Source organism: Haloarcula argentinensis DSM 12282 (assembly GCA_000336895.1).
In the GTDB taxonomy this organism is placed as follows: domain Archaea; phylum Halobacteriota; class Halobacteria; order Halobacteriales; family Haloarculaceae; genus Haloarcula; species Haloarcula argentinensis.
In genome coordinates, this window is sequence record AOLX01000023.1 from 223,380 (window position 1) to 277,254 (window position 53,875).

The following is a 53,875-nucleotide window of genomic DNA, read 5'->3' on the forward strand; positions in this document are numbered from 1 at the left end:
AATCTGGACCGTCTCGACGGCGTGGGGCGCAAACAGTGCCGCCCAGCTGGGTGCGCTCCTGCGTGATGCCGACGACAGCCGAGCGACGGCGGCCTACGCCCGGGCCCGGGATCTGCTGGGGGAGATTCTCCCCGGCGGCTCGCTCGTTCAGTCCAGCGGCTACCTCCCCGAACAACTGTTCGACGATGGGACGCCTGACTGTGGCACGCCGCTCGGCTGGCCCCACGCACTCCGGCTGGCCACTGTGGCCCACCTCGATGACGCCGGGGAGCTCACTGCCGAACCACTGAGCGCCCGCGAGTGAACTGCTGGGTCACTGGTCGCCCGCGGGTACCCTCTTTCGCGGACCGCGCTGCTTGGCTTGAGGTTCGAAAACGTAGCGGATGGCCGTAGGGACTCTATAACTGGTTGAAAACAGCGACTACGTCTGAATTTGGAGCACTGGCTATCGCCCTACTGCGGCGTTGCGACAGGCGCGTCCTCGCCCGCCGTGACAGCCTCGCCGGTCTCTGTATCGAACAGGTGCACGGCAGATTCGTCGAACGACACCTGTACCCGGTCACCGATGGCCGGCTCCACGTCGGTGCTCACCCTGGCGATGAAATCCGGTGCGCCGTCGCCCTCGAATCCGGTCTTCGATTCACCCAGGTCGAGATATAGGTAGTTGTCGCTGCCGATGGGTTCGAGCACGTCGACCGTCGCCGGGACGGCGTTCTGGTCGCCACCGTCGCTGACGGAAACGTGTTCCGGTCGGATACCCAGCACGTACGACCCGCGCTGGCTGTCGCCGAATGCACTGGCACGGCCGCCCGTGAGGTCATAGGAGAAGTCGTCGTTAGCGCCGGTGAGCCGCACGCCGCTGCTGAGCGGCTCCGCGGTCACGTCGAGGAAATTCATCGAGGGCGAGCCGACGAAGCCGCCAACGAACTGGTTGGTCGGGTTCTCGTACACCGTCTTCGGTCGGCCGGCCTGCTGGAGTTCCCCGTCGTTGAGGATGACGATGCGGTCGCCCATCGTCATGGCTTCTTCCTGATCATGGGTGACGTAGACGGCCGTAATGCCGAGCTCCTCTTGCAGGCGCTGGATCTCCGTCCGCATCGTCGTCCGGAGCTTCGCGTCGAGGTTGCTGAGTGGCTCGTCGAAGAGGAACACGTCCGGCTCCCGGACGATGGCGCGCCCGAGCGCGACTCGCTGCTTCTGCCCGCCGGAGAGCTGGTCCGGCGTGTCATCGAGCAGGTCCCCGATACCCATCATCTCCGCTGTCTCGGTGACTCGCTCTTGCCGTTCCTCCTTCGAGAGGTCCGTGCTCATCCGGAGGCCAAAGGCCATGTTCTGTCGGATAGACTTGTGGGGGTACAGCGCGTAGTTCTGAAACACCATCGCGACGTCGCGCTTGCGGGCGTGGACGTCTGTTACGTCCTCGCCGCCGATGCGGATACGGCCGCTCGTCGGCCGCTCAAGCCCGGCAACCATCCGTAGGCTCGTCGATTTCCCACACCCCGAGGGCCCGACGACCGTTACGAACTCCCCGTCGTCGATGGACAGATCGATGTCGTCGACCGCCACGATGGAGCCACCGTCGAACTCCTTGCGGAGACCGTCTAGTTCGAGACTCGCCATTACACGGAGTCTCACACCCGATGCTAATAAGTTTGATGGGATTTTTCATAGAAGATCTAGCAGAGTCGATGCAGGCATGGAACCGAGCGCCGTCAGCGGCCGTTCGGCGCTGATACCACAACGATATCGCCGACCTCGACTGTCCCGTCACTGCCGATTGGAGTGTCGCTGAGAAGATCAGTGTCCGCGACCGGGGGGTCGAGTGAGACGCTCACCGTGCCGTCGCCGAAGTGCAGGACGACCACCAGCGTCTCGTCGCCGTCGGTGCGCTCGTACGCGACGACGCTGTCCGCATCGCCCGTTTCGACGGTATAGGGAATCAGATGTACTCCGGGCGCGCGCAGTGCGGCGTGGTCCGACCGCAGTGCCACTAGTCGCCGGTGGAAGTCGGTCAGGGCGTTGTCGCCGTCGTGCCAGCGCATCGTCCCGCGTTGCTGTTCGACGCCGCGTTCCTGGCCGGCGTATATCATCGGCGTCCCGGGGAGCGTGAACGTGGCTCCGACGGCCGCCCGCAGTGACGCAGTCCCGCACTCGTCAAGATAGCGGTCCTCGTCGTGGTTGTCGACGTATCGCATGTGGCCGGCGCGGTCGGGGTAGCCGTGCTCGGCCGTCGCGTCGAGCGCCTCGAACAGCGCCGACGCCGGTTCCTCGCCGGTCCCGATCTCGCGGAGCGTGTCGAACAGATCCGTGTCGTAGTGGACATCGAACTCGTTTTCGGCGAAAGCGGCGTCACGCGGGACTGTCTCGTCGAGCAGCAGGAACTCTGGGTCGTCGGCTTTCACCCGCTCCCGGACCTCCTTCCAGAACCCGTGTGGCACGCCCCAGGCCACGTCACAGCGGAACCCGTCGACCACGTCGCGCCACTCGTCGACCACGTCGAGCATCCAGCGCCGGACGTCGAGCGAGTCGTAGTTGAGGTTCGGGATCCGCGTCCAGTTGAAGTAGTGTCCCGGCGCGTCTTCGCCCGCCCAGTCGACGTCGGAGACATCCTGTGACGCCGGGACTCGCTCGTAGTAGTCTGCGTACTCGGGGACGTCGGCTCGGTGGAGCTGGAACGCCGGGTGGTCCCGCGAGCTATGGTTGATAACCAAGTCGAAGACGACCCGAATCCCCGCGTCGTGGAGTCGGTCGACAAGCGATTCGAACTCTTCGCGTGTTCCCAGATCCTCGGCGGTGTCGAAGAAATCAGTAATGTGGTAGCCGTGCCGGGTCGGACTCGCCTGAACGGGGGTGAGCCACACCACGTCGACGCCCAGCGACTCGATGTAGGGGACCCGCCGCTCGATGGCCTCGAAGGTCGTGTCGACGGTCTCGCCGGCGAACGACCGGACGAATATCTCGTAGATGGTGGCGTCGCCGGCCCAGGCCGGCGGGTCGGCCGGCCGCGAGACAGATACCGTCTCGCCCGCGCCTGCGTCCTCGCTTTTCTTGCCACATTCCACGACTAGCGTGTCCGCGACACTGTGGCGCTCGGCGACGGCGACCGCGTGAACGCGGGCCGTTTCGGGCAGTGCGTCGCGTGGGACTCGGAGTTCGTCACCGTCGGTGGTCACGGCCGACTCTCTCAGGTCGTCGCGGCCGTCGAGATAGAACTCGACCTCCGGCTCGCTCCCCGACGGGGCCGCGCGGGCGTCTGCCACGACGACGAGGTCCCCGTCCTCTGTCTTGCCGGTGAGTTCGACCCGAGGGCGACCCGGTCCCTCGACGGTAACCTCGTCAGTCGCGGTCGATTCGAAGGAGCCGTCGAAACTGAAAATCGCGTGGTGGGTCCCCGGCGGGAGTTCGGTCTCGATCACCCATTCGTCGCCGTCGCGTTCGGCCCAGTGGGTTCCCATCGTGAAGTCGTTGAACTTCCCGATGACGATGGCGCGGTCGGCGACGGCGAGGTTGCCACCGTGTTCGAAGTCGTCCGTCGTGACGCTGAATCGGACTGTCTCGGTGACGGCCGGGAACGCTCGGACGACTTGCTCGTGTGTGCCGTCCGGTGCGGTTAACTCGGCTCGATAGACACCCGGTGTGTCTGGTTCGAGGTGACTGATTGGGCCGTCGCCAAGCGTTGCCGTACTCGCAGTTGGCCGCTCGACTAGCCGCCACTCGGCAGCCATGTCGAGGTCGGGCTGACGTGGGGCCAGTTCGACCGACTCGCCGACGGCGGCGAACCGCGGCGGGCCTGGATGGTGCATACGCCTACGGTGCGGGGACGGTACTGTGAGTGTTACGTTTCGAGATGAATTTAAGAAAAACTATCACATCGTAATTTCCGGCCGCTTGGGTTCACTAAAACCGACACACATCGGAGCAATTCGCTGTCGAGTCTTGGAATCTATCATCATTGTATCCTTCTATTTCCGAATGATTTAAGTTATGAAGGACTATTTCATCCAATATCTATCCATGACAATGGAACGACGGACCGTGCTCAAGCGGATCGGCGGCGTTGGTGCGGCTGCAGCCCTGGCTGGCTGTAGTGTGCAAGAGCAGGGCAGTGGCGGCTCGGACGGGGGAACGGCGTCAGGTGACGGGTCGGGCGATGGGTCCAGCAGCGGGTCCGACGGCGGGAGTCAGCAGTCCAGCGGGACTGCAACGGCGTGGTACCAGCTCCAGGATTCGGAGATCCCCGCACGCAAGGACGCGATGGAGACGTTCACGAGCGAGACGGAGTTCGCCGTCGAGGGGTCGGACATCTCCAACATGGAAAAGAAGACTACGAGCGCGATTCCGGCCGGGCAGGGGCCGGAGATCTTCGAGTGGGCGCACGACTGGGTGGGCGACTACTACCAGCGCGAGTTCGTCGTCGACCAGTCCGACGAACTTTCCGTGAGCTTAGACCAGTTCACGGACGCCGCCGCCTCCGCCGTCCAGTTCGACGACGCCGTCGTCGGCCTCCCGCACTCGGCGGAAACGGTGACGCTCATCTACAACTCCGATATCGTCGACGAACCGCCTGAGACTATCGACGATATGGTGGCGACAATGGAGGAGTACCACGACCCGAGCAGCAGTCAGTACGGTCTCGCCGCGCCGTTCGATCCGTACTTCACGAGCGGGTGGATACAGGCCTTTGGCGGCTACTACTTCGACCCGGAGCAGGACCCGGCACTCGGGCTGGATGCCGACGAAGCCGTCGAAGGGCTGGAGTTCGCCCTCGACACCCTCCGCCCGTACATGCCCGACGACCCGAACTACGAACCGCAGGCCGCGACGTTCTCGGAGGGGAACGCCGCCTTCGCGGTCAACGGGCCGTGGTACCTGGCGACGCTGAACCAGAGCGACGTGAACTACGAAGTGGCGACGTTCCCTGCCATCGACGGCGGCGAGGTGACGCCGTACACCGGCATCTCGATGTGGTACTTCGCGGACGCGATGAACGAGGGTGGTGCCGACGCCACGGCCGCCCGGAACTTCGTCGAGTGGTTCGCCACCAACGAGGACCACGCCACGCGACTCGCCGAGGAACAGGGCGCGATTCCGGTGCTCGACAGTCTCGTCGGCAGCGACGAACTCCCTGACCACGTCCAGACGTACTCCCAGACCGTCAGCCAGGGCGTCCCGATGCCGACCGACCCGCGCATGAACAAGGTGTGGTCGCCGCTTGAGAACGCCCTCATCGAAGCGTTCAACGGCGATTCGAGCGCTGAAGACGCACTGACGACCGCCGCCGAAGAAATCCGTAGCAACTGGGAGTAAGCAACGCCCATGAGTACCGTTTCACGAGCGGCGGACCGCATCGAGTCGGTCCCGTTTCTGACGCGGGACGACGCGTCGTTACTGCTAGTGCTCCCGGGGCTGTTCGTCTTCTCGGCGTTCATGCTGTTCCCAGTCATCTACCTGCTGGGGATCTCCTTTACCAACGCAGAGCCGGCGAACCTGTTCGCCGGCGAGGGCGTCGTCGCCGTGCTCACCTTCGGTGACGCGCTGTTTGTCGGATTAGAGAACTACGCCGATGTGCTGACCGACGGCCAGTTCTGGAACTCATTCGGTGTCACCTGGCTGTTCGTCGCCACGAGCGTCACGCTCAAAATCGGGGCGAGCCTGGCTATCGCGCTCGTTGTGACCAGTGACCTCGTCCGCGGCAAGCGCGTCCTGCGCTCGCTCATCATCTTCCCGATGGGGCTGCCGCCGATTTTCACTATCACCGTGTGGCGCGGCATCTTCAGCTCCGCCGAGTTCGGGCTGATGAACCAGCTGCTGACCGCGTTCGGGGCGAGTTCGGTCGCGTGGCTCTCGGGCCGCTGGACTGCCTTCGTCGCGTACAACGTCACGGAGGCGTGGCTGGCGTACCCGTTCATGGTTATCATCACCGTCAGTGCGCTACAGGACGTACCCGAGGAACTCCACGAGGCGGCCGTCGTCGACGGCGCGGGGTTCCTGGCACGCTTTGCCCACATCACCCTGCCGTCGATCAAGCGGCCCGTCCTGTTTGCGTCGATTCTGACATCTGCGGCGTCGTTCCAGCAGTTCCTCATTCCGTTCGTGTTCAATCAGGGCGGCCCGGCACGGGCGAACGAACTCATCGTCGTCTACGGCTATCGTGAGGCACTGTCGTTCCAGCAGTACGGTCGTGGTGCGGCCATCAGCATCATCGCGCTCGTGTTCATCGGCGCGTTCATGTGGCTCAACGTCAAGAAAGGGAAGCTCGCCGACGGGGTGAACGACTGATGTTGCTCGGTGCGATCGCCAGGAAGCTCGGCGACGACATCAAGACGTTCGCGACGATGCCAGCACGGACGGTCCGAAAGTGGTCCTACACCGTGCAGGCGGTCCGTCGGGGCGAACTGCCCGCGTCCGAAGTCCTGAAGGTCATTCTCTCGACCATCGGTGCAACGCTGGTGGTGCTGGCGCTGCTCTTCCCGATCTACTGGATTCTGATGGCGGCCCTCTCCGGCTCCGGAAGCTCGCTGTACACATCCGAGAGCTTCTCGCTGTTTCCCGCTAACCCAACGGTCAAACCGTTCATCTGGGTTATCGGCGACCTCATCGTCCCGTCGTATTCGATCTCCGCCGCCATCCCGTTCACCGACCTCGCCTTCGTGTTCCAGACGCCGGGGATCGAAATTCTGGACGCCTCCGACTACGGCGTCAACCGCCCGTCGGATTTCAAGCACTTCCTCTGGAACAGCCTCATGGTGGCGATTCCGACCGTTCTTATTGCGATGTCGCTCATCATTCCGGCAGCCTATGCCCTCTCGCGCCGTGAGTTCCTCTTCCGGCGGAAGATCCTGTTCCTCTACGTCCTGATGACGCAGGTCGGTGGCGGCCTCGGGGTTGCTCTGCTCATTGGGATGTACGCGCTGTACGTCCAGTTCGGCATCAACGACAGCAAGCTGGCGCTTGCGGTGTACTACGCGGCGACCGCTGTCCCGTTCAATACATGGCTGCTGAAGACGTACATGGACGGCATCCCAGTCTCCTACGAGGAAGCCGCCGTCGTTGATGGCGCGCCGCCCTGGCGAGTCGTCACCGAGGTCATCATTCCGATGTCGACCGCCGGACTGGCGACGGTGTTCATCTTCGTCTTCCTCACCGGCTGGACGGAGTTCGTCGTCGCCCAGACGCTGCTGGGGACGGAGAACTACACGCTGCCGGTCGGCCTGTATGCGATGGTCGACGAGTACTCCATCCCGTGGGCGCGCTTCTCCGCGTTCGCGCTCACCTTCGCCTCGCCGATCATGCTGGCGTACCTGTTCGCCCAGCGCTACATCGAGGGCGGGCTCTCATTCAGCGGGATGGAAGGTTAGGCCGGCGCGACGCCAGCCGTCATCCAGCAGCCTTCGTAGGGCGCTTCAGTCTGCTTTTCGACCGTCCACCGGTAGCTCGTCGTCGTCCCGTTCCCGTTGACGACGGTCACCGGCTGTGACGCGGTGTTGCCATCGCGGTCGAGCGGCCCGTACCGCACGCCCGTCGCGTTCAGGAGCGGTTCGAACCCGCTCTGGATTGTCCGGACGAAGTTCGAGTACGGTCCCGTCAGCTCCCGGTTCGACGGGGACGCGAACTGCCACGTGGTGTTGATGCCCTCGTTCGTCTTCGGGTCGTTGTTCTGCAGCGCCAGCACCTGGATGTGGACGACGAGTCCCGGCGGCCGCTCGCAGTTCGGTCGCAGTTCGAGGACTCGCGGCTGTGTTACCGCTGACCGGTTGGCGTCGACGGAGACGTTGCCCCAGTAGCTCCCCTCGTCCGTCGCTTCCACCGCCTGTGGCTCGTCTGTCGGCACGGTGGCGGGCGTTATCGCCGGTTCCGGCTCTGTTTCCCCAGTCCCGAAAAACGCACCACAGCCCGCCAGTGAGACGAAAACGGCGAGTACGACGAGTACGAGCGGCCGGCTGGCTGTCATACCCCTGTATTGGGGCGGACTGCCTTCGGTGTTCTGTCGGGGGCGACGAGTCGCCCGTCAGCGGTCGACGCTCTCGCCGAGTCGCTGTTCGACGGTATCGATGTCGCCCGGTTCGTTGACGTTGTAACACCACCCCTCCAGTTCGACCGCCTCGACCCGGTGGCCGGCGCTCAACAGCAGGTCGATTGCGTCGGGCAGTTCGTACTCGCCACGCTCGGAGGGACGCGTCAGCGCGCAGGCGTGGCCGATGGCCGGTTCGAACGCGAAGAAGCCCCGCGTGACCAGTGTCGACGGCGGGTCCGGCGGCTTCTCGACGAGGCCGGTCACCCCGCCCTCGCCGTCTGTCGTGACGACACCGGTCGACCTGGCTTCCGCCCGCGACACATCCTCGACGAGTAGCGTCGCGCTAGCGTCGCTTTTGCGGTGTCGGTCGAGCACGTCGCCCAGATTCGCCCGGCAGACATTGTCACCGTTCAGCATGACGAAGGTGCCGTCGACGGCGGAGCAGGCCCGTTCGAGCGCGTGCGCCAGCCCTAACTGCTCGTCCTGCTGGACGTACTCGACTGGCACATTCTGGTACTGGTCGCCGTAGCGGGCCACGATATCGTCGCCCCGGTAGCCGACGACGACCACCAATCGGTCGACGCCGACCGACAGCAGCGTCTCGAAGCAGTGTGTCAGCAGTGGCTTTCCGTCCACCTCGACGAGTCCCTTCGGTCTGTCCGCAGTGAGCGGCCGCATCCGCGTCCCTTCGCCGGCAGCGAGTACGACGCCGTCCATGTCCGGCCCCACGCTCGGGCCGGCTAAATGCCTGTGGGCGAGTGGGTTTTGTCCGTGGTCTGCCAACTCCGACGTATGGTCGAGGAGTGTGACACCTGCGGCCGGTCGGTCTCTGCTGAGGAAGCTATTCGCCGGGAGACGTTCGCCGACCTCGACACCGACCGCTGGCAGACGCTGTGCTGTCCGAACTGCGGTGCATGGCTCCGGACGATATTCGCCGGGCCGGACTCCTGACGGGGAAAGAGACAGGTGGCAGCAGTGTGTGGGGCTGGCACATGGAAGACGAAGCGTGGCGCTCGGTCGACATCATCCGGGACAACGACGGCGTACCGCACGTCCTCCAGCAGAAGATGCTGGTGTTCACCAGCGGGGTCTCCGAGGAGTCAGCCGGGTACACGAAGCCAGCGATGGAACACCGGCTCGTACCGCTCAAGGAACTCACGAAGTTCGGGCAGTCGTAACGACTAGCCGTCGGGGCAGCCAGCGCTTGGACAGCTAGCCGGAGACCAGACCAGTTGGCCAAGAAACACCTCGGGATACACTTTTGCGCCCGTCGGAACGAGTATCCACAATGGCGGAACCGCTGTACGTCGGCGTTGATCGGAGCGACGAGTCCTGGGTCGCTGTCGCGTTCACCGGCGACGGTTTCGACCACGCGTCGGTGTTCGACAGTATCGGTGAGTGCTGGTCAGCCTACGACGAGCGCGCTCGCCGGATTCTGGTCGGGGTGCCGATCGGACTCGTGGAATCCGGCGAACCGGACCGCCGGTGCGACGAACTCGCCCGGTCAGTCCTCGGAGCGCGCAGCACGACGATCCACACACCGCCGGTGCGGGAAGCGACCCGGAAACAGCGTTACTCGACGGCCAACCGCGTCCACAGGCGCAAGACCGACCACGACCTCTCCGAACGGGCGTTCGCGCGCAGCGACAGCCTCGCCAGGGTCGACGAACTCTTGCAGGAACTGCCCGAGGCCGCCGCCGCTATCCGAGAATCCCACCCGGAGGTCTGCTTCCGAGCCCTCGCCGGTGAGCCGCTTAGCTACTCGAAGCGCACTGCTGGGGGATACGCCGAGCGGATGCGGATTCTCGCACAGCACGACCGCGACGCCGCCCCGACAGTCCAGAAAGCCGCCGAAGCGACCGGTGGTGCAGCGGTGGCCGTCGACGACGTACTGGACGCCGTTGTGCTCGCGTACACGGCACAGCCGGGCGATGGGGAGCTGTACACGCTCCCGCCTGAGCCGCCGCGGGACGCGGTGGGCCTCCCGATGGAGATTGTCTACCGGGCGGCGTCGCCACTGCTCACCTAGAGTTGTCTATCGAGCGATGTCGCCACTGCTCGCGTAGTGACGTGTCCCGCCGAGCGATGTCGCTCGTCGTGAGTTATGTGCATGCCAGCGCCACCGTCGTGTACGCTATGGTACACCGCGACCGCTGACAAGTGATTATAGTGCTAGACTGTAGACAGAAGCCGTCTTACAGTCGCGTGAGGTTGGTCGCACGCGGACCCTTGTCCGCCTGCTCGATGTCGAACTCGACTTCCTGCCCCTCTTCGAGGTCAGGGCCGCCGACGTCTTCCATGTGGAAGAAGACGTCTTCGTCCGCATCGTCGGTTTCGATGAAGCCGTAGCCACCAGTGTCGTTGAAGAAGTCGACAGTGCCTTCCGCCATTGTTAGAGCCTCGTGACGTTGTTGGCGCGCGGACCCTTGTCCGCCTGCTCGATGTCAAATTCGAGCTCCTGTCCTTCCTCGAGGTCCGGGCCGCCGATATCTTCCATGTGGAAGAAGACGTCCTCGTCCGCGTCCTCAGTGTCGATGAAACCGTAACCGCCAGTGTCGTTGAAGAAATCAACCGTTCCTTTCGCCATTGCAACCAAAGAGATGCCAGCACCACGGATAACAGTGTCGGTACGATGCTCTGGTAGGAAACAGAGAAAACCGACCGCTGTCTGGCGATTAGGGGGTGTGTAATACTGTCATGGCACACACGCAGCCAGCTCTCCCGGCTGGCTGTAGGCGCTCCGGTGTCGTGTCCGGTCTTACCGTCTCACTAACCGAATGGAATTAGCCATTCGAGCACAAGTAGTAACCATGTACCGCGGTGTCCGGGCCCGCCTTGCGCCGTGGCTGCTTGCTGGCTTCGGCCTCGCGTTCACAGGTGCGGCTGTCGTCTGGCACCTCGGTGTTGAGACACAGCGCATCGGACAGCTTGGCGGCCCCGCCCTCGCGTTGGCTCTCGACGGGCTACTACCGCTGGTGCTGGTGTATGGCAGCTATCGCCTCGTCTCGTCGTCAACACCGGGTGAGCAGATCTGGACTGTGTTCGTCTGGAGCGTTGTTGGCAGCCTCGCAGTCGGGACTGTCATCGGTCTGAGCGTCTTCATCCGCATGATCGAGGGTCGAACAATCGCTGAACCGGTGTTTGTCACTCTGTTGGCGATGGAGACTGGCGCTGTTACGGGACTCATCGCGGGCACGCTCGCGGTCCGGGCCCGCCAGGATGCCAGCCGTGCGACCCGAACCGCGAGCACGCTGTCGTTCGTCAACGACCTGTTTCGGCACGACATCGCGAACGGGCTTGTCGTCATCGACGGCCGGGCGACGATCATCCGGCGTAACGCCGACTCGGAGACGGTTCAAACGGCGGCGGACGCGATCCACGAGCAGGTAACCGAACTCGACAGTCTAGTCGACAACGCCGGGTCTGTCGTCGAAACCCTCGGTTCCGACCCGTCCTTCGAACCGACCGACATCGTCGGGATTACTAAAGCGGTGATACGGCGAATCGAGCAAACACATCCCATCGCTATCGAACTTCGAGCCCCGGACAGCGCGATGGCATACACCAACGAGGCCGCTCGCCCGGTTCTCCGGAACCTCATAGAGAACGCTATCGAACACGGGACGCCGGCGGCCGAACTCTCGGCTGAGGGGACCGCGACGGACGGGGCAGTGCTGCAGGACGAGGCACAGCGAGCGGAGACGGCCCAGTCGACGGGAGACGGCCACGATCACCCGTCAGTATTTTGTCGCGATCCGCGAGACCGACGACATCGTTGAGATTCACGTGGTCGACGACGGCCCAGGGATTCCCGAGGGCCAGCGCGACAGGATTTTCGACCCACGGGCGGGCGACACGCACGGTGGCGGCCTCCATCTCGTCGAAACACTCGTTACGAGCTTCGGCGGTGATATCTACCTTGCCGACACCGCTGGGAAAACTGACCTTGGATTGACTAATCCCGATCTTGACGGCGCGCACTTCGTCGTCGAACTCCCGCGAGCGTGACACGGTGCGGCACGACCGACGTTTCTTGATTGTGGGGGGCACAGTGGGGGGTATGTTCCCTCGCCTGCGCGCACAGGGCCCGACTGTACTTATTCCGCTCGCGTGGCTGCTCGTGGGACTGGCCCATCTCGATGTGGTCTCTGACCAGACAGTGCTGAGCTTCCACGTCGTCGCCGCCGTTCTCATCGCTGCGTTCGCCGTCCTTTCGTGGGACGAGATGGAGACGGGCGTCCTCCGGATCTGGCGCGACATCCTGCTCGTCGGGCTCGTGCTCACTGTTGGCGGTATTGTCGGCTTGCTCTACGCTCCGCTTCGGGTCCCGTTCTTGACGACGACGATACTGGGGTGGATGGTCGTTCCGGGTGTCGGCCTCTACTACACCGGGGCGCGCGTGCCAGCAGGTCAGCGGATGTACACGGCCGGCGCAGCGCTGAGTGTTCTCGGTGGGACGGTCTACGCCGGCGCGCTGTTCCCGCCGGCGGAAACCGCACTGCTTGCCGGTATCGGACTGGCGCTCGTCGGCCAGACGGTCGGCATCGCCCAGGCGGTTCGCCAACCGGGCGAGACCGGCTCAGGCTAAGGCAGCGTCGAGTTTCTCCACCGGATGGGGCGGTTCGCCGTCGCTCTCGTCCCAGTCGTCCAGTTGTGTGCGACAGGATGCGCCGGGCGCGACCACCGTGTCGCCGCGGCTCGCTCCGATCTGGTCGAACAGGATCGAGCCGATGGCCTTGCTCATCGAGAAGTGCTCGGCCTCGTAGCCGAAGGAGCCGGCCATGCCACAACAGCCCGAATCCAGCGGGTCCACGTCGTAGCCGGCCCGTCGGAGGACGCCGACGGCGTGGTGGTCCTTCTTCGTCGCCTTCTGGTGGCAGTGGCCGTGGTAGGTCAGCGTCTCGCCCGCCACGTCCCAGTCGGCCGCCTCGTCCAGCCGGAAGGTATCGAGGTACTCACAGACGCCGTAGGCGTTGGCCGCCAGCGTCTCCACGTCCTCGCCCGACAGCAGGTCCAGATAGTCCGACTGGAACATCACGGCGTCGCTTGGTTCGACCAGCACCACATCCCACCCGTCCTCGACTGCGGGGGCGAGCGCGTCCACGTTGTCCCGCGCGGTCGCTCGGGACTGGTCGAGAAAGCCCTTGGAGTGAGCGGGCCGCCCGCTGTCGGTTCGGTCAGCCAACTGGACGTGGACGCCCGCGGCTTCGAGCACGCGGACGGCGGCTTTCCCGACCTCGGGATGGCTGTAGTTCATGTACGTATCAGGGAACAGCAGCGCCCGTCGCTCAGCCTCGTCGGCCGGGACCTGCGGGCCGCGGTCGTCGAACCAGTCCTGCAGCGTCGTGCGCTGGAAGCTCGGAAGTGTCCGGTCCGGGGCGATACCGACCGCCTTTTCGAGGACGGTGCGAGCACCCGGAACCTTCGTCGCGAGGTTCGACAGCGGCGCGAACGCGCTTCCGAGTCCGGCAAGCGCGTCGACGTTCGCGAACAGTTTGTCCCGGAAACTGGAGCCGTGTTCCTGATGGTAGGCGTGGGTCACCTCAGCTTTGAGCTTCGCCATGTCGACCTCGCTCGGGCAGTCCTTCGCACACCCCTTGCAGCCGATACAGAGGTCGAGCACCTCGTGCATGAACTCCTCATCCGTAGGGTCGTCCGGCAGGTCGCCGCTCATCGCCTGCCGGAGCATATTCGCCCGCCCCCGCGTCGTCGTCATCTCCTCCTCGGACGCGCGATAGGTCGGACACATCACGCCACCGGTCGTCTCCTGCGGGCCGCGACAGCCGCCACAGCCGTGACAGAGTTCGACCATCCCCTGCATTCCATTGTCGTTGTCCCACTCCAGGGCGGGGTCGAAGCCGGCGTCGAACTCGTACTCCGGGGAAAAGCGGAGGTTCTCGGTCATGTCGACCGTACGTGCCCGCTCGGGCATCGCGCCGGACTCGACCTCGCCCGCGTCAACGCCGACGACCTGTCCGGGGTTGAGCAGCCAGTCGGGGTCGAACGCGGACTTGAGTTCTTGGAACGTCTCCCAGAGGTCCGCGCCGTAGAGCTTCTCGTTCCACTGCGTACGGGCGCGGCCGTCGCCGTGTTCGCCAGAGACGCTCCCGCCATATTTCACCACGAGGTCGGTCACCGCGTCGGCGATGGATTCCATGGTTTCGACGCCTTCGACCGACTTCGTGTTGATGAGCGGGCGGATGTGGAGCACGCCGGGGCCAGCGTGGGCGTAGAAGGAGGCGAAGGTGTCGTGTTCCTCCAGAATCTCTCGGAAGTCGGCGACGTACTCCGGGAGGTTCTCCGGCGGGATGGCGGTGTCCTCGATGAACGAGCCGTGTTTTTCGTCGGTCGTCCGCGAGAGCAGTATCGGGAGGCCGGACTTGCGCATCTTCCAGAACTTCTCGCGTTTCGCCTCGTCGTGGGCCTCCATGGCGTCGAACGCCCGAACCGGCGCGTCAACAACGGTTCGGCCCCCAGTCGGGTCAGCGACGGGGTCGACGCCGTTCGTTCGGTCCGCCAGCAGGTCGGCGACCTTCCGTCGCCCGCTCTCCTCGTCGTCGGCGTAGAACTCCACGATGAGGACCGCCCGTGTCCCGTCAGGCAGCATGCCGACCACGTCCTCGAACTCGGCGGTGTCGCGGGCCAAGTCGATGAGCACGTCGTCCAGCACCTCGACGGCCGCCGGGTCGTGCTCGAGGATGTCCGCAACGTCTTCCATGGCCTCGATGAGTCCCTCGTAGGCCAGCAGCGCCATCGACTTGGTCTCTGGAATCGGCTCCAGCGACACCTCGGCCTCGGTGACGATGGCAAGCGTTCCCTCGCTGCCGGCCAGCAGCGAGGCGACGTTGATGGTTCCGTCCTGTGCGTCGTCGAGCACCCAGTCGAGGTTGTATCCCGAGACGTTGCGCTTCAGGTCCGGGTAGTGGCTCTCGATTGCCTCGCCTTCTTCGGTGAGTATCCGTTCGATTTCGGCGTAAATCTGCGCTTCGAGGTCTCCGTCGGGGGCCGCCCGGTCGCGCAGTTCCTCGCGGGTGACTTCGCCGAACGTGGTGACGGTGCCGTCCGCGAGGACGACCTCGCATTCCTCGATGTAGGCGTCGGTCTTGCCGTACTGCAGGGAGTGAGCCCCAGTGGAGTTGTTGCCGATAGCGCCGCCAAGGACACTCTTGTCGCCCCATGCCGGGTCCGGTGCGAACTTCAGCCCGTGGTCGGCCAGTTCTCCGTTCAGGTCGCCGAGCTTGATGCCCGGCTGGGCCCGCGCTCGTCGGTCATCGGGCCGGGCCTCGAAGAGGTCGTTCATGTACCGTGAGAAATCCAGCACGACGGCCTCGTTGACGGTCTGACCGGCGAGGCTCGTCCCGCCGCCCCGCGGCAGAACCGGAATCTCCCGCTGGGCGCAGTAGGACATGACTGCAGCCACGTCATCGGTCGACCGCGGATAGACGACGCCGATGGGCAGCACCTCGTAGAGGCTGGCGTCGGTCGCGTACAACTGTCGCGAGTACTCGTCGAACCGGACTTCGCCGTCGACGTGCGATTGCAGGTCGTCGACAAGACCGGACCGGGCGACGGTGTCGTTCTGATAGTCGTAGTTCGATACCTCGTCGGCCGAAGGATCTATCCGGGTGCCGGAATCGGTTGCCATGGTGTGTTTCGTGTCCAGTCGCCCGGCCACCGACGGACCGGGTACTCGGCGGTTTGCTCTGGCTGTTCTAGCTGTACGCCTGTCAAAACAGTTCCGCTACGGTATCCCATCACGCGCTTTCGAGTCGGTCGAATGCAGGCTGTCGACGGTGCTTCTGCCTCTCTATGATAGAAAATGGTTCGCAACTGTTATGGCCAATGTTTACTTATACCATGAAATCATTGCACACAGCAACGACCTCTTCAACACGATGCTCCGACTCTTCACACAGACGCAACAGGAGATGATGGACGACAGTTTGGGCCGGCGGATGGATGACGATTCGAGACACCTGATAGACGCTAGTCCCGGATACCGCGCCGACCAACCAGCCGCCGGCACGCACTCCGGCGGCCACCGCCGGAATGGAATCTATACGACCCTTCACATTGACGAGACCGACGACGGATACGCCGTAATGGTCGGCCTCCCGGGTTTTGGGCGCGACGGCACTCACCGATATAGCCGTCGACTCCGTACTGTGTGGCCGTAACATGTCCGAACCAACCTGGGACGTTCAGGACGGCGCAATCGTCGAGCGGCCACGGAACGTCCGGAAGCACCCGCTGTTACACCGAATCTACGAGCGACACGACGAGCTACTAGCCGAACAGCTCCCGGCCGGTCGGACGCTCGAACTTGCGTTCGGCCAGCACATGCATCCCCGCGCCGATATCGGACTGGAAGGATGGCCGTCGAACGCCGAAACCGTCCGCAAGCCGGCACTGGCTGGTGACGCCCGCGCGCTGCCGTTCGGCGATGACTCTTTTGACGCCGTTATCGGCCGCCGGTTCCTCCATCACGTCCCGCCCGCGGACCGTCCCGAAATACTCCGCGAAACCGCCCGCGTTCTCCGCCCCGGCGGCCGCGTCGCCCTGCTCGAAGGAACGCCGGGGCTGTACCGCAAGCTCACCAAGGGTGCCGCGTTCCGGCTGGGGCTTCTGGAGGAGGACACCGATATCTACGGCCACCTCTCGGAAACCGCCGTCACCGACCTCGTCTCCGACTCGTTCACGATCATAGAAAAACAGACGCTCGGATCACCGCTGATGCTCGCGAGCATCTCCGAGTCGGACGCATCGGCACGGCTTCTCGACCTCTACGAACGGACGCAGTTCGTCAAGTGGTGGACGCTCGTGGTGGGCGAGCGTCCCGAGTCTGTCGCGTGACTACAGGTCGACAGTCACACGCAGTTCGCTGTCAGTGATCGTTCCGACGGCGTCGGCGACGACCTCGATATCGTCCTCGTCGGCATCACCGAATCCGAGTCCCTGCACCCAGGCTTCGGTGAGATCTGGCTCCGGCTCGACGTACGCGACCTGCCTTTCTGGGTCGACCTCGGTCACGATACCGATCTGTTCTCCCTGTGCGTCCATGAGAAACTTTCCCTCGTCTTCTGTCGATAATACTGCCATTTCATCTGATACCACAGACCGGACCCAGTAATAAACGTCGGTCACGCTACTCCGCCAGCTTGCCCTTTCCCCTTGCTAGTAACATCCGCTCTTGCTCGCTAGTACCGCGAGAAGTTCTCGTCGGGATAGATCCCCTCGTCAGTGATATCTACCACGTCCAGCGTCGCCAGGCGACTGAGACGGTCCGCCGCGTCACCCTCGTCGATCCCCAGTTCTACCGCCCGTGCCAGCACGCGGTCATGGCTGGGTACGGACTCGATGAAACCGTCGCTGTCTGTCTCTGTCTCCTCCGCGATGATCGCCTTCAGAATGGCCCCGTGCTCCCGCTTCGACGGCGTCGTGCTGTCGCCGGTCCAGTCCACGCTTAGGGTCCCGTCTTCGTTGACGTGGGAGACGACGAATCCGTCCGGCAGCGCTTCCGTCACCGCCGCCACCAACGCTGCCCGGTCGAGCCGCGCCTCGAACCGGAACCGCTTGCCGTCTTTGGACTGGCCGAGACTCCCGACGTTCGTCCCCGCTTCTGCTATGGCCTCCGAAACCGCGTCGGCGAGCCGGTCCTGTACTGACGCCGTGACGGCGTCCCGCTCCGCATCGAGGTCTGCGAGTTCGTCGGTCAGGGTCGCGTGGCGCTCCATCTGCTCGTGTGCTGGCTCCTCTGTCATACCCATGCTACTCGTCGCCACGGAAGTACCTGTTCCGGTGACTAGGACGGACCGACACGACAGTTAGTCGTTCAGGGTCACAGCCATGAGTCACAATAACCGGAGATACAAAATCAGGATGCCGCCTCCCGGATTTGAACCGGGGACAGCTCGATCTTCAGTCGAGTGCTCTCCCAGTCTGAGCTAAGGCGGCGCGCACTCCAATCGATGACGAGGGTAGAAAAAAGCATTTCGAAAGCGGGCGCAGGTTTTGTCGCATCCGTCGGGAGGTTTGACTGCCGATTACGGGAGAAACAGGTCCGCGCTGTCGAACGTCTCGCCACAGTCGTCGCATTCGTACTCAGTGCCATTGGTCGTCGAGACGTGCCCGCTACAGGCCGGACACGTCGAGCCGTCTATCATGCCACGAACTACCACCACTCCGGATATATGGATTACGGGCGACTATCAATCGAGATAGACGCCCTGATACCCGGGACGATGGTGTGCGCGACTGGCAGGAATCGAATCCACAGGGACCATCCGCTCGTCACGTCTGTTCGTCGCAGGATGGGTCTGGGCGGATTCGAACCACGGTCACTCCGCGCTGCTTCGTTCCCTGATTCGAATCACCATCTCCCACACAGACACCGCTGGCTCCTCGTTGCACTCGTCGCAGTCGGTGTCAGAAGTGGGTCCGGGCGGATTCGAACCACCGGCCTCGGCCTTGTAAAGGCCACGTCATAACCAACTAGACCACGGACCCGTACGCCTTCGTTTTCCATCGGTAGGAATAACGCTTTCTCTCTCGGTCGACAGTGGGCACCGACAGTATTACCCACGGCCTACCCCTCACACGGGGTATGCAGCGCCCCGCCGTAGTCGTGCTCGGACTTGTGGGCCTTCTCGTCGCCGCCGCCGTCGTCCTCCAGACCGGCCTCTGGGTCGAGGTGCTTGGCACCGGCGAGTACGAGGAGGGTACAGTGATAGTCCATGACAACACCACACCCGAGACGGCGACCCCACTGCAATGTGACCGCTCGCCCAACGGGACGGAGGTGGTCGCCTGTTCTGACTCCCAGCAATTGGCGACCGTCACAGTCAATATTTCAAACACTTGGAAGCAGCGCTATGTCGGCCTGAGCGAGACCGAGTCGCTCGGCCCCGACGAGGGCATGCTGTTCGTCCACGACGAGGCGGGCCAGCACACCTACGTCATGCGGAACATGTCGTTCCCGCTCGATATCATCTTCATCGACGCCAACGGCACTATCACAACCATCCACCACGCGCCGCTCCCGCCGGAGGGGACCAGTGGGAGCGACCTGACGGGCTACGAGGGGCGAGGAAAGTACGTCCTCGAAGCGAATCGCGGGTGGACGAACCGGACCGGCGTCGAGGTCGGCGACCGGGTCGAACTGCCGCCCGAAGCCACGTAGCCCGACGGCCTTTTGCAGGTTCGGCCCCTGAATTCGACAATGGATTTCGACGCGGGTTCGGACGATGACGTGTTCGAAGACGCCAGAGAACGCGTCGACCGACCGATGCTCCGATTGTTCACCGGCTACGGCCGGGGTCAGTTAGGGGCGTTCGTCGTCGGCCTGTTCAGCTCTATCGTGGCTCGGATGTTGGACCTGCTGCCGCCGATCCTCTTGGCGCTGGCTATTGACGCTATCTTTCTACAGGAGGCCGAATACGGCCTCTTCCTGGTACCCGACGCCTGGATTCCCGACGGGCAGGGGCCACAGCTGTGGCTCACTGCCGGTATCATCGCCGCCTCGTTCGGCCTCGGGGCCGTCTTCCACTGGAGTCGGAACTGGGGCTGGAACAAGTTCGCCCAGCACGTCCAACACGCCGTTCGCACGGACACCTACGAGACGATGCAGCGGCTGAACATGGACTTCTTCGCCGACAAGCAGACCGGCGAGATGATGTCGGTGCTGTCGAACGACGTGAACCGGCTGGAGAAGTTCCTCAACGACGGCCTGAACTCCGCCTCGCGGATGATAATCATGGTCGTCGGCATCGCCACGTATCTGTTCTACATGAACTGGCAGTTGGCGCTGGTCGCGCTGTTGCCGGTCCCGATTATCGCCGTGTTCACGAAGCGGTTCATCGACGTCATCCAGCCGAAATACGCCGAGGTCCGGTCGACGGTCGGCAAACTCAACTCCAGACTGGAAAACAACCTCAGCGGCATCCAAATAATCAAGACTGCCAACACTGAGCCCTACGAGGCGGACCGCGTTGAAGACACTTCTGAGGACTACCTCGACGCCAACTGGGACGCCATCGAGACGCGTATCACCTTCTTCCCCGGCCTCCGGCTGGTCTCGGGCATCGGCTTCGTCGTCACGTTCATCGTCGGCGGACTGATGGTCACCGGCCAGGCACCCGGGCCGCTGACGGCACCGCTCTCCCGCGGGCAGTTCGTCGCGTTCATCATCTACACGCAGCGGTTCGTCTGGCCGATGGCCCAGTTCGGGCAGATCATCAACATGTACCAGCGGGCCTACGCCTCCGCCGAGCGCGTGTTCGGGCTGATGGACACGCCCGGCCGTCTCGAGGAGGCCGAGGACGCGCCGCCGCTCGATGTGACCGAGGGGCGCGTCGAGTACGACGACGTGTCTTTCGGCTACGACAGCGACGACGAGCCGGTGCTTTCGGACATCTCCTTTGAGGCTGAGGGTGGCGAGACGGTCGCCCTCGTCGGCCCGACCGGTGCGGGGAAATCCACCGTCCTGAAGCTCCTGCTCCGGATGTACGACGTTGACTCCGGCGCGGTTCGCATCGACGGCCAGAACGTCCGGGACGTACAGATACAGAGCATCCGCCGTGCCATCGGCTACGTCAGCCAGGAGACGTTCCTCTTCTACGGCACTGTCCGGGAGAACATCGCCTACGGAACCTTCGACGCGACCGAGGAGGAAATCGTCGCTGCCGCGGAGGCCGCCGAAGCCGACCAGTTCGTCCGTAATCTCCCGGACGGCTACGACACGATGGTCGGCGAGCGCGGCGTCAAACTTTCGGGCGGCCAGCGCCAGCGCATCGCCATCGCGCGGGCGATCCTGAAAGACCCCGAAATCCTTATTCTCGACGAGGCGACCAGCGACGTGGACACGGAGACGGAGATGCTCATTCAGCGGTCGCTCGACGACCTGACCGCCGACCGGACCACGTTCGCCATCGCGCACCGCCTCTCGACGGTGAAAGACGCCGACACGATCCTGGTCGTCGAGGATGGCCGCATCGTCGAACGTGGGAGCCACGCAGAACTGCTCGCTGCTGATGGCCTCTATGCTAACCTCTGGGCGGTCCAAGCTGGCGAAATCGACGAGCTCCCGGAAGAATTCGTCGAGCGGGCGATTCAGCGACGGGCGCGGACGGATGCTGATGACTGAAACGGTGAGAACGCAATGTTCGAACCGTCAGTTATCAGGAGTTGCCGACGATTGAATCGGCGAGTGCTCCATGCCCAAGCTGTCAATGGTCGGCAGTTGCCGACGATTGAAGCGGTGAGGGCTCCATGTCCGAGTCGTCCGGCCCTGCTAACAGCCAATTCTCCGGAATAAGCCGGATTGAAATAGCTGGTCGCTGAAGGGAGCATCTTTCACAGAACCAAGTTCTCTCCTGTCACTCTGGTCTGGTAGTGCTAGCTAAGTCCCGTCCACGGACTATAACAGACTCTCACAGCTTAGGCAGTAGTTCCGCCGCTGCCGTCGACCGCCTCTTGGGTGACAAACAAATACGAGACGACGAATGAGACAGCAAACAGCGGCGGGAGAGCCAGGAGCTGCATCATCGGATCTGGCGGTGTGACGAACGCGCCGGCCACAAGCGCCAGGAGGACGGCCAGCGAGTAGGCAGTGGCCACCCGCTCACGCCGGTCGGCTGGCTCCGTGCGCGGCTCCCAGTCGTTTCGGACGTAGCGGAGCCAGACGTAGTAGACCAGCCCAAAACCTGTAGAGAGAAGCAGGAACATACCGATCACTGACCCGTTGCGTGCTCTGGCCTCTGCACGGGCCCAGTACCCCAGTGCGATGAGATTCCCAATGTAGATGACGACCGTAAGCGCTAGAGTAGCACTCGCTAAAGGCTGTTCAGCGGCGAACGGGGCGAATTGCACAGGTCTCAGTCGTTTTTACATAAGTATAGGCTTTCCGTGAGAAGAGAGGCACCGCCGCTGGGTTAACAGTGAATAGCCCAAGACACCGATTTCTATCCGGCTGGGCACAAACGATTATTACGTGTTGTATTGTAATGCTATCACATGGTAACCACGTACCTCGCTAGCATGGGACTAATGGGTGCATTAGTGGTGGCGGTGGTCGCATGGATGGTCCGCGTGCGTGGCTGGTATCAATACAGTCCGGGGGCGTCGACGAGCGGCCGGTCCCCGGCGGGCGACCACGAGAGCCGGTTCGAGACGCACGCTGACCAGCCGATGGTCTGGGTCGCCGCGTTCGCGGTGCTGGTCGTCGGCCTCCTGATCGGCGTCGTCGCGTCTATCTCCGGCCCCGTCGGAACTCAGTCGATAGCAGGGCTGGCGGTCGCCGTCGTCGGCGGGGCGGCCCTCTGTGGGTACCTGCTGTTTGGCGTCTACCTGTCGGCGACGCGACGGGGGCACCCCCGCTCGCTGGCCGTCGCGGAATCCGCGACCGTCGCCGGCGTGCTCTTTCTCATCGCCATCGGCTTCCAGCTTGTCGGGGCCTGAGTCCCGTCGGGCCTGCAAATTAAAACGATTGACAGATCGGTGGCACTGCTGTCGTGCCGGGTGTGCAGTGAGTTTCAACGGCTGCTATCAGTCTGCAGCGGTGGTGCCTCGAACACGCTGTCACAGCAATCACAGACCACGACTGGGCTGTCCCGCCCGCGCCGGGTGAACTGCAAGTTGTCGTGGCCACAGTCTGGACATGGCTCCGGCCGCCGCTCCGTTTCGCAGTTGGGACAACTGAACGTGAGCGCCGCCCCGCCGGAGTCCAGCCGCATATCACCGTGCCCACAGTCGGGACAGGATAGCGGGACCCTGATGTCGTCTGTTTCCCGCGGGACGCCGATGGCAAACGCAACGAGTTCACTCCCCGTATCGTTCCAGCCTGTATGGAACTCTCCCGGACCGAATCTGACGAGCTGGCCAGCAGCGACGGTGACGGTGCGATCCATTGTCTCCACCGTGGCCTCCCCGTCGAGTACCAGATACAGTTCCTCCTGATCCATGTGGGCGTGGAGCCCGCCAGGAAAGCCGTCGCCCGGGACGATCCGGTAGTGATTGATCGCGAGTTCGGTCGTACAGAGCGCGTCAGTCATTGGCTGACGGGCACTGCCTGTGGCGAAGGTTCCGCCATCGAGTCGGTCGAGGGTGACGTGTTCCATGGAGTATCCCAGGCGGTGCCATGAGGAAAAACTCCCCCAGACCGCGCTACAGTATCGAGTACGCGGCGGCCCCGGTCAGCGCGAGCGCAGCAACAGTCCCGCCCAGCACGAGGTACGTGACGGCGCGGGGTTCCCAGCGGAGGTGCTGGTAGTACGCGGCGACGCCAACGGCCTTGACGACCGACAGCACCATGATGAGCGCGAAGGCGGCCCAGTAGGCGCTGTCGACGAGGCCGGCGAATTCGACGACGGCCTGTGCGGTTGCGAACACGAACAACACGACGTATATCACGGTGTAGCCTTTCCAGTCCATTGTTCTAGAGGATGTAAAACAGCGGGAACAGGAACAACCAGACGATGTCGACGAAGTGCCAGTACAGCCCGAAGTACTCGATGGCCCTGTCGTCGCCCTGGTAGGCCCCGTTCCATGCCCGGACGGTCATGTACGCACAGATGATGAGCCCGATAGTGACGTGGGCTCCGTGGAGCCCGGTCGTCAGGTAGAACGTCGACGACGCGATGTTCGTCGAGAGGTTCCACCCGTTCGGGAACGTCTCTGTACTGATGTGGAACAGGTGCTGCCACTCCAGTCCCTTGTTGATGAGGAAGCCGACCCCGAGCGCGAACGTTCCGGCCAGCGCGGCAACGGTCCCGCGCTTGCTCTCCCGTTCGGCGGCGACCATCGCCAGCACGACGAGGAAACTCGACGTGAGCAACAGGTACGTGTTGATGAGGCCGGGCATGGTCACGTGCTCGGCGGGAATGAGGTCGTGGTGCCAGGCCGTCCAGCCGTAGGCGACCCGGACGAAGGCGTAGGAGCCGATGAACGCCCCGAACAGGACGATGTCACTGGCGAGGAACGTCCACATCCCGAGTTTCATCTTCTCGACGCGCTCGAAGGGCCACCGCTCGGCGATGGCCATCTCCGGCGCGTGGAACGGCTCGCGGGTCATCCCGACGAGCGACCCGAACGTTGCCACCCCACCGACGGCCGCCATGGTCAAGTAAAACACGCTGCCCGTCCGCACGCCCGAGAGCCCGAGGAACGCGATGAACCCGCCGAGGCTGACGAGGAACGGCCAGAAACTGGCGTGGCTGGCATGCTCCTCGCCGCTGACCTCGTGGGTCGATTCCATCGTGGTTGCCGTCGTTGCGGCTCTCGCCGTCACCGCGCCGCCGTCCGTCACGGTTCCACCGTCGGTCGCCGCGTGGCCATGCGCCGCGGCTCCGGGCATGCTTTCGGTCCGCTCGGCGACCGTCTCCTCGTCGAGGAACTCCAGTTTCCCGGTGCCGTAGCTCGGCACGCCGGGGAAGTTTTCGAGCGGCGGCGGCGAGGAGACAGCCCACTCGGCAGAGGTGGCGTACTCCCAGGGGTTCGGCCCGACATCTTCGCCGCGCCAGAGGCTCACGAAGAGGTTATAGAACATGAGGAGGAAGCTCGCCCCGAGGATGAACCCGCCGACAGTAGCCATGGTGTGCCATATCTGCAGGCCGTCGGGGTAGACGAACACACGACGGGGCGTCTCCCAGGCGATGAACATCGGGAAGTACAGCAGATTGAACCCGAGGAAGTAGACGCCGAACTGTATCTTCCCAAGGGTTTCGTTGTACATTTTCCCGGTTATTTTCGGATACCAGTAGTACAGCCCGCCGAACAGCGCCGTCGCGCCCGCGACCATCACGTAGTGGAAGTGGGCGACGACCCAGTACGTCCCGCGGAACTGGTAGTCGAGCACGATTGCACCGAGGAAGACGCCGGTGATGCCGCCGATGATGAACAGGATGAGCGCACCGAGCGAGAACAGGAACGGCGTCGTGAACCGGACCCGTCCCTTTGCCATCGTGTAGATGAGCGAGAACACCATCAGGTCGAAGGGCAGGGAGATGCCGATTGTCGTCGCCATAAATATCGTCTTGATGGGGAGGTTGATGCCAGTCAGGAACATGTGGTGCATCCAGACGACGAAGCTCTGGAGCGCTACCAGCACCATCGAGATGATGAACCACTTGCGGCCGACCAGCCGCCGGCCGGTGAAGGTCTGGAAGCACTCGGCCATCACGCCCAGTGCGGGGAAGAAGACGATGTACACCTCCGGATGACCGAAGAACCAGAACAGATGTGCCCACAGCAGCGACGCACCCGGGTTGTCCGCGTCGGTCGCCATCGTCGTCCCGTCGATTGAGTACTGGAAGTAGGTCGTCCCGAGGATATGGTCGGAGGCGAGTATCATCAGCGCCGCAAGCAGCGCCGCGAAGGCGAACAGCATCATCCAGACGGTGAGGTTGATCGACAGCGAGAAGATAGGGATGTCCCGCATCCGCAGCCCTTCGGCTCGCATGCGGTACATCGTCGTCAGGAAGTTCACCGACCCCAGTGTCACCGCCGCGGTGAACATGATGAGCGCCAGCACGACTGAAGTCGCTCCCAGTCCCTCGCCCGGAATATAGGCCGGCGTGTTCAGCGGGGCGTACATCGTCCACCCGCCCGCGAAGGTGGTCCCCTGGAAGAAGGAGACGCCCATCAGGATGCCCGAGAACAGGTACAGCCAGTACGACAGCGCGTTCAGCCGCGGGAAGGCGAGGTCGTCTGCCCCGATCTGCAGCGGGACGACGTAGTTCGCGAAGCCGAAGGCAAAGGGTGAGATGAACCAGAACACCATCAGCAGGCCGTGGGTCGACACCGCCTGGTTGTACCCCATCGACCCCAGCAAGTCAGCGCCCGAGGAAATCAGCTCGAGGCGGAACAGCAGGGCGAGGACGCCGCCGAAGACCAGGAAGAACAGCGCAGTGATGAGATACAGCACGCCGATGTCCTTGTGGTTAGTCGTGAGGAACCACCGGCTGACCGACGATTTGGGCGGCAGGCCGTGTTCGTGATCTTGGCTCATGCGGGCGCACCTCCGAGGGCAGTCGCCTCAGTCGCGATTCGCTGGTCCATCTCGTTGCCGCTTGCCGCCGTCCCGTTCGTCTCCGCGTACCACTCCTCGTACTCGTCCTGTGGCATCACAACCACGTCCGTCGTCATCAGCGAGTGGCCGCTGCCACACAGCTCGTAGCACTTGGCGGCGTAGGTCCCCGTTTCGTTAGCCGTGAACCAGGCCGACGTGTACTGGCCCGGGACGGCGTCGGTCTTGACTCGCAACGCCGGTATCCCGAAGTTGTGAAACACGTCCGTCGAGGTCACCTGTAACCTGACCACCCGGTCCTGTGGCACCCGGAGCGTGTTGGTCGTGTGCCCGTTCGGATACACGAAGTCCCAGCCGAAGCGGTACCCTTCCACGTCGATCTCCAGCGCCTCCGCCTGTGCCGGATCGGGCCCCTGCTCGATGTACAGCAGTTGTGAGTACGTCCAGGCGATGAGTGAGACGACGATGACCGCGCTGATGCTGAACGAGTAGAACACCTTCCGCCCACCCGCGCCGCCGGTTGGCATCTCACCCATTTCTGGGCGCTCAACCTTGTCAGCATACGGGTCCGTTCCGCCCCCGTCGTCGCGATACTTGAGTGCGTGGTACATCGTGTACGCCACGACGACCACCCCGACGGCCGTTCCCAGCAGCAGGAACACCTCGAAGATCTGGTCGAACACCGCACTGGGTGCCCTGACGTCGCCACCGTGCAAGGGGAACACAACCGTGGTGTATGTTATCAAGGATGCCGCCATTTCTTCATGATTCTTCCCACCCTGTAATATGTATTGCGGTCAGATGGTTGACACATGCCCTTCGCTGGCCTAACGTGTGCGGGAACTTTTTTATCTACTGGCATGTTACAACACACCATGGAAGACACGTCACCCGGCGTCGAGGACCCGCCTATCAACGACGACGGCCTCACAGAGGTCGAGGAGTTCGATAGCCTCGCTGGGATTCTTGCCGACGGTGTCATCGGTGCTGCCGGTGGGCTGGTCGGGACAGCGATGATGTCGGTTGTCTTCCTCATCGCCCAGTCACTGGGCGCGTTCAGTCTCGATGACTTCGCAATCCTCACCGAACTCGTGGGCCTGACCGGCTATGTCCCGGAGGTGTTGTTCGGTTTCTTCATCTTCCTCGGCGGCGGGATGTTCCCGTGGCCGTTGTTGTTCGCTTCGCTGAAAGCGTACCTTCCGGGCCAGTCTGATCCCGTCAGCGGTGCGTTCTTCGGCGGCGCGATGTGGACCGGGTTCGTGCTCGCCTTCTACACCGGCCAGTCCGGACTCACGCTGGTACTGTACGCAGTGTTGACGCTCGTCGCCCACGTCGTCTACGGCATTGGGCTCGGCGCGGTGTTCAACTACTTCTCGACGCGCCCGGACTCTATCGTTTGAGACGGCTTGCTGTCGTGTTCGAGCGATAGAACGGCGTCGTGACTCCCGCCGTATCAGGTCCAACACGATGTGATGCCAGTCGAAAAAAGCTGCTGGACGACGAAAGCGACACGCTGGTCGCAGGCAGACTGAGGTCGGTCCGCCAGGACGTGGCTGTCCCGAACTCAGGCTTCCGCTTCCGCGTCGGCGTCGCCGTCCGCCTCCGCGTCTGCTCCGTCTTCGCCCTCGAACTCTTCGAGCGTGCTGCGAAGCTGTGGAATCGTTGCCGTGAGGTCGCCGACCTGCTCGCGGGCGTCGTCGACATCGTCGATGAGGTCCGCGATGGTCTCGATCTCCTCGGCGAGGTCGTCGGCGTCCTCGAAGGCGTCAGCGCGTTCGCCCATCGTGTACCACTTCTTCGCGTCGCGGAGGTGGTCCTCGGCGTCGCCCACGTCGAGCGCTGTTTTGAGCGAGTTCAGCACACCGAGCGTGTTGTCGGCTTCCACGTCCCAGACCGAATCGGCCTCGGGGAGCGCCTCGCGAGCCTTCGCGAGCGACTCCTCGACATCGGTGCGCATTTCATTGGCCGCCTCTCCGAACAGTTCGTCGTCGTCCAGACTTGACTGACTCATACGGAGACGTTGGTGCGGTGAGGGATTAAAAGCCCGCCTGAAAGTGAAAGTGAAACCGTAGGACGTGACCGGTCGGTAATTCCTGAAACCGAAAAGCCGTTGTAGCTACTCGGCCCGGATGGCCGAGCGCACCTCGGGAATCGGGTCCATGTCGGCGTCGATGTCACCCAGCACGAGCATCGCATAGTACCGCAGGAACGTCGTTAGCGGGACCTGTATGAGCGCACCGATAACGAGCAGGACCAGCAGCCCTAGCAGCCCGACAACCCCAGCCAAGACCACGCCGACGGTATTCTGGAGCGCGAGATACAGCGCGGCCGCAACGAGCCCGAACGGGATCAGAACGACGATGAACGCGATAATGCCGAGAATCGCGCTGACGATACCAACACCGATCTGGAGGACGATGGAGAAAAACAGATACGCGAGGTACTGCTTGGGTTGGCCTTTTATCGAACCCCAGAGCCGCGACCAACCGGAGAGGATGCCGTCGTTGTCCGCCGTCATCAGTGGGACGACAAACACCGTAGTGAAGCCAAAAACGATACCGTAGCTTATCGCGAGCACCGCGAACACGGCGATGAACAGCCCCGACAGCGCGAGGACGCCCGACGCCCCGACGTTTGCGGCCTCGCCGCCGAGCACTAGGAAGAACCCGGCTGCACCGATCACGAGCGCGATGCCGAGCCAGATAATCCCGAGGACAAGCCGAAACAGGAACAGCCGTATTCCGTCCCCGACGTGCTCACTGAAATACCGGCGGACGTGTATCTCGCGATCGATGAGCGCCTGGGTCAATACGAACTCCATGAAGTTACTCAGGATGCCGTACGCGAGCGCTAGCAGGATGAACAGGCCGATGACGGCAAACACAAGCAGCCCGGCCCCGGCGAGTAGTTCGTCCGGCGCGCCGGACGGGACACCGGGTTCCGAGACTTGCATAGCGAGGTCGCCCGGCAGGGACAGCGTAGTTTCAAGCGGCGCGGTCAGCTGAAAGTCGCCTCCCGGGCCGCTGGGGCCACTTGGTCCGCCGTTCCCGCCGAAATCACCGAAGTTGCTGAACGACTGGGCGTTGTTCAGCCCGACACCGCCGCCACCGATGAAGAACACGACGAACGCCATCCGGAGCCATGTGCCCTTCTCGAAGGGGAACAAGAACGACTTCGTCGCGTCGATTGCGTCGTCGATATCGTCGACTGCGTGGAGGGCCATATCGGAAGTCTCACACCCCCCTCTGGTAAAATTTTCGGGCCTGTGTCAGGGATTCAGGCCGCTCTCTGGCTATTTCATTCCTGCACTGCGTCGACCTGCATCAGCGGGTACCCGTCCTCCATCGCCATGCTCGTCTCGACCGTGACCCCCTCGTATTCGATTTGCATCTCGACGTCGATGAATCGCCCGGTGAGTTCCGTGTAGTCCGCCCCGCCCTCGGCGATAGCACTTTCCAGCGCCTCCATGCGGACGCTGACGGTGACTGCCTCACAGAACGGCTGGTTCTCGATAGCCTCCTCCATCGCCGCTGCGAGCGAGTCGGCGCTATCCGGACTGATTGGTGTCCCTGCGAACTGGTGATACAGCGACCCGAACTTGACGCCCGCTTCGAAACACGCCTCTTGCGGAGCTGTGGGTTCCATACAATCGGTCCGGCTGGGCGACACAAAAGCGAACCGCAAGCTACCTATTGCGTGCGACGTATCGTCTCATACGAATGGACGACCCGGTTCTGCTCACCGGCGCTGGCGGCGCTGTCGGGGCGGCCATCCTCGAAGGACTCGAGGACGCCTACGAGTGGAAACTCATGTTCCACAGCCCACCCGCCGAGGAGCCCGACCACGAGTACCTCGTCGGGGACGTGTCCAGCGAGGGCGACGTGGCCGCGGCAATGGACGGCGTCAGCGCCGTCATCCACCTGGCTGGCGACCCCCGGCCGGAAGCCCCCTGGGACTCCGTCCTCGAAAACAACATCGACGGCACCCAGAAGATGTACGAGGCCGCTGTCGACGAGGACGTCGAGAAGTTCGTCTTCGCGTCCTCCAACCACGCCGTCGGCTCCTTCGAAACGGACGAGCGCACGCCCGAGATGTACCGCCCCGACGACCAGTATCGCCTTGACGGGACGGAGCTCCCACGCCCAGGCAACCTCTACGGCGTCTCGAAAGCCACCGGCGAGGTGCTGGGCCGCTACTACCACGACGAGCACGGCCTTTCCGTTTGCAACATCCGCATTGGCAACCTCACGCGGGGCCACCCGCCCATCGACTACGAGCGCGGGCAGGCGATGTGGCTCTCCTACCGGGACTGCGCCCACATCCACGACTGTGCGCTGCAGGCCGATTACGAGTACGAAATCGTCTACGGCATCTCCGACAACGACCGCAAGTACTACTCCATCGAGCGCGCCAAGGACGTGCTCGGCTACGACCCACAGGACAACTCCGCGCACTTCGACGGCGACGAACGGGTCGCCGAACCGGAGCCATAGCCCCCCTACTCCGCTGTCGCCCGCTACCCCGAACCGTCGAACAGCCCACGGACGTCGTCGTCTTTCTGCTGTTCTAGTTCGACGTGGTCCCGAAGCCGCTGGTAGACGACGGGCCGCTGGTCGCGCTCGCGCACGAACGAGAACAGCATCCCGGCGAACTGCGAACCGCCGTCGCCGCTGAGTTCACTCCGTGCGCGGGCAACAGCGTCGGCGATGACCGCCTCGTCGTACCGGCCAGTCTCCGCCAGCACCTCGGCGGCGATGGCCGTGGCGTCGAAATCCAGTGCGTCGTAATCTACGGCTTCGCCGTCGTGTGTCAGCGTCGGCGGGTCCGTCGCCGCGTGGTGGGGGTCAGCCGCTGTCGCCGCGAGGAACGGCCGAACCTCGTCTAGCGCCACGCCGTGATACGGGTCGGGGAGGCTGTCGAGGTACTCCGCCGCGCTCTCGGCCAGTCCCTGCGCGCCCGACCAGTTCTCCTCGCTGGCGTGGTGGACGACCGCGGTGAACTGGATGAGGCCGTGCAGGAACCGCTCGTCGTCGCCTGTATCGAGCTTCAGCCAGTACTCTTCCCACGCGTCGTGTGCTGCGTGGTAGCGACCTTCGTTGTACACTGCGATGCCGGCACGGAGATGGTCGCGCACACGGGTGGGTTCGCCTCGCGGCCGGAAAACCACATCGGCACCCGTGTAACCGAACTGATTTGTCACCGACACCGCAAATCAGCATATGCCACGATCCTGGCGTCGATGGGTGTTCGGTGCGGCCGGCGCGTCCGCCTTGACGGTCCTCGCCTGGCAGTTCTTGGTCACCGATCCCGTGCTCCTGTCGACGTTTGCCCTGACGTTGTTCGCCGCTATTGTCGGCCTCTACACGCAACGAAATGTCCTCCCGATATTCAGCAGGGGCGGCATTTGGGGTGGGGCCTTCGCCGGCGTCACCACCTACGTCGTCGTGACACTCCAGCAGCAGCTTGCGCTCCCCGGTGGTCAAGCGTTCGTGGTGACGCTCACCGTCCTCGGCCTCGCGTCGTTTAGCCTGGCCGTCGGGAGTGCGCTGACGATAGTGTCGACCGACAACGGGACGACTAGCCGTGACGGAAACGACCGGAAAAAGGCCTGAACGGCAACAGACGGTCGCCTCGCCGTCGCTCGATGGTTTGCGTCGGCAGAAACGTCCGGACGGAGTTCCACGCAAGCATCGCGAGCGTGGAGCACGTCCGGACGTTCACTTTGTTCACGACCGGACGGAGATTTGAACTCGCCGAGAAATGCTCGCTTCGCTGCGCGTTCCTCGTCTGCTCAAATCTCCGCTGTCCGTCATCTCTCTTCGCGGTGGCGAGCACACGCTATGCGTTGCTCACCGGTCTGCTTCGTGAGAATGACGTCCGGACGGAGATTTGAACTCCGGTCCCTGGCTCCGCAAGCCAAGAGGATAGTCCACTACCCTATCCGGACTCATATCGAGAGAGGTGGGTGCACCTAAAAAGGGTGACGATTCGCGTACCGTCACGCGACTGGTAGGCACACGTCGCTACAACACTGGTTTGAGCGACCGGGAGAGCCTTTCAACTAGAATACATTATGGCAAATATGAAACGCCGACAACTCCTGCAATACGGTGGTCTCGGTTGTTCGATAGCGCTTGCTGGCTGCTTTGGTGGGGCTCCCGAGAGCAGGGAAACACCCACGGAGGGTGCGAGTGAAACCCCAAGTGTGAACGAGACGACATTCAGTATTATCAGGCGACAGTCCGGCACACAGATAAGCTCAGCAACGGTGGCTTTCGACGGTAATCAGGTCGTCGTTGATGGAACTATCTGGGGGTCTAACGGGTGCAAAACGGCCGACTTGACAGACATATCGTATGATACGAGTGCCAATAAGCTGAGCCTCAGCGTTGGGACGACAGAGATGCCAGATGCCGGCGATATGTGTACGCAAGCCATCATGGAGATTGACTACCGGGCTACGGTGACGTTTGAGAACGGGCTCCCTGACACGGTGTCTATCTCTCACGACAGTGGCGATGGCCTGAACCCTGTGACAACGGCGACACCCTAAGGGCTACCCGCGCCGCTTTCACTGTGGTAGAATGTGAGCCTCTGCTGTCGGGCCAGTGGACAAGGCTTTATATCCCATCGCATGACCACCTTCGAATCATGGACGGGACACAACCGAAATCGACCGACAGCGGCCGCTCGCTCGCCCAACGACAACGCTTAAGCGCGCCCCAGCCCAGCGTCCCATAGATAGATGGGTGCGATAGAGGACATTTACGAGGACTTAGAGACGGACGTCCCCGAGGAGGAGTTCCGCGAGGCCGTCGAGGAGAAGGTCGAGCAGATGGGTGGGCTCGCCGACGAGGAGACGGCCGCGATGCTGTTGGCCCACGAACTCAACGAGAACGAGGTCAACGCCATCGCCGATATCGAACCCGGGATGGACGAGGTCAAATTCCTCGCCAAGGTGATGGCCATCGGCGACCTGAAGACCTTCGAACGCGACGACGAGGACGAAGACGGCCGGGTCATCAACGTCGAAGCCGCCGACGAGAGCGGCAGCCTCAGGCTCGCCTTCTGGGACGGCCAGGCCGTCGACATCGACGAGGGGCAACTGGAGGTCGGCGACGTGCTCCGGGTCAAAGGTCGGCCGAAGGACGGCTACAACGGACTGGAAGTCTCCGTCGACAAGGCGGAGCCGGACGAGGACGCCACAATCGACGTGGAACCGGGCGCTGGGTCGTCCATCGACGCGCTGACGATGGGCCAGTCCGACGTGACGCTGCGCGGGCTCGTGCTCGACACCGACTCGATCCGGACGTTCGACCGGGACGACGGCAGCGAGGGCCGCGTCTCGAACCTCACACTCGGCGACGAGACGGGGCGCATCCGGGTGACGCTGTGGGACGACCGGGCCGACCGTGCCGAGGAACTCGATGCCGGCGCGGCCGTCGAAGTAATCGACGGCTACGTTCGGGAGCGGGACGGCTCGCTTGAACTCCACGTCGGCGATCAGGGGGCTGTCGACGAAGTGGAAGACGACGTGGCTTTCGAGCCCGACGCGGACCCAATCGCGGAAGTCGAACTCGAAGAGACAGCCGATATTGCCGGCGTCGTCCGCTCGGCCGACCCCAAGCGGACGTTCGACCGGGACGACGGCAGCGAGGGCCAGGTCCGGAACGTCCGCATTCAGGACGCAACGGGCGACATCCGGGTGGCGCTGTGGGGCGACAAGGCGGACAAGGACATCGCACCGGGCGACGAGGTTCTCGCGGCCGACGTCGAAATTCAGGACGGCTGGCAGGACGACAAGGAAGCGTCGGCGAGCTGGAACTCGACGGTTGTTGTGCTCGATGACGGCGCGGATCTGGCGACTGGTGGCGCGGGCGGCGGGGCCGGTACCGAGACGACCGACGCCGAGCACGCCGGCCTGTCATCCTTCGGCGACGAAACGGACGACGCCGACGCTGACAGCAGCGGCGACAAGACGGCCGCCGTCAGCGCTGGCACCGGTGAGACCTCTCCGGACGGTGGCGCACAGAGCGCTGGCCAGCAGGTGGAATTTACCGGCACCGTCGTCCAGACCGGCGACCCGGTCGTGCTCGACGACGGCGAGCAGACGATGAGTGTCGAAACCGGCGAGCGCGTGCAGTTAGGGCAGGAGGTAACGGTCCGTGGTGAACTCCGTGACGACCGGCTCCACGCTGAGGACGTGTTCTGAGTCGCCGAGCGACGCTACGGAAACTCTTAAGACCGCAACACTCCCGGGTTTGGGTATGAGTGTCGAGCTACCGTTCGCACCGGTGGATGCGGTCATTCGGCGGAACGCGGACGGGCTCCGAGTGAGTGCCGACGCTGCGGAGGAACTGGCTCGTCGAATACAGGACCACGGCGCATCGCTTGCCGTCACGGCAGCTACGGAGGCCACTACGGACGGCCGAAAGACGCTGATGCCGGCCGACTTCGGTATCGAGCAGGTCCCGGAGAAGGACGGCCTCGAACTCCCCGTCGCGCCGGTCGACCGCATTGCACGGCTCGACATCGACGACGACTACCGCGTCGCCATGGACGCCCGCGTCGCGCTCGCGTCGCTCCTCGAAACGTACGCCGACGACACGGCCGCCGCGGCCGCCACGTTGGCTCGTCACGCTGACCGTCGGACGATCAAGGCAGCTGACGTCGAAACGTACTTCGAACTCGAACAGTACTACTGAATGAACTTCGGCTACCGCGAGGTCTGTCTGGACCACGACACCGGCCCGCGACATCCGGAGAGTCCCGACAGACTTCGAGCGATACGACGAGCGCTCAAGGAAAACCACGGGGTTGAGTACGTCACCGCCGACGACGCCGATATCGACCTCGTGCGCGAGGTCCACGACGCCGACTACATCGAGGAGTTCCGCGAGTTCTGCGACGACGGCGGCGGAAACTGGGATGCCGACACCGTCGCGGTCGAGGAGACGTGGGACGCCGCACTCGCGTCAGCCGGCCTCGCTGTCTGGGCAGCAGAAGCCGCGCTTGACGGCAATACCGGCCGTGACACGCCGTTCTCCTTGGGCCGACCACCCGGACATCACGCAGTGGGCGACGACGCCATGGGCTTCTGTTTCATCAACAACGTGGCCGTCGCAGCACAGGCGGCCCTCGAAGCCGATGCCGACCGCGTCGCCATCTTCGACTGGGATGTTCACCACGGGAACGGCACACAGGACATCTTCTACGACCGTTCGGACGTGTTCTACGCCTCGATACACGAAGACGGGCTCTACCCCGGGACGGGTGATATCGAAGAGACCGGCACGGGCGACGCCGACGGCACGAACCTCAACGTGAAGTACAAGCCCGGTGCTGACACCGCCGACTACCTCGCCGCAATCGACGAGTGCATCGCGCCGGCGATAGAGGACTACGACCCCGATCTGCTGCTCATCAGTGCCGGCTTCGACGCACACGAACACGACCCAATCTCACGGATGCGCGTCTCGACGGAGGGGTACGGCGCGATGACCAACCGGATGCGCTCGCTCACAGACACCTGCGACGCCGCGCTGGGGATCATTCTCGAAGGCGGGTACGGACTTGATACACTCTCAGATTCGGTTACAACCGTTCACGAGGTCTTCGACGGCTACCAGCCGATGGAGCCGGACGACGACGTCAGCGACGACGCCCGCGATGTTCTCGATGCGCTCGCGGATCAGGGCTTCGGCTCGAAGTAGCTCGCTAGGTCGACGCCAAAGCCGTCGGCAAGCGCTGCGATGTCTGTGCCGACCAGTACCTCGTACCCGGTTTCCAGTGCCGACTCGATCCGCGGTCCCAGCCCAACGTCGTAGACAGCATCACTCGACAGGAATCCGGTGGCTGTGGTGAACGCTCGAGGCCGCTCGACGACGTAGCGGTCCCCGTCGATGAAGGGGCCGGCCACCTCGGGGTCGTCGTCGTACTTCCCGAAGAACCCGCTCGCGTGCTCGCGGACGTGTACCGGCGGCCCCTCGTGGCGCTCAACAGTCGGCCGTTCGGCGACGGCGAATTCGAGCAGCAGGACGGCGTCTCGCTGTTTGCCGTCGCTATCCAGCGTTTCCTCCTCACCGTCGCCGTCCTCGACGAGCGCGGCCGACCGCAGGACCTCGAACCCACGTCGGTCGAGTTCGCTGCAGAGCCCATCGAGGGACTTCCGGAGCTGTGGCCAGAGCTGGTCGTCGACGACATCCGGGGCCGCAAAGCGAAGCGCGACCGGCGTTGTCTCCCGCCGTGACACTGCGCCCTCAACGTCTGCTGCTGCGAACGGGTCCGGGCCGTCCTCGGTGAACAGCGACGCCCGCGGCTCGGCGAGGAGGGTCCGGGCGTGGTGCTGGAGCGTGGCGACGTTCGCTTCGGACAGTACCGCCGCGACGTTGCGCTCCGGGTCCGTCGGGTCGATGACGACCAGCGGGTCGTCGAACGTCTCGCTCCCGTGGCTCTTGGGGTCCAGCCGAACCGGCGGGTGCCAGTCCGCGACTGCCTCGACGAACGCCCGGAAGCCGCCGTACTCAAGCACCAGTAATTCCGTCAAATACCCAGAGAAACCCTGTGTCTGGAGATCACTCCCGTAGACCCCGATGCCTTTCAGGAACTGTTTTGCCACCCGGACCTCGCCAGCGCTATCGTCGTCGAGTCGCTCCTGCAAATATCTGGTATGGAACGGCGTCCGATCCACCGCGGACTGGATCTCGGTGGCGTCCTCGACCGCATAGCAGGGCACCAAGTCCACGGCATACCCTTCGCGCTCGCCGACGACGTAGGGGTGTTCGGCGTACTCCTCGCGCCCATCGGGCAGGACGTCGTGCCCGACAGCCAAGCCGTACTCCTCCAACTGCTCGCGGTCGAGAGACGGCGGAAAGCAGACGAACACGTCCACATCTCGGTCTCCAGCGGTCCACGTTCCCCGTGCCGTCGAGCCGACCTGCACGACCTCAGCCCCGACCGGGAGGTCGGCGATGGCTGCTTCGGCGTCGGCCATTACCGCGTCGGCGACCCGCTGTAATTGCGCTCGTTCGTCGTCAGTGGGTGAGACCCGCGCTCGCACCGTATCGACGACGGCGTCGAACTCATCGCTCATACCGCCGCTTGCGCACAAGTGCGTGAAAGCGTGTCGATGCCGACTGGAAACGAAAGCCCTAATTACCAACTCTGGCAATGATTGAATGCGTTCGCGCCGCCGTAGCTCAGTTGGTAGAGCACCTGGTTGTTACCCAGGTTGTCCCAGGTTCGAGCCCTGGCGGTGGCGTCGTTCTTTCACTCACTAACCGACGAGCGCTGCGACTCTGCTGCTATCGGCTTCTACGGCGCTGGAGCGTGAACATACGAGCGATGTATTGACACTCTGTATTGGCCCACCTGTCTCTCCGAACCCCACCACTCCAACCCGACAGGCTAAAGATGCGGACTCATCAACACCATTCTGAGGGCCCTTAGCTTAGTCTGGTTAAAGCGATCGGCTCATAACCGATTGAGCGCTGGTTCAAATCCGGCAGGGCCCATCTGGCTTCTACCCGAATCGTATCCCACACGAACCGGCAGCGATAGGTGTCCGAGCGGGTGGAGAACGGCAGAATAGGGGTACGAAGACACCCCCGCTAAATTCTGAGTTCAACACGTCTCTTGTTGGGGGTCGCCGCCTTCTGTCGATTTTGCGATCCGGAGGTGCAGGCGATGAGTAAGGCGTCAGCGCCCACTACACTGCCTGAGAAGGGCGTGCGGAACCGTTCGCAGTACGCGGACACGCTACACCGCCTCGACCCGGACGCTGATGAGCCAACACCCGCCTGTCCCGAAGCCGATTACCGAAGTGACGCAGACTTCACAGAGGTTCCCATTGCCGCGTATCGCCCTCACTACAAACTCTGTGGGAACCCGGAGTGCTTCGGAGGTGACTGGCGGTGAGCCCACAGTCGTCACTTTTCGACTACAAACCGGACCTATCGCAGCTGACTGACGCCGAGCGAGAGGTGTACGAGGCNCCGGAGTGCTTCGGAGGTGACTGGCGGTGAGCCCACAGTCGTCACTTTTCGACTACAAACCGGACCTATCGCAGCTGACTGACGCCGAGCGAGAGGTGTACGAGGCTGTGGGCATGGGCCAGTATGGGCCACGCGAGTACGCACGGCAGACTGGCCGATCTCCCGGTACTGTTGGGAATCTACTTCGTCGAGCCCGCGAGAAAGTGGAGGTGACTCCGGCATGAAGGGGTTCGTTCGTGCCTCGGAGCTGTACGACGTAGAAGCGGGCGAGCCCCTTCATTTCGACTGGACAAATTTCCAACCTCTCGCAAAGAGTCAGGCCGAAGTCGAGCAGGCCGTCGCGGAGATCGAGGACGGGAGGTAGGGATGTCGCGGCACCTCAAGTGCGCCCCTCATGAGGGCGACGTGCGCTTTACGATTGGCGTGCATCCCGATCCCGGCGTCCCGGACTGTGGACTGAAACCCTACTATGCGATGGACTCGCTGATTAAGGAGTGGGGCGACCGCTGGGAGACTGAAGGCAAACCCACGCGGGATGTGGAACTCGCAGGTGAGACATGGGCAATCTGTTTCGACTACTCCAAGAGCGGTCTGGATGCGTGGGACAATCCGGAGTTCCAGATCCAGAACGTTCGTGAGTTCCAGTTCTACTTTGTCTCGAAGGACTCGCCCACCTACGAAGGGAAGCGGGCAGATCGGGACAAGCGCGTGAAGGGCGGGACGATTACTGTCCGCCCACGGTGGCCGAATCTCACAGCCGATGGGGAACCTGTCTCGGTGCCACAGTACGGCGAGCCCTACATCGACGTGCAGGTACAGGCGTCCAACATCCCCCACGAGCGGTATCTGTCGCTTGTGAAGCGGGTGATGGACGCCTACGGAATTGCCGCGCGGTACTTCGACCAGCCACACCCGGACAGCCACATCAACGATCTGGCCTACTACGTTCGGTTACACCGCGAAGACAGCGGGCCGCTGTACGCGCCGGATGGACCGATAGCGCGCTGTCACACGCTGATTCAGGGCGACCGCTCGGGATACCGCAAGCACGTCGAAGACAACACGAAACTGCCCGGCTACTACGTCACAGCCACGGTCGAAGACGAGAAGGCCGACCAGCTGGTCCGTGGGCATGGGCTGGGGAAAGAACTCAAGCACTACTATCCGAACCACCCGGACAACTACGAGCCGGACCAGGCGCCGTACCATCCGAAATTCGAAGTGTCCTACCAGACCAGCCGAACCGAGCGGACCGTTCGGTGGGATGACCTTGAGGACGCTCGACGCGAACTCGAAGAGACGATCTTGAACTGTCTGGATTGGTGTGGGCTGGCGACAAGTGCCGAGAGCAGTGTGTTCGTCGATTTTGACCCGTTCTGGAACATCCGCGATACGACGGAAGCCCGGAAGTTCGTCCAGTGCCCCTTGCCGAAGATCGAAGACGACCAGGAACACCGCGTGATGCAGCTGTGGGGAGACATGACCACTGCCGACCGCGACGTGACGGAACTGCTACTCACCGACGGTGGGAAGATCTCGCCACAGAAGGCAGCCGAGAAGACTGGCTACACGTACCGGACGATTCGGACTGTCATCCAGCGGATGGAGGGGCTGATAGAGCACACCTACGGCGAGATGGAACTGTCCTCGAAGAAGATCCAGCAGGAGCTACTGAAGCGGGTCCGCGCAGCGGGCGAGCGGTTCGAGCAGGAGATCGGGAGCGCTACGATGGAGCTGGCCGACGCGGCCGAAGAGCGCTCCCGGTCACGCTGGGACCGAATCCGCCGGGAGTATGCAATCACGGAAACCGACGCTGACGACTGCCGGAAACTGCTGAAGGTGGGCTACACACCTGCCGACTTCGAGGAAGCACAGACCATCATGCGCGAAATCCAGACGGCGTACACCGAGTGTGTTGAGGAGAACACCTACGGCGTTCATGTCGTCGTTGAGACCGCGGAGACCGGTCGTGAGCGGTTCCGGGACCTCTCGAAAGCCTTTGAGACAGCATATCGTTCGGGCGATTACCTGCGTGAAGCGCGGGCGGCTGAGAAGGGGCGTGAAGGCTTCGACTTCGAGGCATGGCGAGCGGCCGGCTACCCGCCAGCTGACGAGTGGCACGGCGGGTAGCGCGCCACCTGTATAGAGGCATCACTGTCCAACACACTGATTTTGCGGCAATACTGTACCCTTCCCCCGAAAATCGCGTGTCGCGCGGCTGGGTTCGTTCCCGCTGGTCACATCACCCAGCCGCGCGACCAGGGGGAACCCGGTGCGCAGGCTTCCGGGTTCCCCTTAGTCGTGTGGCTAAGGCCACTTCTCCAAAATACACTGCATCTATCTGTTCTAGTACGGTTATATCTCATAGGATCTCCGGCTTTCAAACAATTTCTTTATATCTATTCTCGTGACTCAATATGACTGTGAGCAAAGATACTTCAGAAAAAAGAGAAGTTACAACCTTTGGCGCCTTTCTTTCAGACCACTATCAACAGTTCGCCATAATGGGGATTTTTGCTACTGTTTCGGCTTTCTTTTCCGGTTCACTGCAACAGAACACTGCACCCCCTTCAGGAACACGTGCAGGGCTCATTGCTAGCTTGCTCTTATTAGCCGCAGTCACAATTTGGGTAACCTATCAGGCGCTGGCTGAATTATCATTTATTGGAAATATGCCACTTACCACCGAATTTGGATTAGCAACTCTTGTTCTCACTGGTGGTACCTTATTATATTCCGTGGCAGCTAGAGTTAGTCAGTTTGAGATAACACTAATATTTGCTAATTTAATGCTGTTTGTCGGCGCTATTATAATTATTGTAGGAAGATTCCCCAAAGAAACGTACAATAATGTTATAGAAAATGCACAAATAACGCCTTTAGCGTTTATAACTTCTTTTTTCTACTTGATATTCCTGAAATATCCAGAGTACATAGAGTCAACCACAACTTCGGCATTACCTGAACCACTAAATGTTATAAATATAATCACTCTCTCACTTACTTTCTCTTGTATTTCATTACCGCTGGCTGAAGCATTCCTTGGGCTAAACATATCTCAAGTAACAAGGTTTAGATCTATCACAGAACGCCTCTATCGTCCTTTCCTATTGTCAGAGTCAATTCTTATCGCTTCACTTGGAATATTTATTCTGTCTCTTGTAGCATCGAACAAGGCTGGCTCAATTCCTCAAGGCCAATTAGAGATTCTGGGTTATCACTGGAAGAGTATTTTATTTTACCATTGGTTCTCACTTAGTTTGATTGTGGTTTATTATAGGTTCTACAACACAGAAATGAGACTTCGAGATAAATATCTACAAGCTCAGGTACTATGTGTGAGTATCTTTGTTGTCACTTTAGTTGAGTCTCTTCTCACACACCTTGGATTTATGTCAGGACTTGAAATAGCGTTCTAATTGCTATTTTTGCCTGTTCTGAATCACGGTGGTCTCCCCCTCCATGCCAATTAAGTTGTGGTAGGCGTGAAGAATGGCGCATTGTCCATTCTAACACCTCGACACCCTGGCCACGAATCCGATACACACCAAAGACGTACCACCCGTTCGCTGCCCGTAACCGCTCGTGATACCGATCGTAGAGTTTGAACGTGCCAGGCTGACCATCGGCGTGGCGGTGCATCGCTGCCTTGATTTCCACTGGTGTTCCGTCCGGCCGCTTCGCGTCGTGCCAGCTGCACCGATCTAATTCGAGATCGTACCGGTCGGCAGCTTTCCGCTCGATGAGCGTGCCGTAGTGATTGGCCTTGTGGCTCCGACTCATCCGCGCACCCCGCGTGCGTCATATATAGATACTCCTCCGGACTGTTCGCGGCCGTTGCCCATGGCTCGCGCGTGCTCGCACCGTGAGCGCCTGCCATGGGCCAACAACAGGGCTACGCCGGGGGGTTGGTTGTTGTTGGGTTGGTCGAATACCGTCGCTGTCATGCGGTTAGATCCGTCACCTCACCAACCACGTTTCGGTGCTTTCCGTCGTCCTGATACTCGTTCCAGCGCTGACGGACCCATTCGGCGCTGTACGGAACGAAATCAGCAATTTCGTGATTTGGTCTGTCCGGCTCAGATTCTTTGGCTGTGATGACCGTGTAGATGGCGAGCTTCCGTGAGAGGTCCGCTGGGTCCACCTCGTCATCGTCATCCTCTCCGCTTGACCACGACCACGTAGTTGGTTCCTTGTCGTCGTATCGCCAGTCCGTCTCGGGGATACCCGACACTGAGAAGATCGGGTTGACACCCTTCCGGTTTCGCACGTCTTTGTAGAACGTCGCTTCTTTCAGCCCTTCCTTGTGGACGCACACACCGAGTTCCCGAACCAGCGGGTGAACGTCGCGGCCATCGTGCCCGATGATGATGAGCGACCCGCCGTACTTGCGGATCTTGTACGTGAGCGGTCCGAGCTTGGTTTTCGTATCGTAGCCATCCTTCCCGCTTCCTCCAGCGTTGCTACTGGCCTCGTCGAAGATGAACAGTTTCGGAACCTGCTCGTTGTGCATCGGGTCGCCGTCCTGTTTCAGCCACTCGTTCAGCTCGCCGTAGTTGGCGAGCCAGCCATCGCGACGGTCGCCGTCCGAGTCGGTCCACTCATCGGTTTCTTCGAGCGTCCGGATGTTCGAAGCCACCAGCGCGTCCGAAGGGTGTTGTTCTTTCCAGAGTTGTCCGAGTAGACAGGCGAAGTTCGACTTGCCAGTACCGGGTTCGGCCCATTCGTAGAACATCGGCGCGGGACCGGTCATCTGCGCCCGGAGCTTGTCGATGGCTTTGATGCCAGAGATATCGGCCCGCTGGCCAGCGTCTCCGGTGAAGTGCTTGAGTGACTGCATATCGCCGTTCGCCATGGCCCGACGTGCCGTTTCGGTCCCCTCGATACGGACGATTTCCCGAACGTGCGAGAGGTCCTTGGCCTGACCTGGCATCTTCTCTGGCCGGTCGCAATGTTGGGGATCGTAGTGGGTTTCGAGAATCGAGAGGTAGCGGGATAGCTTCTCATCGCGAACGATTCCGGCGTGCTGGTGTACCTCATCGGGATTGCGCTGGCCGTAGCCGTCCTGGTACTCGCGGAACTGTGCGGGCGTGTAGAGGTCACTGTCGTCAGTCATCGTTTAGTCGTGGCTCCTGTGGTTGCTCGCTGGTCGGTTCGTCCTGCCCATAGCCCACAGCGGCGTCTGCGGTGGGATCGGGAGCGTCGGTAAGGTCGTGAATCGTGGGTGCGTCTTCGGGATTTTCGCCGTCTTCGATGAGGTCGCCGAAGGTCTCCTTGGCCGCAGTTTTCTGGATCATCTGGCCGCGTTCGTTGGCTTCGGCATCAGCGGTGACGAGCTTCTTTTGTAATTCGACACTGCCACGACTCCACCGGCCGCGGATGGCCGCTAACTCTTCGGCACGGTCGATGAGCCAGCCGTGGATATCCTGCATCTGCTTCTTGCTGGTCATCAGCTGGGTATCCTGACAGCCTTCGAGCCAGACGCCCTCGACGCGGAGCTGGCCGATGTCTTCGAGGTACTCGTACTCGCGGACGGCCCACGCACTGCCGCCGTTGACCGGATACGGATCGGGGCCGTCGATCTCCTTCTCGCGCCAGAGTTCCGGCGGGACGTAGTACTTCTCGGTGGTGTCCTCGACGGCGTTGACGTGATGGACTTCGACCCAGTTGCGACGGCGGAGCCAGCGGGCGATTTTTGCACCGACGAGATAGCAGGGAATCGCCAGAACAAGCCAGCCGACAGCGACAGCGGGAATCCACGTCGGCAGGGTCGGCAGTTAGGGCTGGTAGTAAGCGAACAGCACGACCGCGCCGACGAGCATCCCACTGACGAGTAGCTTGTACTCGGCCAGCAGGTAGGTGAGCCTATCTCGATTGTCCGCGAAGGTGGGCGCGGGCATCTACGCCACCTCCGGACGGCCGTTCTCGCTACGAATTACGTTGTAGCCGGCGATAATCATCCAGACGAACGCGACACCGGCCCCGGCGAGCCACGCCTGCAACGACGAGAGTGCACGGAGTATGTCGAGTCCGTCACCGGAGGGCTGCTGTACGATTTCGGCGTACAGGGGTGTGTTTTCCGTGGAAATGGCGACACCCACGTAGCCGTCCTTCTCAGTGACGGGAATCTCGACAGTAGCGGTGTCGTCCGAGCGCATGGCGACGGTGCGGACGGGAATCTTCCCGCCTTCCTGGAAGCGGCCGGCGTCGGAGATCGTCACCGTTTGCACCGCGCTCGACCGAAGAGTAATGCGAGCGATACCCTCGTTCGGCAGGTACTCTGAGCCGACAATCTCGGTCTGTCCGTCGATGCGGGTGATTTCGGTGGCGTTGGCTGGTTCGGAGCCTTGTGCTGTGGGCTGTGGGCCGGGTGTTTCGGCAGGGAGGTGCCCCGCGGACTGTGCGGCGGTCGGAGCGCTGACGCAGCCGAGGCTGACCACGAGCAGCGCGGCGAAGAAAAGTGAGCGCATGGGTGGGTTAGTTCTGGAGAACGACGATAGCCAGTAACGTGCCGATGATGGCGAGCGCCACAACAGGCGAAACGCTGCCGCCACCAAGCAGGCCACCGCCAGCAGACTGTTTCATGGCCTTCTCGCGGGCTTCAATCTGCGCGCGTTTGTAGGCGAGGTCCTCGTACTGCTGTTTCAGTTCGGTAACGTTGGATGTCTCGTACGTCGTCTTCTCGATGGTAACGTTCTGGAGGTTCTTTCCGTCCGTTGTGGTGATTTTGTCTACCGTGAAGTTACTCTGTAGCTCCACGATTCGGTCACTGGTGACGACGTACTGAGTACCACCAATCTGGGCCGGGTTGTAGGTTGTTCCGTTCTCGAACTGCCCGCTGGCAGGGTTCTCTTGGGAGAACAGTACGCCTTCGTACTGTGTGCCGGATTCGGTGGTGATGTTGAAGCTCCCGATCTGGTCGAAGTTTTCCGGGGAGTTCTGTCCCATCAGGGTCAACTGTGCAGCGGTCCAGCCCTGGAAGTCATCACCGGCGGACTGCTGGTTTGCCAGTACGTAGGGGTCAACGAGGTCGCTATTGTTGATTTCACCAGCCTGGTAGGCGCTATAGGTATTTTCTGCCAGCGTGTCCATGTCGTTTTGGACCTGCGTGTTTTGTGCCTGAATGTCGGCATACGCAGATGCATATTGCCCGAATTTAATTCCCACAGGGTCGCTACTACTCGAATCCGGTGACTGGACCGTTAGACGGTCATACTCGACATAGACCGACGTGCCATTATCGGGACCATACCCGCCGTCGAGCCGTATCTTAGACGACGTAATGTCCGCCTTAGTAGATGAGTGAACCGCTGTATCCTTCTGATAGTCTCCGGCGTTGTCAACTGACAGGGACGTTCCCGAAGGGTCGATATGAGCCGCCGGGGCACTGTAAGACGTGCCGTTGACGAGAGTTACCGAGGTCGAGGCAACCTCCCAACTGAGAGTCTGGAACCCGTTGTAAGTGTTCACATGGTCCGACGGGCCGTGGTTAGACATCCGGAACTGTACGCGGGAGTCAGAGATACCGCTCTCGTTGGCCTCCACGTTGTCCAAATATCGCAGGTTCAGCAGTTCGGCACGGTACTGTTCTTGCAGATTGACCTGTTTCACGGCATAGTAGTCCGCTACGGCCTGCTTTGCTTCGGTTTTGGCCGCGGCTTTGCTACTGCCGTTGTTCAAGGCTCGGATATAGGCGTTCTTGCCGATAATCCGGGCTTGAGTCTTTGTATCGGACAAATAATTGTTCAGAGTCGTGTTATAGAGTTGGGCCTGAGCTTTGCTGTTCTGCGCGGACTGGTACAGGTCGATTTTAGTCTGTTGAGCGTCTGTACCAGTCGTGTTGATGGTCGTTGAGTCTGGCAGGCCGGTCCTGTCGAGTTGGACCACGGACGGCATCACCGACTCCCCGATTTGCTCACTGAGTTCGTACTGGAAACCCGGATCTCCGCCCGTGTCTCCCAAGAATTTGCCATCATCGCCCGGCTTCCATGCGTTCGTGACGCCTCCCTTCGACATGGACACCGGTCCATCAGCACCTTCGACGCGGATGGTGAACTTCTCATACGCGCCAGCGTTTCGGAAGTGTGCGCTGTTGTGAGAGCCNGTGACGCCTCCCTTCGACATGGACACCGGTCCATCAGCACCTTCGACGCGGATGGTGAACTTCTCATACGCGCCAGCGTTTCGGAAGTGTGCGCTGTTGTGAGAGCCGCTAACGGTCTTTTTTAGGATCGCCGTGTTGTCGCCAGCGGGCGATTCGTCAGTAATCACGGTGATGGTCGTCTCTGACGAGACATCGAACAGGTCAATCTTGACCTTGTGCGGGCCTGTCTCGAATGTTTTCGTCACTGGGCCGGAGTCCGTAGCAGTCTCTGTCGACTGTGCCAGTGCGGGACCGACGGCCCCGACGACGGCAGAACAAACGATGAGCGCGGCGAGCAGGATCGAGCCGGCGCGGGTCACTGTTCACGCCCTCCGTCGATTTCGACCTGCTCGACACTGGCGCGCACGTCCTGATCATCAGCACCGGCGGCGGTGTCTCGCTCTCTGACGTGGTGCGCCCCGATGACGCCGGCCGCAACGATGGCCGGAACGACAACGGGGAAGGGATCACCGACGACAGCCGAGGCAATCGTGGAGGCAGAGATGCCGATGCACCCCACAAGCCCATAGCTGAGAGTACGGTCCATCGGATTCACCCCAGATAGCTGATGACGTAGTAGCCGGCGGCCTCGACGGCAACGACGACAAGACCGATAGCGGCCGAGCCGACGACGATATCCTGCGCACCGAGGATGTTCAGTCCGGTGAACAGGACGATGATGAGCGTCCCGAGCGCGAGGTAGGTTTCGACAGTGGCCGAGCCCTTGGCGATCTCGACGAGATCGGTGTCGAGCTGGTAGTTCTTGTTCCGACTCTCATTCACGCGGTTGGTGGCGTAGGCCATCGCGAGGGCGGCGAGCGATAGCAGAAACGCAAGGTCGATGCTCGTGCCCTGGACGGTGAACACAGACGCGGCGAGGTCGTAGCCGAGCATACTGATCGAAGCGATACCGTTGGTGACGAATGCACTGGCGGTGAAAACCACACCAGCCAGAGCGTCTTCGATGTCTATCTTTCCGAACATAGTGGCACTGGCCGCGAATGCGGCCATACCCTCCGGTCTCGGGAGGTTGGGTAAAAGTCAGGTTGGTGCCCGTTTATTCAAAATTGGAAGTGGGTATTTTGACAGTCTGAAATGTGGATATAAGATCCAAATAATAGTAGTTTATTTGTAATTCATTACATGCGTAACTGTCATATGCTCTTGTTTTATTAGTGTCACCACGGGACTTGGACACGACAATCTGTCTAGTCCTGACAGGGTAATAGGAGCGATAATCCTCCGGCTCTTTGGATGGAGCCCCTGATATCCATGCGGTTTCCGATTTATGTGTTTCAAGCCTGCATTGTAGCGTTCAAGATGAGGTTGAAGCTGATAAGTATCCCAAAACTATCTGGCCTATTCATTACCGGTAGTCGTAATATACTAATCGTATGCAACTGAAAACTGTGAAAGAATTGCTTACTGAGGACGATGCTGTCTCACCAGTCATTGGGGTCATCTTGATGGTCGCGATTACTGTGATCTTGGCCGCTGTAATCGCTTCCTTTGTCCTCGGACTTGGTGACCAAGCACAGCAGGCAACACCACAGGCAAGTTTCTCGTGGGACTACGATGCCAGCGCTGGCAACAGTACTGAAGGCATCATCCAAGTCACGCACGATGGCGGTGACACTATCACCGGATCTGAACTGTACGTTCGTGGTGAGGGATTAACAAAAGCTGGCTATTCGGGTAGTAGCCTCTCCTCATCGAACTACGATATTAGCAGAGATGGTGACACTGAGTGGGCGACTGCTACGGGGACATCAGAAGTTACTGCAGGCAACAGTGCGGACATTGCCGCAACAACCGATTACGATTTGAGCATCGTCTATGAGACGGCTGAAGGCGACAGTTCGGCGACGCTCTCCAGCGATAGTGGCCCTGACGCGTAACTGACCTTCGTCTTTCGCTTTTTATATCGGTACCGGTGTTTCTGGTAGCATTTGGTGTATCAAAAGAAGCTATATCATGTATACATCTATGACACCAATATTACCGCGCGCAGCAAACATCAGTAAAATCAAGCAGTGGAAGGGCGATGCGGGCAAATCAAAGTGACGAGCAAACAGTGTGAACATACCAACCGATAGTACTGACATTGTCTATTGTGAGAATAAGCTGACAGCAGCTTTTTGCCCTATCCCACGGGGTTGCAGCTCGAAGATTGCGCTCGACGCGATATGCACACGAGCGGGAACTGTTCGTGTGCATACTCGAAAACAATCGGGTGGGCCGTCAGTGTGATCGTGCCGCGGTGGGCCATGGGCCGCAGCGGACTTTATGAGTAATCGAGCTTCGAGTTACTCGAGAATACCTGTCTTTTGACTCCGTGTTCACGAGCAGGCTGTATGCGAATCCGCGAAAACGGTAAGCACGAGCATCGTGCGGATACCATCGAGCAGGCTGCCAAGTTTTGGGACTGCAACAAGACGAAGGCACTCATGCGATCTGCTGAGTTTTCGTGGCGAATTGATGAGCGTATTCAGGAGGTTCTGGCGCGAGAAGATTTGACAGTCCAGCAAAAGCGAGAGATCGCTGAAACACTTGCCGTCCCTGGTACTTATGAGATCTCCCTCCAGACCGAGGTTAACATCGAAAAGTGACGTGATGGAAAATATAATCACCGCGCAGGGCTACGGCAAGAGACAGAGATGGATGTCGGACTGAATTTTCGGAAGCTCACAGGACCGATAGAACACTGGTTGACGACGTTCCATCAGGGGTACTGGGGATTTCGTCCGGACAAGAAGGAAGCATGGGAAGAAATTGAGGTTGGAGAGGTCTTTGTCTTTCACGCATCTTCGACTGAGTTTCTGGAGACGCCGAGAGGTGCTCTGACCGATATTAGTACTGGTATCATCGGTCTCGGTCATGTTGGTGCGAAGAGTACAAAAAGTGAACCGGCTTGGTGGGAGGAACTCCACCTCGACGGCAACTATCCGTACCTCATCCACTTTTCGGAGATCTACTGGTTCGGGGATACGGATCAGATTAGAGATGCCCCAGTTTCGGAGAAAGACGTCTCCGAAATGGTCGATGATATCCACGCAATCGCTGAGAATATCATCACGTTTGGCGAGATGCGAGAGCGTGCGGGCTATCAGATTCCAGCACAGGGCTCTCCGGGCAACATTAAGTCTCCAGAGAAACTGTTCCCGCTGCTTCAACAACGCCTGGACGGGAGTCTAGAGCAGTCCTCCGCTGACGATGAGTCAGCGTCTGGCAACGAGATCAGAGAACGAAACCGAGACCGAGACATCGATCAAGAAGGGACTAAAAACAAAGAGGTCACGTACGAACAATCGGTCAAGGAAACAATCTCTGGAACGATTGAACACGAGGAGATACTGGACACGTTTGAAGACTACCTCTCTGACCATGGCTTCGATGGAGGAGAGACCGAACGCAGCGATCTGATCATGTCTTCTGATGACGACGTGGTCCTCGGCGAAGCGAAGTCGATCCACCCAGGTAACGAGCGTGGCCAGATCAGACGGGCGCTCGGTCAGTTACTGGAGTATCGTAAACGCGATATCTACGATGACGGAAAACTATCGTCTCTCTCTGTGACGCTGTGTCTGATCCTCAGCCAGCCGCCGTCCGAAGAGTATCTGGATATTCTCGAATCGGTCGAGTCGGATGGTATCTTCACTTACTGGATCGACAATGGTCGGGTTGACGGACCTGATGAGTCCATGGCCCGGTTGCGGGAGATCACGGCGTAGTTACTGCCACTCATCGAGGTCCGCCGAGATCTCTGTGGCAGTCTCTTCGTCGAAGCGTTCCTCGTTTTCAGCCATTTTCTCTTTCACGGCTTGAGCGAGGTCAATATCCAGTTGATTGGCCATTCCGAACGCGTAGATGACCACGTCGGCAAGTTCGTCACTGACAGCATCCACGAGGTCGTCATCCTTCTGTACCTCTTCGGATGCTGGATTATTGAACCAGAGGAACTCTTCGAGCAGCTCGTTCGATTCGATAGAGATGGCCATCGCTAGATTTTGCGGGGTGTGGAAGCGACCCCAGTCCCGTTTCTCGACAAACTCAGCGTACTCTTGACACAGCACAGAGATCGAATCGTCCATAGAAAAGTTATCCAGATTGCCAACTTAATAATGGCTCATCAGTAGGAAGTAAGCGTAATTATCTGTTAGACTGAGATGCTCAAAGGCGACAGTATGAGGGGATACGGCTCAAAAAGCAATATTGTCTTTGTCGTGCTAACCTCTCAGAACCTTCTTCGCCGACGGCCACGGCTGGTTACTCGCATCCAGCCTTCCTTCCAGATAGCGCAACCCAAATCCCGTGATGTCGTAGTTCTGGAACTGCCGGGTCAGTGGTTCAATCATCTGTGCGTAGGTAAGCATCTTGCAGCGCTCACGCACGCGGCCCACGGAGGCACGGAGCGACACCTTCTGTGCAATGTATCGTGGCGATGACCAACCTTCTGCTTTCAGTATTTCGAGAATTCGTTCATCGAGCGGGACCATCCATTTGGCGGGCTTGCGTGACATGATTCAGGGCAACGTTGTCAGCTGTTGATTCCGGGACCGTCGGTCGCATCAGTACCATTTTCTCCGTCGGAAGATCCGCCACCGTTGATGTAGCGCTCTCTTTCAGCGTCGTATTTCTCTTCGAGATACGCTTCTCCTTCGTCAGTGAGAACGTAAACTCCGTTTCCAAGTGGGCGGAGAAGATCGTGTTCGCCAAGTTTCTGGAGTCTGCGAGAAACCGTTGATTGGGCAATATGGATCTCATCCCGCTTTGCGAGTTCCGTTGAGGTTCCTGATTCCTCTTCGCGGATTATTTCCAGTATTCGGTCATCCCAGATAGTCATCCAAGACCCTGACTGACGCATTCAGTTCCCACAAGAGTATAGACTATCTTATTTCTCACTAACAATCCAAATAAGGGCCACCAATGCATTTATGCATAGTCGGCCTGTTTGTGGATGTGCGAAGCACCTGATTCGGTTGAAGATGACTCTCCTTGGTTCGTGATGAACGGGCGGTCTGGTACACCGCCCGAAAAGGTGGCTTCGCGCTCTGTGGGAAGATGAGCGAATCCACCATCACGGGGTTACAGCCCCGCACGAACAGCGAAGCATCGCAATCGAATAGTTCTGACGACGGCAGTTGCGCAACCTGTCGAGCTGACGCTGACGGGATCGACGCACGGACCCTCAAGCCGACTTGTTCAGACTGTGCGGCCCGGAGCTTTGAGGATGGACGGCCAGTGCGCGGAGGTGAGAAGGCGTGAGTAACAATCTCCAACCGCTGGAACCGAGTCGAGCCGTCGATATGTATCTCAAGGCTCGGCAAGATGAATTGACGGAATCTACTATTCAGTCACAGGAGTATCGGTTAGAAGCCTTCGAGCAGTTCTGCCGCGAAGAAGGGATTGAGAACTTGAACGACCTTTCGGGTCGGGATCTGTACGCCTATCGTGTCTGGCGGCGAGAAGGAAACGGCGAGGATCGCGATGAGATCGAGCCCATAACCCTCCGAGGACAGCTGGCCACGGTCCGCTCGTTCCTCCGGTTCGCTGCTGAGGTAGATGCAGTTCCCGAGGATCTTCGGACGAAGGTCCCGCTGCCGACGATCAGCAACGCTGGTGAGGTGAGTGCATCTACCCTCGACCCCGAACGCGCCGATGTAATTCTCGACTACCTCCAGATGTACAAGTATGCATCAAGAATCCATGTCATCGCCCTGCTGTTGTGGCATACAGGAGCCCGCATGGGAGCGATTCGTGGACTGGATATCGACGACTGCGAACTCGAACAGGACAATCCAGGCATCCAGTTTGTCCATCGCCCACAGTCCGATACGCCGCTGAAGAACGGGGAGAAAGGGCAGCGCTGGAACGCTATCAGTGAACACGTTGCTACCGTCATACAAGACTACATTGATGGCCCGCGTGAGTCGGTTTTCGACGAACATGGGCGTCGACCGCTCGTTACAACCTCTCAGGGTCGCGCTTCCAAATCGACGTTCCGGATGACGATGTACAGAGTCACTCGGCCATGCTGGCGGGGAGCGGAATGCCCGCATGACCGAGATCCGGAGGAGTGCAAAGCTACGTCGAATAAGAAGGCTTCAACGTGCCCATCCGCTCGGTCACCACACGACGTTCGGAGTGGCAGGGTTACCGCGTATCGGCGTGAGGATGTCCCGCGCCGTGTGGTGTCGGACCGACTGAACGCGAGCGACCAGATTCTCGACAAGCATTACGACCGCCGTAGCGAGCGTGAGAAGTCCGAACAGCGCCGCGATTACCTCCCTGAAGTATAACAATGACTCACCGGATTACTTTCAGTAACCACAGGACGGAACCGCGAAACCGGCAGGGCCCATTTCTGCTGTCTCAAAATGCCTATAAAATGCTTCTCTACTGAAGCGGATAGCCCCATCGCTTCGGACCACTCCAAGTCACCGTCCGCTGCTCACTCGTCGACAACGACGACCTTGACCTGTTGGACGCCACCAATTGCCCGGAGTCGGTTGGCCAACTCGGTGATTGTGCCGCCCGCGCCCTCGACGACCAGCGTCTCCATACAGGTGTCGTGAGAGAGGTGGATGTGCTGGACGGAGGTGATGATGTCGGCCATCTCGTGTTGGACCGTCTGGAGTTCGTCAGCGATACCCGAGACGTGGTGGTCGTGCACGATGACAATGGTCCCATGGTGGTGTTGCTCGTCACCGGACTCCCACTCGTAGGTCGCAAAGAAGTCACGGAGCGAGTCCCGTATCGCCTCCGACCGGCTCGCGTATTCCCATTCGTCGACGATACCGTCGAGCCGGTCGACCATCGACGACGGGAGTGTCAGACTGATCCGGTCGAGATCGTCACTCATGTGTGTCGATAGGGATGGGCCCGCATATGGATATCCGGGCTTCGGTAATACTCACCCGCCGGCAGTAATACTGCCCGATGAAAAAGTATTATTACCGCGCCGGGGCCAGACCTGAGTAGTATGCACATTCCCGACGGATATATTGATCTGCCGCTTGCGCTGCTGTTCGGTGCGCTTGCGGTCGTCGTTTTGAGCGTCGCTGCCAAGCGCGTCAACGGTGAGATATCCGACGCGCGCGCACCGCTGCTCGGCGTCGTGGCGGCGAGCATCTTCGCCGCACAGATGCTCGACTGGCCGATTCCGGGCGGAACCAGCGCCCATTTCGTCGGGGGCGCGTTCGCGGCGATTCTCCTCGGTCCGCATCTGGGCGCACTGTGTGTCGCGACTGTCGTCACGATTCAGGCACTCGTCTTCGGCGATGGCGGCCTCGTGGTGCTTGGCGCAAACGTGTTCAATATGGCTGTTGTCGAGGTGTACGTTGGCTACGCGATCTACCGTCTGCTGGTTCCCTACGGCGAGTTCCGCGCCGCATTCGTCGCGGGGTGGTTGGGAATCACGGCCGGTGCACTGACCGCCGCGCTCCAGCTTGGCCTCTCCTCGGCGTTCCAGTACCAGTTGTTGACGACGCTGTCGATAATGGGCGTCGGGCACCTCGTGCTGGGGCTGATTGAGGGGGCCATCACCGCCTCGGTCTACCGCTACCTCGCCCGTGCTCGCCCCGACCTCCGGCCGAACGCCGCTCCGGAGGTGAGTGCGTGATGGCTCGGAACCGCCCCGACTGGCTGCCTCGCGCGCTCGCCGCGCTGCTGATCCTGACGCTGCTCGCGCCGGTGTTCGGGTGGGC

General features: G+C 61.3%; 62 protein-coding genes, 5 tRNA genes and 1 pseudogene (2 of these 68 only partly in view). 34 read left to right on the plus strand and 34 right to left on the minus strand.

Features of this window, described 5'->3' with window-relative positions; all coding sequences use genetic code 11:
* Window positions 1–304: the 3' end of a glycoside hydrolase family 15 protein gene (locus C443_RS14175; protein ID WP_005537213.1), read on the plus strand. Its footprint begins 1,715 nt before the window's first position; only the last 304 of its 2,019 coding nucleotides appear in the window; its start codon lies beyond the left edge, outside the window; the stop codon is at window positions 302–304.
* 149 nt (window positions 305–453) lie between these two features.
* Here the strand turns inward: C443_RS14175 and C443_RS14180 are convergent, their stop codons facing one another.
* Both C443_RS14180 and C443_RS14185 read right to left on the minus strand, forming a co-directional pair.
* On the minus strand, window positions 454–1,620 hold the full coding sequence (locus tag C443_RS14180; RefSeq protein ID WP_005537216.1) for an ABC transporter ATP-binding protein: 1,167 nt from the start codon (window positions 1,618–1,620) through the stop codon (window positions 454–456).
* A 92-nt stretch (window positions 1,621–1,712) separates the two neighbouring features.
* A complete protein-coding gene (locus tag C443_RS14185; RefSeq protein WP_005537217.1) occupies window positions 1,713–3,803 on the minus strand; it encodes an alpha-amylase family glycosyl hydrolase in 2,091 nt (696 codons plus the stop codon).
* A gap of 211 nt (window positions 3,804–4,014) precedes the next feature.
* On the opposite strand from C443_RS14185, the gene C443_RS14190 reads away from it, so the two are divergent.
* From C443_RS14190 to C443_RS14200, 3 genes are read left to right on the plus strand one after another with little or no spacing between them, the layout of a single operon-like run.
* Window positions 4,015–5,307 (plus strand): extracellular solute-binding protein, encoded by a 1,293-nt coding sequence (locus C443_RS14190; protein WP_193363482.1) that lies wholly within the window; start codon window positions 4,015–4,017, stop codon window positions 5,305–5,307.
* A gap of 9 nt (window positions 5,308–5,316) precedes the next feature.
* Window positions 5,317–6,279: a carbohydrate ABC transporter permease gene (locus tag C443_RS14195; protein WP_005537219.1), complete on the plus strand. Its 963-nt coding sequence runs from the start codon at window positions 5,317–5,319 to the stop codon at window positions 6,277–6,279.
* Complete coding sequence (locus tag C443_RS14200) at window positions 6,279–7,358, plus strand: sugar ABC transporter permease (protein ID WP_005537220.1); 1,080 nt, start codon at window positions 6,279–6,281, stop codon at window positions 7,356–7,358. The genes C443_RS14195 and C443_RS14200 overlap by 1 nt, the downstream gene beginning before the upstream one ends.
* Here the strand turns inward: C443_RS14200 and C443_RS14205 are convergent.
* Window positions 7,355–7,951: a DUF4864 domain-containing protein gene (locus C443_RS14205; RefSeq protein ID WP_005537221.1), complete on the minus strand. Its 597-nt coding sequence runs from the start codon at window positions 7,949–7,951 to the stop codon at window positions 7,355–7,357. The two genes, C443_RS14200 and C443_RS14205, sit on opposite strands and share 4 nt — an antisense overlap.
* A gap of 57 nt (window positions 7,952–8,008) precedes the next feature.
* Window positions 8,009–8,731, minus strand: a complete 723-nt coding sequence (locus tag C443_RS14210; protein ID WP_005537223.1) for a nucleotidyltransferase family protein — start codon at window positions 8,729–8,731, stop codon at window positions 8,009–8,011.
* A 75-nt stretch (window positions 8,732–8,806) separates the two neighbouring features.
* Here C443_RS14210 and C443_RS21795 point away from each other — a divergent pair, with 75 nt between their 5' ends.
* From C443_RS21795 to C443_RS14220, 3 genes are all read left to right on the plus strand, one after another.
* The gene (locus tag C443_RS21795; RefSeq protein ID WP_005537224.1) at window positions 8,807–8,965 is read left to right on the plus strand and encodes a hypothetical protein; all 159 of its coding nucleotides are present in this window, start codon (window positions 8,807–8,809) and stop codon (window positions 8,963–8,965) included.
* 41 nt (window positions 8,966–9,006) lie between these two features.
* Window positions 9,007–9,192, plus strand: a complete 186-nt coding sequence (locus C443_RS14215; protein ID WP_005537226.1) for a hypothetical protein — start codon at window positions 9,007–9,009, stop codon at window positions 9,190–9,192.
* A gap of 110 nt (window positions 9,193–9,302) precedes the next feature.
* A complete protein-coding gene (locus C443_RS14220; RefSeq protein ID WP_005537227.1) occupies window positions 9,303–10,043 on the plus strand; it encodes a DUF429 domain-containing protein in 741 nt (246 codons plus the stop codon).
* Between the two features lie 166 nt (window positions 10,044–10,209).
* Here C443_RS14220 and C443_RS14225 read toward each other — a convergent pair whose 3' ends face one another.
* Complete coding sequence (locus C443_RS14225; protein ID WP_004515391.1) at window positions 10,210–10,404, minus strand: cold-shock protein; 195 nt, start codon at window positions 10,402–10,404, stop codon at window positions 10,210–10,212.
* A 2-nt stretch (window positions 10,405–10,406) separates the two neighbouring features.
* The gene (locus C443_RS14230; protein WP_004515390.1) at window positions 10,407–10,601 is read right to left on the minus strand and encodes a cold-shock protein; all 195 of its coding nucleotides are present in this window, start codon (window positions 10,599–10,601) and stop codon (window positions 10,407–10,409) included.
* 223 nt (window positions 10,602–10,824) lie between these two features.
* Between C443_RS14230 and C443_RS14235 the strand changes: the two genes are divergently transcribed.
* Genes C443_RS14235 through C443_RS14240 form a run of 3 tightly spaced genes read left to right on the plus strand, consistent with a single transcriptional unit; the run spans window position 10,825 to window position 12,602 of the window.
* Window positions 10,825–11,793, plus strand: a complete 969-nt coding sequence (locus tag C443_RS14235; protein ID WP_311241315.1) for a histidine kinase — start codon at window positions 10,825–10,827, stop codon at window positions 11,791–11,793.
* Between the two features lie 7 nt (window positions 11,794–11,800).
* Entirely contained in the window at window positions 11,801–12,022 is a 222-nt protein-coding gene (locus tag C443_RS22180) for an ATP-binding protein (protein WP_311241314.1), read from the plus strand.
* A 52-nt stretch (window positions 12,023–12,074) separates the two neighbouring features.
* Entirely contained in the window at window positions 12,075–12,602 is a 528-nt protein-coding gene (locus tag C443_RS14240) for a hypothetical protein (protein ID WP_005537229.1), read from the plus strand.
* Here the strand turns inward: C443_RS14240 and C443_RS14245 are convergent.
* Both C443_RS14245 and C443_RS21260 read right to left on the minus strand, forming a co-directional pair.
* Window positions 12,594–15,659 (minus strand): FAD-binding and (Fe-S)-binding domain-containing protein, encoded by a 3,066-nt coding sequence (locus C443_RS14245; RefSeq protein WP_005537231.1) that lies wholly within the window; start codon window positions 15,657–15,659, stop codon window positions 12,594–12,596. The genes C443_RS14240 and C443_RS14245 overlap by 9 nt on opposite strands.
* Before the next feature lie 205 nt (window positions 15,660–15,864).
* Window positions 15,865–16,155 (minus strand): hypothetical protein, encoded by a 291-nt coding sequence (locus tag C443_RS21260; RefSeq protein ID WP_152423050.1) that lies wholly within the window; start codon window positions 16,153–16,155, stop codon window positions 15,865–15,867.
* A 37-nt stretch (window positions 16,156–16,192) separates the two neighbouring features.
* Here C443_RS21260 and C443_RS14255 point away from each other — a divergent pair, with 37 nt between their 5' ends.
* On the plus strand, window positions 16,193–16,867 hold the full coding sequence (locus C443_RS14255; RefSeq protein ID WP_005537234.1) for a class I SAM-dependent methyltransferase: 675 nt from the start codon (window positions 16,193–16,195) through the stop codon (window positions 16,865–16,867).
* Here C443_RS14255 and C443_RS14260 read toward each other — a convergent pair whose 3' ends face one another.
* The 4 genes from C443_RS14260 to C443_RS14275 form a co-directional block, all read right to left on the minus strand.
* The gene (locus tag C443_RS14260) at window positions 16,868–17,113 is read right to left on the minus strand and encodes a hypothetical protein (protein WP_005537235.1); all 246 of its coding nucleotides are present in this window, start codon (window positions 17,111–17,113) and stop codon (window positions 16,868–16,870) included.
* A gap of 98 nt (window positions 17,114–17,211) precedes the next feature.
* Window positions 17,212–17,781 carry a hypothetical protein gene (locus C443_RS14265; RefSeq protein ID WP_005537236.1) on the minus strand — a complete coding sequence of 190 codons (570 nt, stop codon included), beginning with the start codon at window positions 17,779–17,781 and terminating at the stop codon, window positions 17,212–17,214.
* A gap of 113 nt (window positions 17,782–17,894) precedes the next feature.
* Window positions 17,895–17,968 (minus strand) — tRNA-Phe (locus C443_RS14270).
* A gap of 478 nt (window positions 17,969–18,446) precedes the next feature.
* Window positions 18,447–18,520 (minus strand) — tRNA-Val (locus tag C443_RS14275).
* A gap of 97 nt (window positions 18,521–18,617) precedes the next feature.
* Between C443_RS14275 and C443_RS14280 the strand changes: the two genes are divergently transcribed.
* Entirely contained in the window at window positions 18,618–19,193 is a 576-nt protein-coding gene (locus C443_RS14280) for a DUF192 domain-containing protein (protein ID WP_005537238.1), read from the plus strand.
* 39 nt (window positions 19,194–19,232) lie between these two features.
* Window positions 19,233–21,155: an ABC transporter ATP-binding protein gene (locus tag C443_RS14285; RefSeq protein WP_005537239.1), complete on the plus strand. Its 1,923-nt coding sequence runs from the start codon at window positions 19,233–19,235 to the stop codon at window positions 21,153–21,155.
* Between the two features lie 293 nt (window positions 21,156–21,448).
* Here C443_RS14285 and C443_RS14290 read toward each other — a convergent pair whose 3' ends face one another.
* Window positions 21,449–21,880, minus strand: a complete 432-nt coding sequence (locus tag C443_RS14290) for a DUF7534 family protein (RefSeq protein WP_049944069.1) — start codon at window positions 21,878–21,880, stop codon at window positions 21,449–21,451.
* Between the two features lie 144 nt (window positions 21,881–22,024).
* On the opposite strand from C443_RS14290, the gene C443_RS14295 reads away from it, so the two are divergent.
* A complete protein-coding gene (locus C443_RS14295; protein WP_049944070.1) occupies window positions 22,025–22,468 on the plus strand; it encodes a hypothetical protein in 444 nt (147 codons plus the stop codon).
* Window positions 22,469–22,542: 74 nt separating this feature from the next.
* On the opposite strand, the gene C443_RS14300 is transcribed toward C443_RS14295, so the two are convergent.
* Genes C443_RS14300 through coxB form a run of 4 tightly spaced genes read right to left on the minus strand, consistent with a single transcriptional unit; the run spans window position 22,543 to window position 26,791 of the window.
* Window positions 22,543–23,127, minus strand: coding sequence for a cupin domain-containing protein (locus C443_RS14300; protein ID WP_005537242.1), 585 nt, complete (start codon window positions 23,125–23,127; stop codon window positions 22,543–22,545).
* A gap of 46 nt (window positions 23,128–23,173) precedes the next feature.
* Window positions 23,174–23,440, minus strand: a complete 267-nt coding sequence (locus C443_RS14305; protein WP_005537244.1) for a cytochrome C oxidase subunit IV family protein — start codon at window positions 23,438–23,440, stop codon at window positions 23,174–23,176.
* A gap of 4 nt (window positions 23,441–23,444) precedes the next feature.
* Window positions 23,445–26,015, minus strand: a complete 2,571-nt coding sequence (locus C443_RS14310; RefSeq protein WP_005537246.1) for a cbb3-type cytochrome c oxidase subunit I — start codon at window positions 26,013–26,015, stop codon at window positions 23,445–23,447.
* Window positions 26,012–26,791: a cytochrome c oxidase subunit II gene (coxB, locus tag C443_RS14315; protein ID WP_049944071.1), complete on the minus strand. Its 780-nt coding sequence runs from the start codon at window positions 26,789–26,791 to the stop codon at window positions 26,012–26,014. The genes C443_RS14310 and coxB overlap by 4 nt, the downstream gene beginning before the upstream one ends.
* Before the next feature lie 117 nt (window positions 26,792–26,908).
* On the opposite strand from coxB, the gene C443_RS14320 reads away from it, so the two are divergent.
* A complete protein-coding gene (locus C443_RS14320) occupies window positions 26,909–27,433 on the plus strand; it encodes a DUF6789 family protein (RefSeq protein WP_005537248.1) in 525 nt (174 codons plus the stop codon).
* Between the two features lie 164 nt (window positions 27,434–27,597).
* Here C443_RS14320 and C443_RS14325 read toward each other — a convergent pair whose 3' ends face one another.
* The 3 genes from C443_RS14325 to C443_RS14335 all read right to left on the minus strand — a co-directional run bounded on the left by C443_RS14325 (window position 27,598) and on the right by C443_RS14335 (window position 29,678).
* Window positions 27,598–28,044, minus strand: coding sequence for a DUF5790 family protein (locus C443_RS14325; RefSeq protein WP_005537249.1), 447 nt, complete (start codon window positions 28,042–28,044; stop codon window positions 27,598–27,600).
* 105 nt (window positions 28,045–28,149) lie between these two features.
* The gene (locus C443_RS14330) at window positions 28,150–29,256 is read right to left on the minus strand and encodes a DUF7544 domain-containing protein (protein WP_005537250.1); all 1,107 of its coding nucleotides are present in this window, start codon (window positions 29,254–29,256) and stop codon (window positions 28,150–28,152) included.
* 74 nt (window positions 29,257–29,330) lie between these two features.
* Window positions 29,331–29,678, minus strand: a complete 348-nt coding sequence (locus tag C443_RS14335) for a dihydroneopterin aldolase family protein (protein ID WP_005537251.1) — start codon at window positions 29,676–29,678, stop codon at window positions 29,331–29,333.
* 74 nt (window positions 29,679–29,752) lie between these two features.
* Here C443_RS14335 and azf point away from each other — a divergent pair, with 74 nt between their 5' ends.
* Window positions 29,753–30,526: an NAD-dependent glucose-6-phosphate dehydrogenase Azf gene (gene azf, locus C443_RS14340; protein WP_005537252.1), complete on the plus strand. Its 774-nt coding sequence runs from the start codon at window positions 29,753–29,755 to the stop codon at window positions 30,524–30,526.
* A 23-nt stretch (window positions 30,527–30,549) separates the two neighbouring features.
* Here the strand turns inward: azf and C443_RS14345 are convergent, their stop codons facing one another.
* Window positions 30,550–31,167 (minus strand): DUF309 domain-containing protein, encoded by a 618-nt coding sequence (locus C443_RS14345; RefSeq protein ID WP_049944072.1) that lies wholly within the window; start codon window positions 31,165–31,167, stop codon window positions 30,550–30,552.
* Window positions 31,168–31,252: 85 nt separating this feature from the next.
* Here C443_RS14345 and C443_RS14350 point away from each other — a divergent pair, with 85 nt between their 5' ends.
* A complete protein-coding gene (locus C443_RS14350) occupies window positions 31,253–31,645 on the plus strand; it encodes a hypothetical protein (RefSeq protein WP_311241313.1) in 393 nt (130 codons plus the stop codon).
* Between the two features lie 262 nt (window positions 31,646–31,907).
* Here the strand turns inward: C443_RS14350 and C443_RS14355 are convergent.
* Window positions 31,908–31,980 (minus strand) — tRNA-Arg (locus tag C443_RS14355).
* A gap of 456 nt (window positions 31,981–32,436) precedes the next feature.
* Here C443_RS14355 and C443_RS22185 point away from each other — a divergent pair.
* The 4 genes from C443_RS22185 (at window position 32,437) to C443_RS14375 (ending at window position 35,746) form a co-directional block, all read left to right on the plus strand.
* Complete coding sequence (locus C443_RS22185) at window positions 32,437–32,586, plus strand: hypothetical protein (RefSeq protein WP_229727298.1); 150 nt, start codon at window positions 32,437–32,439, stop codon at window positions 32,584–32,586.
* A gap of 192 nt (window positions 32,587–32,778) precedes the next feature.
* The gene (locus tag C443_RS14365) at window positions 32,779–34,245 is read left to right on the plus strand and encodes a single-stranded DNA binding protein (protein ID WP_005537259.1); all 1,467 of its coding nucleotides are present in this window, start codon (window positions 32,779–32,781) and stop codon (window positions 34,243–34,245) included.
* Window positions 34,246–34,300: 55 nt separating this feature from the next.
* The gene (locus C443_RS14370; RefSeq protein ID WP_005537260.1) at window positions 34,301–34,738 is read left to right on the plus strand and encodes a histone; all 438 of its coding nucleotides are present in this window, start codon (window positions 34,301–34,303) and stop codon (window positions 34,736–34,738) included.
* Window positions 34,739–35,746, plus strand: a complete 1,008-nt coding sequence (locus tag C443_RS14375) for a histone deacetylase family protein (RefSeq protein ID WP_005537261.1) — start codon at window positions 34,739–34,741, stop codon at window positions 35,744–35,746.
* Here the strand turns inward: C443_RS14375 and cca are convergent.
* Window positions 35,725–37,125, minus strand: coding sequence for a CCA tRNA nucleotidyltransferase (gene cca / locus C443_RS14380; RefSeq protein ID WP_005537262.1), 1,401 nt, complete (start codon window positions 37,123–37,125; stop codon window positions 35,725–35,727). The two genes, C443_RS14375 and cca, sit on opposite strands and share 22 nt — an antisense overlap.
* Window positions 37,126–37,220: 95 nt before the next feature.
* Here cca and C443_RS14385 point away from each other — a divergent pair.
* From C443_RS14385 to C443_RS21265, 7 genes are all read left to right on the plus strand, one after another.
* Window positions 37,221–37,293, plus strand: a tRNA-Asn gene (locus C443_RS14385).
* Between the two features lie 178 nt (window positions 37,294–37,471).
* A tRNA-Ile gene (locus C443_RS14390) sits at window positions 37,472–37,546 on the plus strand.
* 172 nt (window positions 37,547–37,718) lie between these two features.
* A complete protein-coding gene (locus C443_RS20840) occupies window positions 37,719–37,949 on the plus strand; it encodes a hypothetical protein (protein WP_080505485.1) in 231 nt (76 codons plus the stop codon).
* 103 nt (window positions 37,950–38,052) lie between these two features.
* Window positions 38,053–38,250 carry an RNA polymerase sigma factor gene (locus C443_RS20850; protein ID WP_005537264.1) on the plus strand — a complete coding sequence of 66 codons (198 nt, stop codon included), beginning with the start codon at window positions 38,053–38,055 and terminating at the stop codon, window positions 38,248–38,250.
* Entirely contained in the window at window positions 38,247–38,390 is a 144-nt protein-coding gene (locus C443_RS21800; RefSeq protein WP_005537266.1) for a hypothetical protein, read from the plus strand. The genes C443_RS20850 and C443_RS21800 overlap by 4 nt, the downstream gene beginning before the upstream one ends.
* 2 nt (window positions 38,391–38,392) lie before the next feature.
* Window positions 38,393–40,156, plus strand: coding sequence for a DUF7845 domain-containing protein (locus C443_RS14395; RefSeq protein ID WP_152423051.1), 1,764 nt, complete (start codon window positions 38,393–38,395; stop codon window positions 40,154–40,156).
* A gap of 293 nt (window positions 40,157–40,449) precedes the next feature.
* The gene (locus C443_RS21265) at window positions 40,450–41,445 is read left to right on the plus strand and encodes a hypothetical protein (RefSeq protein ID WP_152423052.1); all 996 of its coding nucleotides are present in this window, start codon (window positions 40,450–40,452) and stop codon (window positions 41,443–41,445) included.
* Here the strand turns inward: C443_RS21265 and C443_RS22405 are convergent.
* The 7 genes and pseudogenes from C443_RS22405 to C443_RS14430 form a co-directional block, all read right to left on the minus strand.
* Complete coding sequence (locus C443_RS22405; RefSeq protein WP_049944073.1) at window positions 41,417–41,809, minus strand: hypothetical protein; 393 nt, start codon at window positions 41,807–41,809, stop codon at window positions 41,417–41,419. The two genes, C443_RS21265 and C443_RS22405, sit on opposite strands and share 29 nt — an antisense overlap.
* Before the next feature lie 160 nt (window positions 41,810–41,969).
* On the minus strand, window positions 41,970–43,142 hold the full coding sequence (locus C443_RS14405; protein ID WP_005537270.1) for a hypothetical protein: 1,173 nt from the start codon (window positions 43,140–43,142) through the stop codon (window positions 41,970–41,972).
* Window positions 43,135–43,926: pseudogene (locus tag C443_RS14410) on the minus strand (hypothetical protein). The gene C443_RS14405 and the pseudogene C443_RS14410 overlap by 8 nt, the downstream one beginning before the upstream one ends.
* A complete protein-coding gene (locus tag C443_RS14415) occupies window positions 43,927–44,496 on the minus strand; it encodes a hypothetical protein (protein ID WP_005537274.1) in 570 nt (189 codons plus the stop codon).
* Window positions 44,497–44,503: 7 nt separating this feature from the next.
* Window positions 44,504–46,489: a hypothetical protein gene (locus tag C443_RS21805; RefSeq protein WP_005537275.1), complete on the minus strand. Its 1,986-nt coding sequence runs from the start codon at window positions 46,487–46,489 to the stop codon at window positions 44,504–44,506.
* Window positions 46,486–46,716, minus strand: a complete 231-nt coding sequence (locus tag C443_RS14425; protein WP_005537276.1) for a hypothetical protein — start codon at window positions 46,714–46,716, stop codon at window positions 46,486–46,488. The genes C443_RS21805 and C443_RS14425 overlap by 4 nt, the downstream gene beginning before the upstream one ends.
* Window positions 46,717–46,721: 5 nt before the next feature.
* Window positions 46,722–47,153 (minus strand): hypothetical protein, encoded by a 432-nt coding sequence (locus C443_RS14430; RefSeq protein ID WP_049944084.1) that lies wholly within the window; start codon window positions 47,151–47,153, stop codon window positions 46,722–46,724.
* Between the two features lie 410 nt (window positions 47,154–47,563).
* Between C443_RS14430 and C443_RS14435 the strand changes: the two genes are divergently transcribed.
* The 3 genes from C443_RS14435 (at window position 47,564) to C443_RS14445 (ending at window position 49,900) form a co-directional block, all read left to right on the plus strand.
* Window positions 47,564–48,067: a type IV pilin gene (locus tag C443_RS14435; protein ID WP_005537278.1), complete on the plus strand. Its 504-nt coding sequence runs from the start codon at window positions 47,564–47,566 to the stop codon at window positions 48,065–48,067.
* 456 nt (window positions 48,068–48,523) lie between these two features.
* A complete protein-coding gene (locus C443_RS14440; protein ID WP_005537279.1) occupies window positions 48,524–48,778 on the plus strand; it encodes a DUF7692 domain-containing protein in 255 nt (84 codons plus the stop codon).
* A gap of 48 nt (window positions 48,779–48,826) precedes the next feature.
* Window positions 48,827–49,900: a hypothetical protein gene (locus tag C443_RS14445; protein ID WP_005537280.1), complete on the plus strand. Its 1,074-nt coding sequence runs from the start codon at window positions 48,827–48,829 to the stop codon at window positions 49,898–49,900.
* On the opposite strand, the gene C443_RS14450 is transcribed toward C443_RS14445, so the two are convergent.
* From C443_RS14450 to C443_RS14460, 3 genes are all read right to left on the minus strand, one after another.
* Complete coding sequence (locus tag C443_RS14450) at window positions 49,901–50,260, minus strand: nucleotide pyrophosphohydrolase (RefSeq protein ID WP_005537281.1); 360 nt, start codon at window positions 50,258–50,260, stop codon at window positions 49,901–49,903. It lies immediately after the preceding gene.
* 135 nt (window positions 50,261–50,395) lie between these two features.
* Window positions 50,396–50,689, minus strand: a complete 294-nt coding sequence (locus tag C443_RS14455; RefSeq protein ID WP_005537282.1) for a winged helix-turn-helix domain-containing protein — start codon at window positions 50,687–50,689, stop codon at window positions 50,396–50,398.
* Window positions 50,690–50,706: 17 nt separating this feature from the next.
* Window positions 50,707–51,033 (minus strand): PhiH1 repressor, encoded by a 327-nt coding sequence (locus tag C443_RS14460; protein WP_049944074.1) that lies wholly within the window; start codon window positions 51,031–51,033, stop codon window positions 50,707–50,709.
* 442 nt (window positions 51,034–51,475) lie between these two features.
* On the opposite strand from C443_RS14460, the gene C443_RS14465 reads away from it, so the two are divergent.
* Window positions 51,476–52,468 carry a tyrosine-type recombinase/integrase gene (locus C443_RS14465; RefSeq protein ID WP_005537285.1) on the plus strand — a complete coding sequence of 331 codons (993 nt, stop codon included), beginning with the start codon at window positions 51,476–51,478 and terminating at the stop codon, window positions 52,466–52,468.
* A gap of 152 nt (window positions 52,469–52,620) precedes the next feature.
* On the opposite strand, the gene nikR is transcribed toward C443_RS14465, so the two are convergent.
* Entirely contained in the window at window positions 52,621–53,031 is a 411-nt protein-coding gene (nikR, locus tag C443_RS14470; protein ID WP_005537287.1) for a nickel-responsive transcriptional regulator NikR, read from the minus strand.
* A 120-nt stretch (window positions 53,032–53,151) separates the two neighbouring features.
* On the opposite strand from nikR, the gene C443_RS14475 reads away from it, so the two are divergent.
* A complete protein-coding gene (locus C443_RS14475) occupies window positions 53,152–53,790 on the plus strand; it encodes an energy-coupling factor ABC transporter permease (RefSeq protein ID WP_005537288.1) in 639 nt (212 codons plus the stop codon).
* Window positions 53,790–53,875 carry the beginning of a PDGLE domain-containing protein gene (locus C443_RS14480; protein WP_005537289.1) on the plus strand. Its footprint extends 229 nt past the window's final position, so the window shows 86 of its 315 coding nt (coding positions 1–86); it begins with the start codon at window positions 53,790–53,792; its stop codon lies off the right edge, out of view. Before C443_RS14475 ends, C443_RS14480 begins: the two co-directional genes overlap by 1 nt.

Bases quoted from the DNA above. Each gene is read 5' to 3' on its own strand.
- C443_RS14395 (WP_152423051.1), top strand. From the start codon at position 38,393: ATGTCGCGGCACCTCAAGTGCGCCCCTCATGAGGGCGACGTGCGCTTT.
- coxB (WP_049944071.1), bottom strand. From the start codon at position 26,791: ATGGCGGCATCCTTGATAACATACACCACGGTTGTGTTCCCCTTGCAC.
- C443_RS14335 (WP_005537251.1), bottom strand. From the start codon at position 29,678: ATGGAACCCACAGCTCCGCAAGAGGCGTGTTTCGAAGCGGGCGTCAAG.
- C443_RS14440 (WP_005537279.1), top strand. From the start codon at position 48,524: ATGCGAATCCGCGAAAACGGTAAGCACGAGCATCGTGCGGATACCATC.
- C443_RS14200 (WP_005537220.1), top strand. From the start codon at position 6,279: ATGTTGCTCGGTGCGATCGCCAGGAAGCTCGGCGACGACATCAAGACG.
- C443_RS14375 (WP_005537261.1), top strand. From the start codon at position 34,739: ATGAACTTCGGCTACCGCGAGGTCTGTCTGGACCACGACACCGGCCCG.
- C443_RS21795 (WP_005537224.1), top strand. From the start codon at position 8,807: ATGGTCGAGGAGTGTGACACCTGCGGCCGGTCGGTCTCTGCTGAGGAA.
- C443_RS14455 (WP_005537282.1), bottom strand. From the start codon at position 50,689: ATGTCACGCAAGCCCGCCAAATGGATGGTCCCGCTCGATGAACGAATT.
- C443_RS14425 (WP_005537276.1), bottom strand. From the start codon at position 46,716: ATGGACCGTACTCTCAGCTATGGGCTTGTGGGGTGCATCGGCATCTCT.
- C443_RS14460 (WP_049944074.1), bottom strand. From the start codon at position 51,033: ATGCGTCAGTCAGGGTCTTGGATGACTATCTGGGATGACCGAATACTG.
- C443_RS14450 (WP_005537281.1), bottom strand. From the start codon at position 50,260: ATGGACGATTCGATCTCTGTGCTGTGTCAAGAGTACGCTGAGTTTGTC.
- C443_RS14225 (WP_004515391.1), bottom strand. From the start codon at position 10,404: ATGGCGGAAGGCACTGTCGACTTCTTCAACGACACTGGTGGCTACGGC.
- C443_RS14240 (WP_005537229.1), top strand. From the start codon at position 12,075: ATGTTCCCTCGCCTGCGCGCACAGGGCCCGACTGTACTTATTCCGCTC.
- C443_RS14430 (WP_049944084.1), bottom strand. From the start codon at position 47,153: ATGTTCGGAAAGATAGACATCGAAGACGCTCTGGCTGGTGTGGTTTTC.
- C443_RS14370 (WP_005537260.1), top strand. From the start codon at position 34,301: ATGAGTGTCGAGCTACCGTTCGCACCGGTGGATGCGGTCATTCGGCGG.
- C443_RS14280 (WP_005537238.1), top strand. From the start codon at position 18,618: ATGCAGCGCCCCGCCGTAGTCGTGCTCGGACTTGTGGGCCTTCTCGTC.
- C443_RS14285 (WP_005537239.1), top strand. From the start codon at position 19,233: ATGGATTTCGACGCGGGTTCGGACGATGACGTGTTCGAAGACGCCAGA.
- C443_RS20840 (WP_080505485.1), top strand. From the start codon at position 37,719: ATGAGTAAGGCGTCAGCGCCCACTACACTGCCTGAGAAGGGCGTGCGG.
- C443_RS14365 (WP_005537259.1), top strand. From the start codon at position 32,779: ATGGGTGCGATAGAGGACATTTACGAGGACTTAGAGACGGACGTCCCC.
- C443_RS14230 (WP_004515390.1), bottom strand. From the start codon at position 10,601: ATGGCGAAAGGAACGGTTGATTTCTTCAACGACACTGGCGGTTACGGT.
- C443_RS14185 (WP_005537217.1), bottom strand. From the start codon at position 3,803: ATGCACCATCCAGGCCCGCCGCGGTTCGCCGCCGTCGGCGAGTCGGTC.
- C443_RS14305 (WP_005537244.1), bottom strand. From the start codon at position 23,440: ATGGACTGGAAAGGCTACACCGTGATATACGTCGTGTTGTTCGTGTTC.
- C443_RS14465 (WP_005537285.1), top strand. From the start codon at position 51,476: ATGTATCTCAAGGCTCGGCAAGATGAATTGACGGAATCTACTATTCAG.
- C443_RS14405 (WP_005537270.1), bottom strand. From the start codon at position 43,142: ATGACTGACGACAGTGACCTCTACACGCCCGCACAGTTCCGCGAGTAC.
- C443_RS14190 (WP_193363482.1), top strand. From the start codon at position 4,015: ATGACAATGGAACGACGGACCGTGCTCAAGCGGATCGGCGGCGTTGGT.
- C443_RS14260 (WP_005537235.1), bottom strand. From the start codon at position 17,113: ATGGCAGTATTATCGACAGAAGACGAGGGAAAGTTTCTCATGGACGCA.
- C443_RS14235 (WP_311241315.1), top strand. From the start codon at position 10,825: ATGTACCGCGGTGTCCGGGCCCGCCTTGCGCCGTGGCTGCTTGCTGGC.
- C443_RS22185 (WP_229727298.1), top strand. From the start codon at position 32,437: ATGCCAGATGCCGGCGATATGTGTACGCAAGCCATCATGGAGATTGAC.
- C443_RS14205 (WP_005537221.1), bottom strand. From the start codon at position 7,951: ATGACAGCCAGCCGGCCGCTCGTACTCGTCGTACTCGCCGTTTTCGTC.
- cca (WP_005537262.1), bottom strand. From the start codon at position 37,125: ATGAGCGATGAGTTCGACGCCGTCGTCGATACGGTGCGAGCGCGGGTC.
- C443_RS14210 (WP_005537223.1), bottom strand. From the start codon at position 8,731: ATGGACGGCGTCGTACTCGCTGCCGGCGAAGGGACGCGGATGCGGCCG.
- C443_RS14255 (WP_005537234.1), top strand. From the start codon at position 16,193: ATGTCCGAACCAACCTGGGACGTTCAGGACGGCGCAATCGTCGAGCGG.
- C443_RS14325 (WP_005537249.1), bottom strand. From the start codon at position 28,044: ATGAGTCAGTCAAGTCTGGACGACGACGAACTGTTCGGAGAGGCGGCC.
- C443_RS14195 (WP_005537219.1), top strand. From the start codon at position 5,317: ATGAGTACCGTTTCACGAGCGGCGGACCGCATCGAGTCGGTCCCGTTT.
- nikR (WP_005537287.1), bottom strand. From the start codon at position 53,031: ATGAGTGACGATCTCGACCGGATCAGTCTGACACTCCCGTCGTCGATG.
- C443_RS21800 (WP_005537266.1), top strand. From the start codon at position 38,247: ATGAAGGGGTTCGTTCGTGCCTCGGAGCTGTACGACGTAGAAGCGGGC.
- C443_RS14300 (WP_005537242.1), bottom strand. From the start codon at position 23,127: ATGGAACACGTCACCCTCGACCGACTCGATGGCGGAACCTTCGCCACA.
- C443_RS14330 (WP_005537250.1), bottom strand. From the start codon at position 29,256: ATGGCCCTCCACGCAGTCGACGATATCGACGACGCAATCGACGCGACG.
- C443_RS14415 (WP_005537274.1), bottom strand. From the start codon at position 44,496: ATGCGCTCACTTTTCTTCGCCGCGCTGCTCGTGGTCAGCCTCGGCTGC.
- C443_RS14445 (WP_005537280.1), top strand. From the start codon at position 48,827: ATGGATGTCGGACTGAATTTTCGGAAGCTCACAGGACCGATAGAACAC.
- C443_RS14435 (WP_005537278.1), top strand. From the start codon at position 47,564: ATGCAACTGAAAACTGTGAAAGAATTGCTTACTGAGGACGATGCTGTC.
- C443_RS14180 (WP_005537216.1), bottom strand. From the start codon at position 1,620: ATGGCGAGTCTCGAACTAGACGGTCTCCGCAAGGAGTTCGACGGTGGC.
- C443_RS14215 (WP_005537226.1), top strand. From the start codon at position 9,007: ATGGAAGACGAAGCGTGGCGCTCGGTCGACATCATCCGGGACAACGAC.
- C443_RS22405 (WP_049944073.1), bottom strand. From the start codon at position 41,809: ATGAGTCGGAGCCACAAGGCCAATCACTACGGCACGCTCATCGAGCGG.
- C443_RS14350 (WP_311241313.1), top strand. From the start codon at position 31,253: ATGCCACGATCCTGGCGTCGATGGGTGTTCGGTGCGGCCGGCGCGTCC.
- C443_RS14320 (WP_005537248.1), top strand. From the start codon at position 26,909: ATGGAAGACACGTCACCCGGCGTCGAGGACCCGCCTATCAACGACGAC.
- C443_RS14310 (WP_005537246.1), bottom strand. From the start codon at position 26,015: ATGAGCCAAGATCACGAACACGGCCTGCCGCCCAAATCGTCGGTCAGC.
- C443_RS14265 (WP_005537236.1), bottom strand. From the start codon at position 17,781: ATGGGTATGACAGAGGAGCCAGCACACGAGCAGATGGAGCGCCACGCG.
- C443_RS14475 (WP_005537288.1), top strand. From the start codon at position 53,152: ATGCACATTCCCGACGGATATATTGATCTGCCGCTTGCGCTGCTGTTC.
- azf (WP_005537252.1), top strand. From the start codon at position 29,753: ATGGACGACCCGGTTCTGCTCACCGGCGCTGGCGGCGCTGTCGGGGCG.
- C443_RS14245 (WP_005537231.1), bottom strand. From the start codon at position 15,659: ATGGCAACCGATTCCGGCACCCGGATAGATCCTTCGGCCGACGAGGTA.
- C443_RS14220 (WP_005537227.1), top strand. From the start codon at position 9,303: ATGGCGGAACCGCTGTACGTCGGCGTTGATCGGAGCGACGAGTCCTGG.
- C443_RS14295 (WP_049944070.1), top strand. From the start codon at position 22,025: ATGGTAACCACGTACCTCGCTAGCATGGGACTAATGGGTGCATTAGTG.